Below are 57,671 nucleotides of genomic sequence, written 5' to 3'. Positions count from 1 at the left end.
ATCATTCCAAGCTCCCGCCTTCTTGTGTAAATACTGTTCATCATAGTGTTCACAAGATTCATGATTCCAATTCCACCCAGAATAATCAGAAATGCATAACACAAAACGCTCATCAACCGCATATTCTTTTCCCACTTCTGAAGTTGCTCTTCATAACTTCCTGTCACCAGGTATTCACTGTTGTCGGCAAGTGCCTGAAGTTCCTGATATGCACTGTTCTTTTTCTGATCATTCACTGTGATTTCCAGTGTGTAGTTCAGATTATTGGGATTCATTTTTTCCAACACTGATTGGGGCAGATAAAATGAACTTCCGCCAAGGCTTTCATAGTAATCTCCGATGGCTCCTATCTCAAAAGTCTTTTCTACCTGATCATCTCCCATATTCAAAACCATCTTCAAGGAATCTCCCACTTTCAGTTCCGGGAACCAGTATAGCATATTAGCAGACATGAGGATTTTATCTCCTTTTTCCAATTCTTCATATGTCACATGTCCTTGTATCTCTCCTTTTTCCAGCGTTTCTGCATAAGATGCATCCAGTCCAATAATATCCGCGCCCCAAATTTCACCATCCATAGATAGTTTCGGAATTTCGCCATTCATAAATGTTTTTACCTTTACCTCTTCCACACCGTCTACATCATGAACCTGATCAATAAACGCTTTCGTCAAGGGGTTATTCTGCTGAACCTGTCTCCAGTCTCTGTCCGGATTCATTTTGTCCCCACCCCATGTTTCCAATTCAATTTTATAATCAGATTCAATATCCTTTCTTGCAATTTCTTTCGGTGCCGCGCAAGATAAAATAGTTGCCACAACCATGAACAGAATACCAGTTGCTCCTAATGTAACAATCGTAATCCCAGTCCTCTTTTTATTTCTTGCCATATTTGCTTTTGTCAAACGAAAAATCGTGAGATTCTGATAGCCTTTCCGTACTTTTTTCCCACGTTTTTCTAACCCCTGATAACGCATAGCCTCAATGGGCGAAACTTTGGCAGCAATTCGCATCGGTTTTGCCAAAGAAACTGCGGAAGTAAAGAGCACCGCCATAATGGTAATCGCATAAATCCACCAGTGCAACAAAGATACCTCACCATTTTTTACAAGTTCTGCTGCTACCTGCATTAGAGGGTCTTCGCCTGCCATAAAAGTAATCATCTGTTTCATAATCCATCTGGACAGGAAACTACTGATAAGCAATCCTACAGGGAGGGCAAGCGCCGTAACCAGCATTCCTTCACGGAATACCATCTGCCGAATCTGTCTTTTGGTGGAGCCTATGGCTTTTAATTTTCCATATTCCTGTACTTTTGGTATCATAGACACATAATAAATACTGTAAATAGTCAGGATTCCTGCTAAAACAACCATAACGATTACCACGATCATTCCTTTTACAAATGACGGATCCGTATAATTTGCAACCAAATACTCTCTGTTTTCTACCACATTTCCCTCAGGTACACCAAAATCCTCTCCGATTTCTTTTCCCCTCTCTTCGATTTCATCTGTTGTCATATGCTCTGCATCTGCCAGACGGAACATCACACGATATTCTCTGTCTGCTTCCGGTATCATCTGTTTCGCATATTCCATGGAATTCATCACAAAATACATTTTCTTTTCTTTATTCAAATCAGAAGATTCCATAAAGCCACAGATGCGGAAAGTGTCTTCTTTCGCATATCCCATACCGTCTTTTTCGTAAATTTGGTATGGAATCGTGATTTCATCACCCAATTTCCCCTGAATTCCCAGTTCCTCTAAAACTCCCTTGGAAACAACAATATCTTTTTCATTTTTTGGGAAAGTTCCTTCTTCTAACTCCGCTTTGTTCAACCGAATCCCATTATTATCCATAGCGGTCATAATGATTGTGGCATCATCATCTATAATCTGTCCCAAATCCATTCTCAGACCGATTTCTTCTATATCATTATGCACCTGAAGTGCTTTGGTGTTTTTCTCGGAAACTTGGCGGAACATAATATGGTAAGTTGGATAATAAGCATCCACCGATGCAAGCTGTACGCGGATCATTCCATATCCCACCGTTAAAACAACAAATATCAGAAACGTAGTCAGTGCAATGGCGCATCCACATAAAAAGTTTCTTCCTTTGTTCTGTTTTACATTGGCAAGCGCTGTTTTTGTTACTGTTTTCATGCTCTCACCACCTTACCGTCTTCAATGACAATCATACGGTCAGCCATCTGCGCAATGGTCTCATCATGCGTGATCATAACCAGTGTCTGCCCATATTCTGAAACACAGGATTTCAACATAGAAATCACTTCTAACTCCGTCTTGGAATCCAAATTTCCTGTTGGTTCATCTGCTAAAATAATCGCCGGGCGGGATGCCAACGCTCTTGCAATAGCAACCCGCTGCTGTTGCCCACCAGAAAGAGTATTCGGTAAGGATTTCAATTTATCCTCCATTCCGATTCTACAGATAATATCCATAACATACTCTGTATCCACTTTCTTTCCATCCAATCCAATGGGTAGCACAATATTTTCCCAAACATTTAAGGATGGTACTAAATTATAACTTTGGAAAATAAACCCAATCTTTCTTCTGCGGAACACTGCAAGTTTTTCATCTTTCAGTTTAAAAATATCTCTTCCTTCTATCAAAACCTTTCCGGAATCAGGACGGTCCAATCCTCCCAGCATATGAAGAAGAGTACTTTTTCCCGATCCAGAACGTCCTACAATTGCTGTAAATTCACCTGGTTCGATTATTAAATCTGTATGGTCAATAGCTTTCACCAAATTATCGCCTTTTCCATAATATTTCACAAGATCTCTTGTTTCTAATATTGCTTTCATAAACTTTGAAGCCTCCTTTTTCTTTGCTAATGTCATTCTATCAATCCAGTCTTACAGTAGGCTTACAAAAAGCATAACAATTTTGTAAGAAATCTTTTTTTCAGAAATCTATTTCTTTGGTAATGTCACCACAAAATTATTACCGCCTTCAGGTGCTACTTTTACACAAATCGTGCCTTTCTGCTCCTCCAAAATTTTTCTGGCAAGATAAAGTCCAACCCCAGAGCCCTCCTGTTTTTTTACATACTCTTGGTTTCCTCTGTAAAAACGCTGAAATACCCGATGCGCCTCTTCTGCCGGAATACCTGTTCCCTGGTCGATAAATTCCAGCATCATGCAGGTAGCAAGCTCTGTTACCCGAATTCGGATTTCTGTATGCTCCGGCGAATACTTTACTGCGTTGTCTAAAATATTTACGAACACTTCTCCTGTCCATTTCGAGTCGTGTACAATTTGCACATCCTGAAATTCATCCAGAGAAATATCTATGGATTTTTCATACGCTTTCATATACACACTGTTTACAGCCTGTACCAATGTATTTTTCAGACTGCCCATCTCTGGCTGAATCTGAATCATCCCAGATTCCAATCTGGACACATGAATCAGTGAATCCAAAAGATTTTCCAGTCTTTGAATTTCATCCCATTCCTTTTTATAAAATTCTTCCCGTTCCTCCCAGGTTAAATCGGCAGACCCCGCCAGTTCACAACTCATCTTCAATGAAGCAATCGGTGTTTTCAATTGGTGGGAAATATCTGTAATTAAAGATTTTATATTGTTTTCTTCTCTGGAAAGTTTTTCTCTTACTTTTTCAAAATGATTCTGCAGTTCTATATATTTTTCCCGAAGTTCTTCCTGGTTATTTTCATCTTGCTGCCGGTCTCTTTTATTTCGCAAAAACAAAACCCATGAAACTCCAAGTCCTGCCACAAAAACCATCGCCATTCCTATTCCATATGCAGCAAAGGTTTTCACGCTTCTCCCATCAAAAGGAGTATACCCGTAACGCTCCTCCAGCTCTTTCCCCGCTTCCTCTTCCTGACGATTTCTTTGCTTTCCTCTGTCAAATAACTCTATATACTCCGTCTCCTGTTCCGGATGGGACAGCACTAACGCCCCTAATTTCCCCTGCTCTTCCTTGTATAAACTATTTCCTGCCAGAAACAGCAACAATATCTCTGTCACAAACAGAAAAAGCAGCCCTGCTGCCAGAGCTACTCCTGTACGCTTTCTTCGGTCCATATATATCCCATCCCCCTTACATTTTGTATATAATCATTCCCGATTTTTCCTTTCAATCGGCTGATATTTACAGGAACTGTATTATCGTCTACAAACTGCCCGTCAACATCCCAGACATACTCTAAAATCTGTTCTTTTGATAAAATCTGCCTTGCGTTTTCCATAAAGTAAATCATTATCTGAAGTTCCTTTTTACTTAATGTCAAAGGAGTCACTCCATCAGCATTTCGTTTTAACGCTCTCATTTCTCCATAATTTACTTCGATATTTCCCGATAAGATTCTGTTGTGTCCGCAGACTCCTTCCATTCTTCTCATAAATGCCTGAACTTTTGAAACCAGTACCATCAGGCTGAATGGCTTTGTAATATAATCATCCGCCCCTGCATCATAGCCGTTTACCATATCAATTTCCGAATCCATTGCCGTGAGAAACAGTACAAAGACTTTGCTCTTATTTCGAATCTTCCTGCAAAACTCCAGTCCGTTTCCGTCCGGCAGAGTAATATCACTGATTACCAGATCTATTCTATTTTCATCAAACAATTTTTCTGCCTCTGAAATCTGAAAAGCGGAAAAAACCTGATACCCTTCTTTCTGCAGTTTTAGCGCGATTCCACGGTTCAGATTCTCATCATCTTCCAATAACAAAATTGTCCTCATTTCATCTACCTTCCTAATCTCCTAACATGATAAACAATCACATTTTACCACACTCCTCCAAAACTGCATAGTATCCACCTGCTCTCCAGAAAAGAAAAAGGACCGCTGCACCTCTATGGTGGTGCTCTACGACGGCTTTTTTTCTTTTGCCGTCATCCGGCAGATTATAGTTCTATTCTTTACCTATATGCTATATGGAAAATTTGTAGAATTTATAAAGATTAGAAAAAATAATGAGCGATACCGCAGTAAAATCAAGATGTACATCGTTTTTTTGTTTAGTAACTGTCAAAGACAGGATATATCATCATAGGTTGTTGCATTTGTCACATAAAAATTTGAAGCACTATCATTCAAAACAAAAAAGCCGGAAGCCACGTTATCATCCGTGACCTCCGACTCATTGTGCTTATACTACACTGTCCTTACACCCAAATCAGCTCCTCTCTCCGGCTTATCTTTTCCCTGCTTTTCCTGGATGATTCTCTTATTGATTTCCAAGCGTTCATGGATTGACGGTTTCTTTTCTTTTTCTGGCATTGTCTTTTTCTGTGCTACTGCCTTTCTTTCAGTTTTCCCTGCATCCTTAACTGCTGTACTTGCTTCAACGCCAGTTCTTGGCACAGCTTCTCTGCTCTCATTTTTCTCTGCTATCTTCTGTTCTCGTCTCTCCTGCACACCTTTTTCTTCCAGGCTGCAAAAGCTCTGCAAATACGGCAGTACATGATTCTGCATATCCGTCAGATCTTCCACATACTTCTGATATTCTTCATTGCCTTTTCCTTGCTGATAGTTAATCCAACTTTCGTCCGTCAGTCTCATTTCATTCTGCAGCTTTAACTGACTGAGAAGACCTCCGTTGCCAGTGCCAATATCTATTTTCCCTTTGAAATGATGCAGCATCTTGTCGCCCTTCTCAGCATAATATACTGTAAAAAACATCTGTGCTGTCGTTTTTGGTTCGTTGGTGTTGGGATCACGGTCAGCATACCAGGCTTTGTCCTGTTCTATGGTTTTGGAATCCAAATCAGATAACTTCTGGCATCTTGGATTCCCCAAATCACTTTTCTCACAATAATTTACATACACCATCGGTTCTATATCTTTTGGAAGCTCCGGTTCATAGGCTTTCAGTCTTTCCAGCAATACGCCTGCACGCACAGACTGGTCACATTCTTCGTCTACGATATCCTTCAGATACGAAATATAGGAATGAATATTTCCACTTCGCAAATCCAGCATCACTTCCTGTACCGTATTTTCTCCTATCTCCACATTATCTCGATACTCATACGGATCAAATGCTTCTGCAATCTCATCCAGTGCCTCTGCCAGCTGTTCTGTAGTCATCTTCTCTGGATACATTGCTTCTCGAACATCCCGCATCGGTACGTACTTATAGTCCGGCAATGCTTCATGAATTTTCTCAATCCCTTCCCGTACCAGTGCAAGTTCTCCATAAAATCGAACATCGTCCATCAGATTTCCAAGTACTGTATTTCCTTTTACGATTGCAAATTCAGCATCATCGTAGTAACTGTCTTCCGGATCACGATAGATAATCCCCATACTGCATACTCGATAGGCATTTTCAGGATTTTCCCTATATTTTTCATAGACCGCAGCAATCTGATTAACATCGGTACTTTTTTCATAAGCTCCCATATCATGGAACTCATCGCATTCTGCTGCAAAGTATTCCAGATACGGTTCTTTCTTCGGTGGCATATTGTTAAGTACATTATCAATCATGTTATAATTTGCCTCTTCCAGTTCTTCTACCTTTGCCAATGGCTTATATTCGCCCTGGCTTTTCTGAATCTCTGCCATTACAACCTCATCCATTTCTTCTACCTTTTCCATCAACTGATCATAATCTCCACGGATGCGTTCTCCAGTCCATCCTTCGTCTTCCAGAAGTTCCTCTGCCGCTTCTTCAATAGAAATTTCACCATTTTCATAGACGCCACCATCCATCAGGCGGAAATCTTCATCGTAAAAGGAATAATCATATCCTTCTTCTGTTCTCTGAATAGCAAAGTAACGTTCTCCTACCTCATATGCCAGTTCACTAAGAACCTGTTCTTCCAGATTCAGGAAAGAATCCAGCTGTTCAAAACTGATACTGTCTACAAAATGAGCTGTTACTTTTTCCCCATCATTCAGAACTACGATATCACTGACAGACAGGGAATGCCCACGGAAGTCTTTCGGTCTATCAATGTTGAACCTTTCAAAAATATCATCCAGTGACGTATTTCCCAGTAATTCGCCAACATAGACCAGCTTATAATCTTCTTTTTTTATCTGCATACCATGACTTTCAATAAAACTCATATTCATAAATGCATAGTTTTCACCCGGTGAATCATCTTTGATCTGATAAATACCAAAGGTTCGCCTTGTTCCTAACAACAGGTTTGCCTCTTTCAAAGACTGAATATGCGGATATTTTTGCATTTCCCATTCCAGGTTACGAAAACGCTCCCGTTCTGCCATGGACATCTGATAATGCTCCGGTCCTCGTTCGATTTCCTTGCGTTCCGTAACATAGACCGGTGATGAAAAATTAGTAATCAGATAGATATCTGCTCCTGTATCGTATAATTTCAGTGCTTCTTCCTGATCAATGACACTCATAGGCTCCTGAAATGCTCCAAAATCTTCATCTGCATAATCCAGATCCTGATCCCTTATCCGTTCCCACATCTGTAATTCCATACCAAACAGCCCTTCGTGTGCCTGTATCATTTCTTTACTTGCATACTCTCCCTTACCGCCATCGCTGCCCAGGCAATAAATCTTAGAACCCATTCTGTGATAATCCAAAGCTGCTTCTTTTCTGAGCGGCACCATGTCTTCTGCTGTATATCCATAATCACGTAATTCCAGCTTACCTATGGTTGGATCTGGTAGGTCCTGAATATCCATTTTTGCATCATCCAGAAGTTCCTCTACTTTATCTTCATCTGCCTGATTGATTGCATCTGTCAGATTTCTTACCAACGTCCTTACTTTCTCTTCCTCGCCAATCAGATTTGCATATTCAGAAATCTGTTCTTTTACATCTGTTGGAAATTCTACGCCTCTACGCTCTGCCTGATTGATCCGTTCCTGCGTATATTCCTGCATTTTCTGTGTTTCTCTACCTATTATCATACTTCTTGCCATGTAAGTTCCTCCCGTATTCTGAAAGAAGGCATAACCCACAGAACATTCTTTCTGCCAGATTATGCCATCTTCCTTGTTTTCTTATTCCAGACCGAAGTCCCGTTTTCTATTTTCCTTGCCAGTTTCACTTTCCCGCTGACTCTTTTCTTTATAAATCTGCAGCTTCTCATGGATAGAACCTCGTGCCGGTCTTTCTTCTTTCTCTTTTGATTCCGACTGCTCTGTTTCTGTATCTTCCCGTTCATCCATATTGAGAAGTGCATTTAATTCTGACAGCCGCTCCAGTTTTTGGCTCAGTTCCTCTTCTTTTGGAAATGGCTTCCCGACTTCCTCTTTGGCATTTGCCATCTGCTCCTGTACCGTTTCCAGCCGTTGTTCTGCTTCTGCCAGTTTCTCCGGATAACTTTCTAAAAGATTATTGATACGAGTGATATTTCCCAGGGCATCGGCTCCCAACCGAACTTTAGCTACTGATTCATGCTTTACAGACAGGATAAACTCTTTGCTCCAGCTGTCGAATTGGATTCTCATGTTAAATCCCTGATAACTTCCAATGTCCATAGCTGCATCTACAGACTTAATGTCTTTGCAGACCGCCAGAAGAGCCGCTCCTGCCTCTTTCTTTTCTGTGAACACTTTGCCACTGATTTCCATAGAAAACTGCTCTGGATCTGTAATTTTATGCTCAGAAAAATGAGCGATATCTGCCTTATAGCTGTCAATAATCTCCGTCAGTTTTGCAATCTGTTGCGGGAAATTCCTTGCAATATCATCTTCCAGTCGGTATTGGTTATTCATGTGGTTCGCTTTTAAAAGCTTTAATTTCGCCACATCCACATCCAATGCCATCTTCTCTTTTACTGCTGGATTTCCGGTTGCAAGTGCTTTGACCTCTGCATAGGACAGCGCCGCTTCGTCCACATCTTCACAACTTCTGACCGGTGCTTTGCTCGTCATAATCTGGGAGATGAATTTCTGCTTATTCTCGATCAACTGCCACATATAACTGTCGAATGTGGATTCTGTTACATACCGGAAGATATGAACCTTTTTATTATGGTTTCCCTGACGGATAATACGTCCTTCCCTCTGTTCCAAGTCAGATGGTTTCCAGCCAATATCCAGATGATGCAGGGCAATCAGACGATCCTGCACATTAGTTCCCGCACCCATTTTTGCTGTTGAGCCAATCAAAAAACGAACCTGTCCGGATTTTACTTTTCCAAACAGCTCCGTCTTCTTTGCTTCTGTATTTGCATCATGAATAAACGCAATCTCTTTTTCCGGCACTCCTTTTTCCATCAGCTTCCGTTTCAGGTCATCGTAGACATTAAAACTGCCATCGCCTTTTGGTGTGCTCAAATCACAGAAAATCAACTGTGCTGATTTCTGTGCTGCTGTATCTTTCCAGATTTCATAGCTTTTCTCTGCACAGACTGCTATTTTACTTTCCGGATTATCTGGCAATAATTCGTTCACCAAACGCTGATCCAGTGCTAACTTCCTTCCGTCATTGGTAATTTTCAGCATATTATCGACCGAGGCATCTACCCCTCCGTTTCTGACAACTTCTGCACGTTCTCCAAGGCTTTCTACAATTTCTTTCTGCTGTTCCGTTGGTTTCAGCACCACTGTTTCATATTCCGCTTTCGGCACTGGAAGCTTTAATTGATCGGAAGTCTTGATATCTGCAATCTCCTTGAACATATTCATCAGTTCCGGAATATTATAAAACCGTGCGAATCTGGACTTTGCACGATAACCTGTTCCTTCCGGTGCAAGTTCGATACTCGTGACAACTTCTCCAAAAGTGGAAGCCCAGGAATCAAACAATCCAAGTCCCATATTTTGTAATTTACTGTTCTGCAGATACCGCTGCATAACATATAATTCCGTCATGCTGTTACTGATTGGTGTGCCTGTAGCAAAAGTAATGCCTTTTCCTCCGGTAATCTCGTCCAGATATTGACATTTATTGAACATATCTGCCGACTTCTGTGCTTCGTTCTGTGCAATCCCGGCTACATTTCTCATTTTTGTATAAAGAAACGCATTTTTATAGCTGTGTGCTTCATCTACATACAAGTGATCCACTCCCAGTTCTTCAAACGTAACTACCTGATCTTTTTTCTCTTTCTGATTCAGTTTTTCCAGCCTTGTCTGCAGTGTCTTTCTGGTCTTTTCAATCTGTTTGACGGTATAATGTCCGCCATCCTGTTCATACCTTGCACTCTGAATTGCCATTTCCAGATCATCAATCTGCTTCCGTAACATGGCTTCCTGACGTTCATCAGAGATTGGAATACGCTCAAACTGGGAATGTCCAATGATAATAGCATCATAATTTCCCATAGCGATCCGGGCACAGAACTTCTTTCGGTTTGCCGGTTCAAAATCTTTCTTGGTTGCTACCAGGATATTGGCTCCCGGATATAACTGCAGAAACTCCGCTCCCCATTGCTCCGTCAAATGGTTTGGAACGACAAAGAGGTTTTTCTGAGATAATCCCAGACGTTTGCTCTCCATTGCAGCCGCTACCATCTCGTAGGTCTTCCCAGCTCCTACTACATGAGCCAGAAGCACATTCTCTCCGTAAAGCTGGTGTGCAACAGCATTTTTCTGATGCGGACGAAGCTCTATTTCCGGATTCATTCCTGGGAAAGTCAAATGACTACCATCGTATTCACGGGGACGGATGCTGTTAAATCGTTCATTGTACACTTTTACCAGCCTCTCTCGTCTCTGCTGGTCTTTAAAAATCCAATTCTTAAATGCTGCTTTCATGGCATCCTGCTTCTGTGATGCCAGCATGGTTTCTTTCTTATTAAGGACACGGATCTCATCACCATTTTCATTGACACTCTTATCATAGATGCGTACATCTTTCAGGTTCAGGGTATCTTCCAGAATCTTATAGGCATTTGCTCTCTCAGTTCCATACGTTGCATAGGCAAACGCATTTTTGGGACTGTCGGCATTCTTTCCTGTAATCCTCCACTCACCATTTACCTCAGAGAATTTCACCTGTATTTCTTTCTGAAGCAGATACCATGGTGTATGCAATGTTTCTTGCATAAAATCCTGATAATCCGAAGGTTCAATCCAGGTAGCTCCAATACGCACTTCAATCTCCGATGCTTCCAGATCTCTCGGCTGAACTGCCTCTAGTGCACGCACATTCGATGTGAATTCCGGATGATTCTCTGCAAAAGTTCTCGCAGTATTTAATTTATCCCTAACATTTCCGGAGAGATATTCATCTCCGCTTTCCCACTGGTCTGTCAGTGGATTTTTGAAGATAACTCCAACCAGCTCTTCTGTAATTTTCTCTTCGGTCTTTCCGGTCAGCTGTGCCATATATGGGAGATCTACTTTAGCCCTTTCATTTAAAGACAGAGCAAGTGCTTCTGTGGCTGTCTCCACACTTGTCACAGCAACCGCCTTTTTGATGGTTCGTTTGGTGAACATGTCCGCTTTCCGCTTCAATGTTCCATCTTCATTCAAGTCTTCCAGGGAACACAGCAGACAATAAGAAGAGTCATCAGAAAATGCCCGTTTATTAGCATTACTTCCAATAACTCCATACTTTGCTGTGTAGGTATCATACACCTGATTCAGTTTTTCCTGCTGTTTTTGGATTTCTTCGTCTGTGACAAATTCTTCCATCTGCATGGCGATCAGCTCACGAACGATATCACGGATTGCAACCATGCCTTTTACACGTTCTGCAGTGGCTGCAGGCATTTTCACCTGATTCATCAAAGAGTTGACACGATAATATACCTGATCATCTACCACCGTATAGCTGTAATTTCTAACATTCGGATCTGCCGGAATACTCTCTGGCATCTCATCCAGTTCTGTTTCCACATCTACTGCCGGTACCATGCTTCCCTTAATTTGTTTCACAGCTTCTTGTAACTGTAATTCCAAATCAGCTCCTTCCATTGGAGCACAGATTGTTTCCATACCATACGGACCGGACACTTCTTTCATCTCACCCAGAATCATTTCCGGATGCTGAACAAAATACTGATTGACCGTAATTCCATTGACATCACTATCCAGATTTATCCATTCCGGCATTTCTTTCGTAAGGCTTTCCCTCTTTTGGAAAAACAAGATATCAGCACTGACTTCTGTTCCCGCATTTGCCTTAAAAGCTGTGTTCGGCAGTCGGATTGCTCCCAACAGATCTGCCCGCTCTGCCAGATATTTCCGGACTTCCGGTGACGCCTTATCCATAGTTCCCTTTGTTGTGATCAGTGCCGCCACACCACCTGGACGTAACTGATCTATCGTCTTGGCGAGAAAGTAATCATGGATCATGAAATTGTAGCGATCATACTGACGGTCATTGACCTTGTATGCACCAAATGGCACATTTCCAATCGCCACATCAAAAAAATCATTAGGATAATCTGTCTTCTCAAAACCTTTGATCTGAATATTGGCATCTGGATAGAGTAGCTTTGCAATTCTACCGCTGATACTGTCCAGTTCCACACCATAGAGTTTGGACTGGTTTAGATTCTCCGGAAGCATTCCAAAGAAGTTCCCGACTCCCATAGATGGCTCCAGAATATTTCCTTTTGTAAATCCCAGATTCTCCAACACCTGATACATACTTTCAATCACAATCGGCTGTGTATAATGAGCATTTAAGGTGGAAGCTCTGGCTGCAGCATATTCCTCTGGTGTAAGAACCGTCTTTAATTCCAAATATTCTGTCTCCCATGCAGCTTTTGTCTCATCAAATGCATCTGCAAGACCTCCCCAGCCAACGTACCTGGATAAGATTTCCTGTTCTTCCGGTGTTGCATTGCGATTCTCATCCTCACATTTCTTTAACAACTGGATAGCCATGATATTGGCACGGAACTTTTCTTTTGCTGTACCCTGTCCAAGCTCATCATCTGTGATGCGGAAGTTCGTTGCTGGAATCGGTTCTGATATTCCGTTAATCTCTTCCAAAGATTTTTTTCCTTCCGATACCTCAACTTCTCCAGATAATTCTTTTTCTTTTTTATCATAATCTGTCCACACACGTTGAGAAATAGCAGTAAAATACGAGGACTCTTCCCCCATAATTTCTTCCCTGATTTCCCGTAATTCATCTAAGGTATCCGCATTTACAGTTTTGTTGTGATAATGATAATAAAGTACTTCTTGTCCGAGTTTTACATCCAGACGTTCCAATTCTTGTGTTGACATTCGATTCCAAATATCATCTTTTTCCGTATGAATCGTGAAACCTTCTCCATCATCATGATATTCTAATGTGTATTGAAGTCGATTCGCTTCTCCCTTAACTTTACAATCAAAATCATGAATTGTTGTTCTGGTACCAGACATATATTCTGAATCAACTAATCGCAAATCCGTTATATCTTCCGCTGTCAAAGTATCCTGCTCCAGCTGTTCTCCTAACATCTGCTGTGCTTCTTCCAAATCTGCCAGTCTTTGTGCTTCCTGTCGTTCTTCGTACTTTTCCATTTCTTCCGGTGACAAATAATCATCTGTGCGGATTAACTGGCGGACACGTTCTGCAACTTTGTTCCACTTTAATAAAACTTCTACCTCTGGACTGCCAATTTTCCCTTTTGCAAGTTTTAATCCTTTTGCATCATGGGATGCGTCGGAAGCATCTGCTCCTGGTATTCCGGGTGAAGAACCACCTGTTCCATACTCATTTTTCAGGAATTCAGCTGCATCTTTCATATCATGGTGCTCCATGAAATATTCATAAATCCGGTTACGTCCTCCGGCAGTAATGCCGCCTCTTCTTAACACTGCATCTATTTCATCCTGTGTGATAAAGGATAGCGCCGGCCGCTCTACCTTGAATTGCTGATCCACCCAGGAAAAATCTCTCTGGAGATCACGAAAGCGCTGAAAATACACTGGATTGTGCTGTATTTCCCAGCGATGATAATCTTCTGGATTCTTTTCCATATCTTCCTGAAGCCATTCAAAACGATAGGCTGTCGCAGCTGCTTCCTCCGGTTCTGTCCAAGCCGCCCCCACTACGTCCTGCCAGTCAGAATAAGACAACTGCTCTTCTCTGTTTCTGCTCGTATCACGGAAATGGAGTGCCAGAAGATCTGTCATTTCTTTCTGTTCCTGCTCGATAGCATTATTGGAGATAAGATTATCAACGTAATTTCCCTCCTCATACATATCCTGGATCCTGTCAGCAGCTTCTTCCCACGTAACGATACGGTCAAAGTTTCTTCTTGCAGAGTCACCTCTCCGGATACGAATACCATCGTTGTCGTACCAGATACTGATTTTCTGACCATCTATGGTAAATCCTTTTCCTCCAGTACCATATTCATCTTTCAGGAAGCTTTGCATTTCTTCATTATCCAGACCTTCGATCAATCTTGCAGTAATGTGAAACAGTGTATTTTTCTGTCCGCTTCCTGTTCGGAGAATATCATCTACCACTTCATCAGAAATAAGAAAAGCGGCTGGCTGTTCTAATGCAGCTGCCGCTTTCCTTATTTCTCCTAACTGTTCCTCTTGTGTTGGGAACAGGCTTAATTGTAAATAATCTCCTGAATTACCAGTTCCTCTGCCTGTGCTTTGATCTGGTTCATGTGTCTGGTCCATGCCATTGTGTCTGCCATCTTGTCCGGTGCCGGATCTTTCTCCAGAAGTTCGTTCATTAGATTGTCTACTCTCTGTCTTGCCTGACTGTCGATCTCCATCAGATGACTGTCCAGACGATTCTGCAGTGTCAGAATGTTGAACCTGGCTACCTTGTGATTTCTCAGATACTCTTTCCTCATCATTCCGTACTTCCCGATCGTCCCTCTCGTCTCCTCCAGGCTGATATCCGGAATCTGGTATTCTCCGTTCTGACTGTAACTGATCTCTCTCATAGTCTGCTTCCTCCTTATTTTCTTCTCTATCTGCTGTACTATTTGCTATGCTTTCACGGATTAACGTGTTAAATTCATTATAAACTACTTCTTTTTCTTTTGCAACCGTTTTCAGGTCATTTTCCAGATCCTTCAGAACATATCGTCCAATCTGCATCAGGACTGGTCTACTGATTTCGTTGACTGCACTTCCCAGATGTCCTAATACTTTCAGCTGATTGAAGTCCGTTATATGCCGAAAATCCTCCGCATCCAGATATTCCTGTGCATCCAGCCCACATCGGTTTAGCAATACATACCAGACACTATTGGTCATCAGTTCCCGGAATTCTACTTCCTGATTCTGTTCGTCCAGTTCTTCCAAAAATGTCCCTGTTACATCCAGTCTCAGTTCTTTCAATGCATCTGGAAGCCATTCCTGCATACTCTCCTTCGCCGCCTGATGCAGACTTTCAGCAAGTCCTCCTTCTATATCTTCCAGTGATAACTGCTCCTGCAGATAATCTGCCACCAGCTGTTCTCCTTCCATTAGAAGATTCCATAACTGAGGATTCTTTCCAAGATTCCGCACTTTATAAGTGTCCTGCACATCAAATACATACCGAAGTTTTGTTTTCGGTCCAGAAGTATTGTCAATCAAGGCAATCCCCTTAGATCCCTTTTTGATCCATCGGTACATCTTCTGATTCCAGATTTCCATGGATGCTACGGCAGTTGCTTCCGGTCGCTGTGCATAAATTAAAAGCTGTTCTGGAAAAGTGTATTTGTACAGTCTGGATGCCGTGTTTAGGAACCGCATCCATTCCTGCGGACTGGCAGCTACATCTTTTGCCACCTCTTCCGTCAGCTGTTCCATTGCATATAATTTATTTGCCATGTGCTACTCCTTTTCATAAAATCAGGGACTGCTTAGCACAGTCCCCTTAAAATCATCGTTGTTTCTCTTTATAATGCTGCGGCAAGATCTTTTGACTTATCCTTTGGGGCTTTATTTACCTCTTTCGCTTTGATCTCTGCCTTGGCTTTCTCCAATCTTCCATGGATTCCACCCTTTGAAGCCGCTTTTGTCTCAGCTTTTTCTGCTTCTTTTGCTTTTTCAATACGTGCTTCTCTGCGCTCAGCATTTTCCATAACTGCCGTCTTTCCATCACAAAACTGAACTTTATCGGAAAGCTGCTCCTGTCTTTCCACCTGTGTCTCATTGACTTCCTGCACCATTGCATTTAATTCAGAAACCTGAAAAATTCCGTTATCTGGGATAATCAGCACTTCATGAATGGAAGATGGGATGACAAAGTAATTGCTTTCCAGGCATTCCCCAATCTGTTTACGAATATCTTCCTGCAGTAACAAAGAAGCTCCATTCATCTTTGATTCATTTGTAAGACAGAACATTGGATTCTCCACGGTTTCCATATCCAGTTTTTCATTTAAAAGATTTTTTGGTGTTCCTCCAAAAATCATGGATTCGATAATCTGTGTCATATCTACCAGTCGCACTCCTCTGTTCCTATCTGCCATCATCGCATCTGCCTGAATCTGTTCAACAGATACTCCCCATTCATTCATCAGAGAGATTGTTACCGGAATACTGCTAATCCCTTCTCTATTTTCCTCCAGATTTATTGCATAATAAGCTGCAAAATCTCCATGTTCTGTGAATGCTTTGTCTTCCAGACGATCTGTATTCCATTCCTTGTCACAAATTCTCACCTGTAATTTGTCTTTCATCTTTTCATAATCCAGAATATCAGGAACTCCCATATTCAAAAATTCTGCTTTGCCCTGTGCCTCAATACGCATGTCAGCTACATCACCAACACAAGAATCTACATCTTTTCCATTGATATATTCCTGATAAAGGGAATCCAGATAGATTGTTGGTACGATTCTCTGATCTCCATTTGGAATTGTGATACCTGTCAGCTTCAACCCATTATTCTTTTCAACTTCCTGAAGTTTAATCTCGCCTTCCTCATAAGACTTTGGCAAATATGCCTTTACATTATCTTTTACATATTCATAAAATTCTTTTCTGTTCATCATACGTTATTACCCCTTTCTGATTATGTGATGGTTCATTCTTTTTCTGCTGACCATCTGCTCGGCTTTCTTCTGATAAGCCATCATTCTCTTTAAAGTTTTCTCCTGGTTCTTTTTTGCTTCCTGTCTTTTTTCCATTGTTTTCATCATAGTTTTCTGTTCCTTTCTTTCATTAGTTGTATTGAAAAGGGAGCCCTGATTCAGGGCCCCCTTTACTGCAAATTAATTACTTTACTATTTTCTGTTTTTCTTTTTTCTGATATAAAGTCCTGCCATACCTCCTGTGGAGATTACCAGAAGAAGGATCGGCAGCCAGATATTTGTGCTGTCACCTGTTTTCGGTGCGTTTGATACCTTCGTCTCTTCATGGGACTGTGGTGTCTCCGGTGTGTTCGGTGTTTCTGGAACTTCCGGTTTCTCGTTTGTCAGATTGAAAGTAACTTCCACAACTGGTGTACTGTCATTCACATAAGAAAATGTCACTTCATGCTTGGTCTGATCCAGCGTGTATCCATCCAGTGTTTTTGTTTCCACCAGATAATACTTGATAGCGGTATCATATTTGCCATTCTTAAATGTGGCAATCTCATACAGCTTGCTTTCTGCATGACCGGCAGCATCTGTCTTTAAGGTTTCCAGAACTTTTCCTTTGCTGTCACGGAGTTCAAATTCTACCCCTTTCAGTGGTTCTCCTGACGATTTATCTGTCTTATTGAGAATCACTTTTCCCTTAGCAGTATCATCTTTCATAACCACTTTTTGGATTTCTCCGGTATCTTTCACATCAAATGTCACATCAGCAGTCATAAGATATCCTTTCGGTGCCTGCTCTTCACGTAAGGTATATTTACCGATTGTCAGTTTTTCGATATAGTGTGTTTCCTCTGTGGAAATCCAGCTCTCTACTACCTGATCGTCCTTATCGAGAATCGTCAGTTTCGCACCTGGAATCTCAGTTTCTCCTGTGATATCAGTCTTACTGATCTCTACTTTTGTCACATCATCTTTCATCTCATGCTTCTGAACCTCTGCTGTATTCTCTACTGTGAAAGTAATACTTTCTGCAGTGACATATCCATCTGCCGGTTTTGTCTCTGTCATGGTGTATTTCTTACCAACAACCAGTTCTTTGATCACATGGGATTCTTCCGTAGAAGTCCATTCATCTACTGTATTGCCATCTGAATCCGTTACTTTCAGGTGTGCACCTGGAAGTTCTTTACCTGTTGTCAGGTCTGTTTTGGACAGCTCCACTGTGGTTGGCTGATTTTCAAAAGTAAAGTCGTAGCTTACTTCTGCCTGGTCTTCTCCGGCATATTCAAAGGTAAATTCCTGTACTTCTTCTGTTGTAACAAATCCGTCCGGCGCAAAGATCTCTTTCACATAGTATTTTCCGTCTACCGGAAGATCTGCCGTAAAAGTAATCTGTCCTTTTTCATCTGTTACTCGCTGCTCGATCAAACTGTCTTTCTCAAGAAGTACCTCGCCCTTTGCATTTTTGATATCTTCACTGGTATAAAGACCGAAGACACCACCTGCAAGAACACGTTCTGTGTCTTTTTCTTTCTTCAGAACCGTAACCTTTACTTTCTGACGGGCATTCTGCCATTTTTCATCATAAGTGATGACTGGTGTATTCTGGTCTCGGTAGGAAAGGTCAACATATCTCGGCTCTCCGTCCAGCACATAACCATGGGCTGTTTTTACTTCCTTCACATAGTATTTTCCAGCCGGTAGATCTCCCATCTGTGCAACACCATTGGAATCCGTAGTAATGGTTCCTACTTTTTCATCTGCTTTGAAATAATCTTCGCTGACACCATCTGCCGCTTTGATATCTTCCGCAGCAAATACATCGAAAGTTACATCTGTAAGACTTCCAGTTACATATTCAAAGAGATGCTCCACAGTACCTTTTACATGATCCAGAAGTGTCACTTTATCCAAAAACTCTCCATTTTTGTTGATGATCAGAAGTCCTGTCGGTACTTCATCTTTCATCTCTACTTTCTGAATCTCTGCGGTATCTTCCAGCGTGAACTTCACATCCGTTGCTTTCAGATAACCATAAGGTGCCATTTCCTCACGAAGGGTGTATTCCTCTCCAACTGTCAGTCGTTTGATCACATGTGGCTGATCTTTTACAGAAATCCACTGATCCACAACATTTCCTTCTTTATCAAGAACGGTGAGTTTTGCCCCATCCAGTTCCACACCTGTTGTTACATCAGATTTTGTGATTTCTACTGTTGTCGGCTGGTTCTTTTTCACTGTTTTCAGTTTTACTGTTTTCACATCCTGTCCCTGGTAAGAAGCATCCAGTTTCAGAATTTCATCAGAGGATACAAATCCCACCGGTGCTTTTAACTCTTTCACATAATACTGTCCAAGTGGCAGATCCAGCGTACATGCTGCAAGACCATCATTATCAGAAGTCATTTTCTGTAAGAGTGTATCTGCTTTCACAATCACTTTTCCATCTGCCTTGATATCCGCCTTGTTATAGATACCAAAGACAGCTCCTGCTACGGTTGCACCATTTTCTGCATCCTGTTTTTCTACCTGGATTGCAACTTTCTGGCGGTCATCGCCAACCGTCACTTCCTGTTCGATCACAGGTGTATCCTGATCTGCATAGACAAATGCGACATCTGATCTGTCATGGTTCAGGACAAATCCTTCCGGTGCAGTCTTTTCTACTACATAGTAAGAACCAAGTGGCAGATTATCAGCAACTGTTTTTCCGTCTTCTCCAGTCGTTACCGTTGTTACCAGTGCATCTTTTGCATAGATCAGCTGTCTGTTTCCGTTTTCATCTTTCTGATAATCCGGTGTATAGATATTTTCAGATGCATAGACATGAAATGATGCACCCTTCAGGTATCTTTCTTCATAAACAAAATCCTTTTTAAATCCGGTCAGCATCTCACCTTTTTTATAGATCGTCAACTTTCCTTTTACCGGATGGTTCTCGTAATCTACCGTAATAATGGCCTCTCCACTCTCAGAATCCATCTGGTATGCTGTGTTAGCATCCACCGCAATCTCTACATAATTCTTATTAATCGTGTACCCTTCCGGTGCATTGACTTCCTCAATCCTGTAATGTCCGATCTTCAGATTCTTCGGCATGATCAGATATCCCTGGCTGTCCGTAAAATAGGACTTGTGAGTGGTTGTCACTGGGTAAGTTGTTACCTGTTCCACATACTTTTTGTTGTCCAGGTCATATACCTTAAATTCTGTTCCGGCAATCAATACGGATTTCTTTGTTTCATCGTCTTTTTTCACGATTTTTAGTTTTGCCTTAAACTCTTCATCCAGAAGCACTCGCCAGATCTGCGGCTCATTTGGATGGTGCTCTGTGATATTCACTTCAAAATCATCGACTGGCTTATAATTGTGCGGTGTTGTAGTTTCACGCACGATATAGCTTCCAAATGGTAATGGAATACTGCAGGCATACCCTTTTTCATCTGTGAAAATCTCAGTTGCTCCATTTTCTCCGCTCACTACTGGTTTGGCAGAATCAAAATCATAGCTTCCATCTGCTTTCTTTGTAAGGGAAGATTTCAGATAAACTGTAAATCCAGCTCCAGATAACAGATCTGCATCTGTCTTTCCATTGTTGGCTGCTTTGATGATCTGGAATGGCTGCTTGATGACCTGCTCACTGGAAGTGCACTCTCTTTTTACTTCTGCTGTCATATCTCCTTCATAACTGCACGTAAGATCATGCTCTTCTGCATCTGCCAGGTATCCGGTCGGCGGAGTAATCTCTTTGACATAATATTTGCCAAGATATAAGCCATTTACAGAAGCCTGTCCTTTGTCATCTGTTGTAAGAGAAGCTACCTGCTCTCCTGCTTTATAAATAGTTCCCGTTGCTCCATCCGGGTGCACAATATCTTCACGGGCATACAGACCATAAACTGCACCTTTCAGTGTGGCATCTCCCTGTGGTACTGCTTTTCCTGTTTCTTTATCAACTTTGAATAAATTGATCTTTGCTGTCACACGGTCATTGCTGAAGGTATGGGCAAAAGATACGGTTGCTTCTTTATCATTGGTGTAAGAAAACTTGAACGTATACACATCTTCTGTATTTCTTACATAGCCTTCCGGCGCCTGATCTTCTTTTACAGAATAGGAATATCCAATCGGAAGATCTGCTGTAAATTTTGCAGTTCCATCTTCGCCAGTAGTTACTTTCTCAATCAGCGTTCCTTTTTTCACAACAACGCTTCCGTCTGCATTTCTGATATCATCGGATGCATACAGAGCAAAAATACCGCCTTTCAGTGGTTTCTTGGTGTCTTTATCCTGTTTTACTACGGAAACATCTGCTTTCTGTCTCTCGTTGTTAAAAGTCACATCTGCAAATACAACTTCTTTATTCTGACCAGCATAAGTTAGAGTCACTGACTTTTCTTCGCTGCCGTTATAGAAAGAGTCCGGTGCTTTTGTTTCTTTTACCACGTAGGTTCCAAGATGCAGGTTTTTCAGTGTGACAGAACCATTCTCACCTGTTGTCAGGTTTTCTTTTACAAGGTCACCTTTGCTGTACACTTTTGTGCCATAAGCTGTTACGATATCTGCCCCTGCATACACGTTATACACTGCATTTTTCTGTCTTCGGTTTTCATACTGAAATACCGTTCCATTTTCACTGACATCTGCTCCGGTCAGAACCTGTCCTTCTTTGTAAATGGTAAGCTCTGCCAGCTGTTCTTTATTTTCCACGGTTACAGCTGAGGTCTTACTTGCTACCAGTTTTACATTTGTTGCCGTTGCATTTACTACATATCCCTGTGGTGCTGTGATCTCTTTCAGATAAACCGTATCCTGTGTCTTGATGATCGTAACAGAAGATTTTCCATTCTTATCTGTTGCCGGCATCTGAGTGATCAGCTTTGTACAAGCCTCATCGCTGTATACACCGAATACTGCACCTGCAAGATTGACATCCGCTGTATCGTCTTTCTTTACGATTTCGATCGTAGCCTGTTCAATCCAGGACACCTTTAAGCTTACATATTTTTCATCAGCGACACCTTCTCCAAACACAAATGCCAGATCCTGAACACTTGCATTCGTAGTCAGTTTATATGCTGAATAATCTTTTGTAATACTTCCCTTCATCTTTGCAGAAAAAGTAGCACTTACATCTTTTGTCTGTGTCAGAGGAGCCGAGAGATAAAACGTGGTTCCTCCTCCAATTGTTACGCTTGCACCTGCCGCACTTACATTTCCAGTAGATACATTATGGAGCTTTACTCCCTTTGGTAAGTCCATTGTAATTTTCTGCTGGGAAGATGCGTTGAACTGAATGTTCTCCGTTCTCTGAACATTTCCATCTACATAAGCTTTTACATTCGGTTTGGAAAATGACATCGCTACATCTGGTATTTCCGGCTTATTCACACAATAATTATAGAGTTCTTTTGCCAAAGCCTCGCCTGTAGCATTTGTTCCATAGAATGCATCACTGCTTCCATTGGCATAAGATGCAGCCATGTGAATAATGATGAATCTTTTTCCTTCTGAAAAATCTGTGTGTTTATTAGCGAAAAAACTTTCGCTTCCTGCGGCATCTGTACCGTAATAACACACTTTTGCTAACGCCTGATTGTCTCCAATCTTTGTAATTGTATAATTTCCAGATCCAGGCCCTGGCTTAGCTGGCTGTACACAATACGCAATTGCTCTGACGCTTCCGTAGCTGATATAGTACGGCTCTGTCAGATAGGTTCCAAGATTATAATCTGCATATCTATACAGAGGTCCTTTTTCAATCGTTACCTGCTGTGTACTTCTTGCTGAATAAGCCGAAACTGCTTCAAAGGTTGCAATCTCTCCCTCTTCCATAGATTCAAGATCCACACCTTCGTCTCCTGCCTGTTCCAAAACATCATGAAGTTCTAACCCTGATTCTTCATCATAGGTATCCTGATTCTGTGCCTGCTCGACTAAATCATCAAATTCATCAGCATCAATATCGGTAATCTCCGAGTCCGATTCTGAATCCTCCGCTTCTTCTGTCTGCTGTTCACTGCCAGCTGTTTCGGATTCGGTTACTGCTTCACTCCCTGCAGTTTCTGTCTGCACTTCTGTTTCTTTCTCACGCACAATCAGCTTTCGGCTGATCTGGTACTTCGGATGCTCCTGATTTACCGGTTCCACATAATAGACCGCTTTGTAAGTGTCCGCATGATCTGTCGTAAAATCCTCATTCTTGTCGTTCTTTGCTTCCTCAAATATGACTTTGACCTTGTTATCATCCTTGATTTCCAGTCCTGTGTAGTCTGATTTCACATCAAATACACTGCCTGTTTCGATTTCATAATCTTTGGCAGTCACCACCTCATCTTCATCCAGAAGGTCTTTCACTTCCTCATAAAGTGGCGGTTTTTTCTCTGGCTGGATCTCCGCTGCATATGCAGTCATCGGAGATAACACGGTACTAAGCATTGTCATGCCTGCCAGCAAGCCAGATACTACTTTTCTAAAATTACCTTTTTTCTTCATGCTAAGGTCCTCTCTTTCATATATTTGTGGCAATTGTTCAGAGCCACTATTTTTTTATAAAACAGACAGTCCTTAGACTGCCTGCAATACACTACTTATCGTTGTGGAAAAATCAGATTGAACTGCACATTTCCCTCGCCAGGATCAACCATTTCCACAGTTGCTTCATACTGTCTCCCTGTTTTTCTGGATACCAGATCCTTATAATGGATTTTTCCTTTAGACAGGAACTTCTTTGCTGCCGCCTTATCCATCTTTTTCCCCTGGCTTGCAAGGAATTTATCATTCTTCCACAAGGTAAAAGCACAGTTCCGGTCAGAACAGTAAAAGTTTACTTTTCCTTCCCTGACATCTGCTCCACAGCGGGGACATTTGCCAATGACTTCTCCTTTTGCTTTTCCCTGAAACTGCCCTTTCTTTTCTTCTGAAATACCCTGATATCTGGCAACCAGTTCCTGCATCAGCTCTGTAATCCCATTTAGAAATTCATCTGCTGTCTCTGTATTCTGGGCAATGTGATTCAATGCCATTTCCCACTCTGCTGTCATCTTCGGGGATTTAATCTCATCCGGCAGAACCGTAATCAGTACATTGCCATCATCTGTCGGCACCAGATTTTTCTTTTCCCTTTTCACAAAACCAGACTGAATCAGTTTTTCAATGATTGCTGCCCTTGTTGCCGGTGTGCCAAGTCCTTTCTTTTCTGTATCTTCGGTCAGTTCTTCATTCCCTGCACGTTCCATTGCAGAAAGCAGGGTATCTTCTGTGTATTGTTTCGGTGGCTGTGTAAAATGCTCCGATACAAAAGAATCACAAGGGCCGTAATGCTTGCCTGCCCAGATATCCAGCTCCGGCTCTTCTTTCTCAATCTTTACGCCAAAGAACTGTTTCCATTTATTTTCGATCGCCTTGAATCCTTCCTGCTTTGTTTTCTTTGCTGTGAGATAAAACGTATGATAATTACAGGTAATCTGACATTTATGGCTCTCATAAATATAAGGATCTGCGGTTGCTGTCAGTACCCTGGCACTGATCAGATACAAAATCTTACGGTTTCGTTCTTTCAGTTCACCAATATCTGCTTTGGCTACTTCCATGGTTGGGATAATCGCATGGTGATCAGATACTTTCTTTGAATTTAATAACTTACTCACGTCTGGCTGATATTCCATGCCTTCAGCATAAGGCATTTCCCCAAGTAACATCTGAATCAGAGTTTCTGTGCTTTCTCCCATCTCATCTGTCAGATACTGGCTGTCTGTTCTCGGATAAGTGACAAGCTTCTGCTCATACATCTCCTGCACGGCATCCAGCGTCTGCTGTGCGGTATAGCCAAACATTCTGTTTGCTTCCCTCTGAAGAGTGGTCAGATCATAGAGTTTTGGAGGGCGTACCGTCTTCTCTTTCACATCATCCTTTTCCACTTCGCACATACGCTCCCGACAGTCCGCAGCCACTTTATCTGCATCCTCTTTTTTCTGAAAATGCTCTGTGACTGCATCCATATCGTCAAACTTGATATGAGCCATATAATATTTTTCTTTGGTAAATTCCTTGATCTTCTGATTTCGATCCACGATCATGGCAAGTGTTGGTGTCTGCACTCTTCCGACTTTCAGATTCTGGTTATACAGAACGGAAAAAAGACGGCTCGCATTGATTCCCACCAGCCAGTCTGCCTTTGCCCTGCAAAGTGCTGACTGATAGAGACTGTCATAACACGAACCGTCTTTTAATGACGCAAATCCATCTTTAATTGCCTGCTCCTCCATGGAAGAGATCCAGAGCCGCTTCATCGGCTTTTTGCATCCTGCCTGCTCATACACCAGACGAAAGATTAACTCTCCTTCACGTCCTGCATCAGTAGCACAGATCACTTCATCTACATTGGAATCTCTCATCAGTTTTTTCAAGATTCCGTACTGCTTCTTTGTTCCATCCAAAACCTTGTGTCTCCAGCATTCCGGCACAATCGGCAGATCTTCATATCTCCATTTTTTATATTTTTCATCGTATTCCGATGCATCGCATAATCCAACCAGATGTCCTACGCACCAGGAAACGATATAACCGTTTCCCTCCACGTAGCCATCTTTTCTTGTTCTGGCTCCAAGCACGGAAGCCAGTGCCATCGCAACCGATGGCTTTTCTGCAATCACTAATTTCATTTACTCCTGCTCCTCTTCTTCATCTTCCAGTACATCATCATTAAAATCTTCATCTCTCAGGATTTCCGGTTCTGCACTTTCTTCCTGCTCATCTGCATCGTCTACTTCCCGTTTTTCTGACTCTGAATCTTCGGATTCATCTTCATCCTCTTCCATCTCATCTTCGTCATCATATTCATGCTTTGGTTTATAGACTTTGAAATAATATCCTCCTGCCGCAGCTCCGACTGCAACCAGTGCAATCAAAAGATACGTTCCAAACGGGCTTTTATCTTCTGGCATCTGGATTTCATCCTCTACCTTATCTTTCTCGGCTGACTCTGTCGTTTCCGATTTTTCTTCCTCTGCTTTTTTCTCTGGTTCTGCATAAACAGTATCTACTTCCGGAAGTGTCACTGAATCAGAAAGTGTGAAGTTCATCAGATCTTTCTCACTGACTTCGGTAAGGAAATACACATTATCCTGAGATTTTGAATTGTCAATAATCAAATAGAAAATCTTACCACTCTTCGTTGAAATGGTATAAAACTCTTTTGTGCCTTCCGTAGCTGTTTTGGTAACGGCTTCTGCCGTCTCGCCTTCTTTATTAAGCTGTTCCTCAATACCTGTTACTGTCCGATCATCCACGGTTCCTTTTGCATCTGTCGGCTCAGAAGCCTGTGCATCCTGCGGAAGCGGAGAAGTCGTTGTTTTTTCAGTCCCCGTTGCATCTGCACTGGTCGTAGTTGCCATTGCACCATTGCTGTCACTGGAAGATTTCTGTTTTTCTGCCTGCTTCTTTGCCCATTCATAATAAGGATTCTGCAGTACATACTTCTCAGAAGTATTTCCGGCACCATCTGTTACCGTGATTTCAATCTGTTTTGTTGTAAAATCTTTCTGTGTCAGCTGCACTCTCAGCATTCCATCCTTCAGATCTGTATAAGTGGTGCCATTAACTGTTACCGCAGTAATCCCTGATACTGTATCATTCCCCTGAATCGTCAGCACACCATCTGTCAGAGAAGCAGAGAGTGTCGGCTTTTCCGTGTCATAACACTTAATAGAGCGATTCTGCTCATAGACCTTCCCCTCACCATCTGTCACACGCACATACACTGTCTGATTTCCAGTGATCGTGATACTTCCGCTTCCGGTTACATCCTGCCAGCTTCCATCTTTTCCTGCTTTTGCTTCAATTTTTGCTATTGAGAATCCTTCCGGCATATGACTGGCATCTACCGTGACAGCAATGGTTGTTTCTCCCTGTTTCCAGCCATCCGGTTTCTCAATCGTGATTGCAGGTGTGGTATTTTCAGCTGCATAAGCAGTCTGTGTCTGGAGCAAAGGTGTTGTCAGGCAAAGAAATGTCGTTGCTGCAAGCAATCCTTTTTTCACGCTATTTTTAGATTTCTTCTGTTTCATCTTCTCTAAATTCATCATCAGACCTTGTTTCCTCCTTCTGTATTTCTACCCTGCCGGGCAGTTCATTTTTCATTCTCTTTTTGAAAGCTTCCAATTCCGGAATACTCATATCCATTGCACGGATAATTTTTACAATTTCCAGATTTTCCGCTTCTGTTTTTGCAATCTCCGCAGCCTTGAACCGCTTTAAATCTGCTTCATATCTGGCTTTGGATGCTTCCATTTTTTCCTTGGCTTTCTCATAATCCGCCGTTGCTTTTTCAAGACTTTTCATCGCTTCTCCTTTCCGGACGGCTGATGCAGCCGCCCTTTTTTCTTACCATCGTCCAAATCCATAGAAATGGCTCTGCCAGTATGGGGAATTGATGGACGTATACTGCACCGGATGTCCACAATGGATCATCTGACCATTGCCTACATAGATTCCGATATGCGTTACCGGCTCCCCTGCGTCGTAAGTTCCAGTAAAGAAAATCAAATCTCCCGGCTGTGCCTCCGACTGGGATACTGGTGTACAAATGTTGTACAGTCCCTGTGCTGTTAGTCTTCCTGTATTCCTTACACCAGAGTTTGTCAGACAGTAGCTTACAAATCCGGAACAATCGAATCCACTTGGGGAATATCCACCCCACACATATGGTGTTCCGAGATATCTCGCTGCTTCATTTAACAAACGCTGTGCTGCTTCACTGGTATATTCATTGCCGCCAAATCCTGCCCCTTCTCCTGTTTCCAGATAAAAGATCGGGTTTAACCGCTCTCCATTTTTCAGAAGTTCAATATGAAGATGGCTTCCTGTGGAATTTCCAGTATTTCCTACAAGACCTATCTCATCACCTTTCGTGACGGATGCTCCTGCAGATACACTCCGGCTGCTTAAATGTGCATACCGTAGTTCATAGCCTTTACTGTCCTTGATCACAACATAATTGCCATAGCTGTCGTTATAAGCAGAAGTTGTAACCGTTCCGGTCAGCCCTGCCATTACTTTTGTCCCTTCCGGTGCTCCGATATCCATACCATTATGAAGCTGATTTGCTCCTGATATTGGATGAATCCTGTATCCATAATAGCTGGTCACACTGGAATACCAGTTAAAATCAACCGGTGTTGCAAACATCTGCAAGTTGCCTTTTGTATCGTTGTAGGCACTGAACAGTTCTTTCTGGAAAAATCCCAGCCTGTCCTGACAGATTGACATCAGGTTTCCACTATTTAAGGTGACATTCAGCACATCTACATCTCTTGTCCTGGTCACTTCCACTTCATTGCTTCCATTATCATCTGCCAGATAACATTCCCATGTTTGATGTCCATGTGCAGATGCTGCCGCATGACTGTCATAATAGACATCAAACTGTACACCGTATCTTGCGAAAGCTCCGGTATCTTCTACAGTATATTCGACACCATTCATAACTACCTTTGTTCCCATTGGTACAAACGGATTGGAAGCATCTACCGCTAAGGTATGATTGGCAGTTGGATATGCTCCACTGGCAGTCGGTCCTCCGCTCCAAATACCACAACAAATTGGGCAGTTACAATACCCACTGGTCACAACCTGTCCCAAAGATTCTCCAACTCTTACAGTTGCTGTCTCTGTCACAGTCTCATTGACTGCTTCTGTTTCTAACCGATACTGCAATGCAAAAAGAGCATCCAGTTCTGGCTTTACCTGTTCAAAGGTAAATTCTTCATACTTTGCTGACAAATAACTGATCAGGATAAACGGATCATGCTCAATAGGTCCGATGTTATATCGGTATTCCTCATGTCCCGGTTCTTCAGATTCCATGTTGTTGATCCGCTCCTGCAGATTAGCTTCCAGCTGTGTGTAATACAGTTCCGCTTCCCGGATTGCCTGATCCGATGACAGATAACTGGTTCCGGTATAAGTGATCACATTTTGTAAAAACACTGCAGAGCAAGACGTGACATTCGTTATGATCAGAAACATCAATCCGATCAGAACTGCTACACTGATATACACCTTCCGGTTTTCTTTAAAGAAGTTGGTGACCTTACCGCCAATCTTCTTAATATAATCAATCGTACCTTTTGTAGCTGTTCCTACTGTCTGTTCACTTCGCTTCGCTTTGGCATAATCCCGTTTGATCTGTTGCTTCTGAATCTGTTTTTTCAGTTTCTTCTGCTCCTGACGGGCTGCAGCCTGTGTCTGTTTCTCTTCCTGTCTTTCAAGTCTGCTTCTTTTTCTGGATGCCCTCTGTTTCCTGCGTCTGGCACTTCTCTGTTCCAGCCGGTAAACACCTTCGCCACTTTCTTCTAACTTATGGGCACCTTCTACTGCCGCATTATCGTCTTCATTTTTGCTGATCTCACGGTGCAATGCTACGGAAGTTGCACTTCCTGCTTTCTTAACAGCAGAAGTTTTTTCTGTTTTCACAGATTCACCTTCGCCAAACTTCAAGCGGGATTTCTTCTTTCCAGGAGCTTCCCCTTCATTTGCCCGATAGACCTGTGCCTTCTTGGAATGCTGCTTAGCTTCCTTTTTCTTTTTTGCTTCCTCATAAGAAAACTTTTTGGCTTTTTCCTTCTGTTTTTGATGGCGGAAATTGACTCCATCCGTATCCATCTGGTTCAATTTTTCCATATCTTTGTCATTTTTCACAGAAGCACCAGTTTCCTCATAAGCAAATTTCAAACGCTGTTTTTGTTTTGGCTTTTTGCTGCCGCCGGTCTGATTTCTCCGGCTGTCTCCTCTGTTTTCTGATAGATCAGCACGTTTTTCTTTCAGTCTCCCTGACTGTCCGGCTTCAGATTTTTCTGCAAGTCTGGATTCTTTTCCGACTTCAGCACGAATCCTTTTCCGGTTTTGCTGCTTTCTATTTTGTCCAAAATCCTCACTTTGCTTCTCTGTCCGTATCAGTTCCGGTGCATCTCTGGATTTTTGCACAGAGGGACGAATATTTTTCCCACTCCGTTCAGACTGGCGGGGAGACTTATCCACAAGGTTTTCTTCTTTTTCCCCCTGTTTTCTTCCCATCCGCACATCACTGGCACGGTTACTGACACGAACAGAAGATTTATCCGTCAGGTTTTCTTCCACCAGACCATCCTTGGTCATTTTCTGGACTTTCTTGTCCCTGACTTTCATTCTCTGTTCTGCCACTGATTACTCCTCCTTCTTCGGATACCCTTTCCCTGCCTGTAATAAACAGAGAAAAGCGATGCCAAAAACAGCACCGCCACTAAAAGTTAATACATATGAAATTGCTCGTAACATTGTTTTCTCCTTTGTTTTAACCTGCTTCAGAAGTCTCCTCCAAGCGGGTTGTCATGATTTTATAGAGGGAATTCTTCGGGAATCTGTCTACAAATGGGATAATGACATTTCCATAAAACAGAAGTCCTTCACCCTCATTACTGTTGGTTACATAGGACAGCTGGGTTGGTGAGATATTCAGCTGTTTTGCCAGAATCTGCCTGTCTCCGGAAGCCTGGTTCAGCATATAAATGAAGTCTGAATTTTCAAATATATTCTCAATCTCTCTGGAAGACAGTAGATCTTTGATATTTTGTGTTATCTGATTGTTATTATCAGGCGGCTTTTTATCCACCTCTCTGGGGCTTTCGCCCATTTTCATCAGCGTGTCATTTCACGCTCAGCATAGCATATCTTTTTACCACGATTTATATCGTACCGGCTGGCAATGCGGCCTCTTGGAGCTGTTATATTCTGCTTATGCAGGTTCAAGCTCTATGCGTTGCGTGTGACTATTTTATTATAAATAGCCTTCCACTCGGATTAGGACGCTACCCCTTTCCCGTTTTTTTCCGCATTGATAATTCTGACTTACTTGCCGGTTTCAGTCAGAACGGCGATAGTTTGCACTTTAAGCGACTAACAAGTAACAAACTAGTTCACCAGTTGGAATACCACCCCATTTACGGAATCTCTTCCAGATCTCCACACTATATGCTGCTGTCTGCTCCTCTTTTAAGAGAAGATGGAACTCATCCACATAATATCGGGTGGATTTATGGGCAGAACGGTTCATCGTCACCCTGTTCCAGACCTGATCCTGGATTACGAGCATCCCAATCTTTTTCAGCTGTTTTCCCAGTTCTTTGATGTCAAAGCAGACAATGCGGTTATTGATATCCACGTTTGTCTGATGATTAAATACATTCAGAGAACCTGTAACATAGATTTCCAACGAAGTGGCCAGTCGCTGTGCTTCCGGCTCTTCCTGTTTTCTCAGAAGGTTATATAAATCCTCCAGGATTGGCATCTTCTCCGGCACTGGATCGGCAAGATATTCCTGATATACTAACCGTACACAGCGGTCAATGATGGTCTTTTCTACCGGCTCCAGTCCATTCTTTCCTCCAACAATCAGCTCACACAAAGACAGAATAAAATCTGCTTTCAGTGACAGTGGATTATCTTCCTCGGAATAGTTCAGGTTCAGATCCATTGGATTGATATACTGGTCAGATACTGGCGAAACCCGAACTACCTGCCCATGCAGTGCCTGCACAAGTGCCGAATATTCGGCTTCTGGATCACAGACAATGATATCGTCTTCCGTAATCAGGAAGCAGTTTGTAATTTCCCTCTTTGCTGAGAAGGACTTACCAGAACCAGGTGTACCAAGAATCAGTCCATTCGGGTTCTTCAGACGTTTCCGATCAACCATGATCATGTTGTTGGATAATGCATTCAGTCCATAATAAAGAGCTTCCCCTTCCTGAAACAGTTCCTGTGTCGTAAATGGCACGAAGATCGCTGTTGAAGATGTGGTAAGCCCTCTCTGAATTTCAATTCGATTGACTCCCAGTGGAATACAGGACATGAGTGCTGCTTCCTGCTGATAATCCAGTTGTTTTAAAGAACAGTTATATTTCTGTGCAATTCCCTGCACCTGGAAAATATTATTATCCAGCTTCTGACGCTTCTTTGCGGTATTCATTACCAGAACTGTCACAAGGAACATTCTCTCATTTCTGGACTGCAGATCTTCCAGCAGATTCTTCGCCTCTTCTCCATAGGTTACAAGGTCTGATGGAAGCACGTCCATATCATAACCGGAACGTACCGCCCGTTTCTGCTCTTCAATCTTCATCTTATCCAGATCTGAAATCTTGCTCTTGATCATTTTGATTGCTGAACTCTGATCAATGGACTGGATATGAATGTTGACATTGATGCTGTCATCCACATCCAGGAAGTCTGCAAGCATCCGGTCTGTCAGCTCCGGTGCAAGAATCTGCAGGTAACTCACACTCCCCATCGTTCTTCCCATCATAAATGTCTGATTCTTGGAAAAGTTAAAGGAAGTCGGTGCAATAAAATCTTTGGTCTTTAATCCGGTTTCCGGCAGCATCTTATACTGGAACTTAAATGGTTCAATCCGATCCTGGTTGAACACATGATATAGAATCTCCAGCCTTTCCAGACCATTTAGTGAATGTGCCTGTGCCCCCAGAACCTTAAAGTTGTTTAAGATATCTGTTTCGATTCTTTCAAGCCTTGGTCTTGCCACCTTCAGGCTTTCTGCTTCGATTCCAAAAGTGATATACTTTGTCTTCACCAGACCATTATTTCCTTTTGAAAGCTGATTTTTCAACATAGTACGGTACTCTTCACGAATGGCATTGAAGTCATCGTTCTGATCAGGAATGTCAATGCTTTTCTCAAATTCTGCCACATCCACCTGCTGATTGATAAAAGACAGCTGCACACTGATGGAAGAATCAAAGTAATTTAAGAAATCACAATAATTCTCAAATATCGTGGTCTTATCCTCATTTAAAGCAAGCTGATAGTTGATGTCATAAAACTGAATCGTCTTGGAAAAAAAGGTCTTTGTCACCTGGCAGATACCATCCTGCAGCATCCGAATATACGGAATACTCTGCTGTGCTGTTGTAGGAATGTTTTTCTGTTTCCTGCGGTCCCGTTCCTGCTTCTTCCTACGCTTTTCCTGTTCTCTTTCTTTTCTGCTTTTTTTGTTTCTTCTTTCCTGACGGTTTCTTTTTTCCGCCAGGGACAGACGCTCCTGCTGAGCCTCCTGCTTTGTCTTTTTTGCCATCCGGCACACCCTCCTTTTTTACAAGTGTGGAAATCTCCTGATAAAAATTCTCTGTCTTATATGGTCTTACCGCCGGACAGATAAACTTCTGTCGAATGATATTTGCCACCACTTTTTCAAAGGGAAGACCATCTTTTTCATACATTGCCATGAAGAAAAACGGAAGCATGATCGTTACCATCAGGATGGCTGCGATACTGGAACCGATTGGTTTTCTCATGACCAGATAAAACGGAATTCCCACAACTGCGGCAAGTGAAAAGAAAATCAGCTGCCGCTTTGTCAGATTTAACGCTACTTTTGTTTTGACCTTGGTAAGGTCTTTTGGTACTGGTACATACGCCATGGTATGCGCTCCTTTCCTGCCCGCTAATGGGCATTGAATATTGATTTGCTAAGGCTTCCGGTCTTGAATAATGAAAATGCAAGAATCACGGTATAAGCCGCTACTGAAAACATTGCTGCATGAAGGTCACTGGATATGGTCATTGCATTTACTAAAACTGCATAAATTCCCACACAGACCATCATGAAGAATCCCTGAAATGCCAGTGCGAACAAGCCTTTTAAATAGTTGTTTCCGATATTGCCCCATTCCTTATTGGTCATGGTGGCAAACGGAATTGGTGCTATGGAAGTATAAAGGTAAATTTCTATCATTCTTCCGTACAAGATTACCGTAATGATAATTGACAGAATGTGCATGGTAACACTGATCAACATCGTTTCCATGGATAGCAGGAACAAATCCCCTAACTCCATATCCTCCAGGGCATCCACAATCCATGTAATTGCTTCTGTTGCATCCACCGCAGTGTTTCCTGATATCACCCCGGCTGCATTGTTGACCACATGCTGGCCAACATCAAAGACCGCCATCGTGATATTGAACGTATTTGTCACCAGATAAATGGCTACATACGCTTTGAAGATCCAGAGGAAAATGTTATAAGTCTCAAATTCATGGAAATTGTTTTTCTGTGTTACCATCGTGATCAATTCATAGCACAGGACAAAGGTGATGATCAGTCCCGCAATGGGGACAATCACCGTTTGGGATATATTCTGAATCAGATTAAAAATCCCTGCATTCCATCCCTGCGGTGTCTGTCCCACTTGCCCGGCTATGGTTCCCACCTGCTCATTGACAGACGTGAACATGTTATCCAAACTTGACTTAATAAGCCCGATCAGGATATCCTTTATCGCTTCCGTAATTCTCTCAATGATGGTGTTCATCTACCACTCCTCTTAAGAGAACAATGTTGCCAGCTGTGGAATCAGGGTAGTTCCCAGCAGCATGATTCCGGCACCAGCCATCAGCTGTTTGATGCCCTGGCTCTTAGCGCCGGGATTGTCATTTCCATATCCTTCCAGAAGGTTTACGACACCCCACACGCCAAGACCTGCGCCGATTGCGACTACAAGAGTTTTTAAAGTTGTAATTGCACTACTAAAAAATGCCATATACATTCACCAAAACTGACTTTTTTCAGGTGTTTACGGGAATGAAAAAACACCGACTAAAAAGCCCGGCGCACCCAATGTCAGTTATTCCTTTCCTCATTATTTTTCGTTCATTCCCAAGGTTACTCCGACAGTTCTACGTGAATCACTTCCACCTCTTCTTCGGGTTTCGGTGTGTACTGCGGATTTAACTCTTTCTCTACTTTGTATCGGTTTTTCTCGTTTTCATCTGCAAGATACCGATAATTTTTGTGTTTCGTGATATCATATTTGTCCGAAAAGAATGGTCTGGCACCACGGATCTGCAGGATACATTTTCCTCCATCCATGACCGCAATCTCATCTTCCGTCATCAGCTGTTTGCCAGTTTTCTGGTAATTCAATCCAAAAGACTTCTGATTACTCCTCGTCTCCGAAGTGTTATACAGGTCATGAGGTAAGCGCCTCGTGGACGCTCCCTCCCGAACCGTGCGGGCACCTCTCGATGCACACGGCTCTCCATATGCCGTCAACTAACAAAGTCAGTCTTTTCCGTGTATCTCACGGTGGCACGCCGGGCATACTGCCAGCGTTTTCCTGCGGTTCTTTAGCATAACTTTTTCCCACTCATATTCACCGCTAAGGCTTTTCAGCCGTTTTACCTGATGAATCTCCACGTCATTTGTGTACTGTCCGCAGAGTTCACAAGTTTTCGAGCGCAGTTTTGCCGCTATGCGGTTTGGTCTGTCATACCGCTTGTAAGCCGGCAGAATATCTGCCTGCGGCACATTGGGCTTATCCTTGCGGATAAAAGGCCCCCTGTAAAATACACTCTCTTTCATACCGCTTTTTGTCTTGTAAATGACTGTAAACCGTCCATCTCTAAAATATTTCTTCTTAATCTTTCTGGTCTTTGTGCGGTATTTATTTGCGAATGTTTTCAGCATACTGTAATGCATCAGACCCGCAAACTTGCTCATTGCGCATATATTACATGCCAGTGAGTAGTAGTTGTACAGACCTCTGATTTCAGAGTTGTACTTTGACAGAATTTCAATGTCTTTGCGGTTAATGAGCTGTGGTCTGTGAATGGCTTTCCAGTGCTCTTTGTGTGTAACTTTGTCTTTTTTGATACGGATTGCACCATACTCCAATAGTTTCGATTCCCATTTCTCATGCGGCATATATAGTTTCACTGCGCCGCTGTATCCCTTCACTTTCCTTCCCTGACGTTTTGTGACTTCCCGGCTTTTTGAAATTGAAATATCGTAGCCAAGAAACCTCGCCCGGTCAGTTGCGTGAGTGATTTTGGTTTTCTCCACTGACAGTGTAAGGTTCAGTTTTTCTTTGAGGAACACGGCTAAATCTGCTTTTAAGGCTTCTGCATCCTTTTTGCTCCCGATAATGCTTATGATAAAATCATCCGCATAACGGACGTATTGCAGGTTTTTGTAAGTTTCATCCCGAAACTGCTTAGACGGGATTTCCCTCTGTTTCTCCCGCAGTCTGCGTAATTCCCCGGCACGTTCTTTCTTTTCGGCTTCACTAAGGCTGTCCCATACTTCCCTGTTCTGGCGCATAAACCTCTGCACCTCACGGTTCCGTCTGGCGTATTCCGGATTCACTTTGCGGTTTATCCTGTTTCCTTTTATAAAGCCTGCCTTGTATTCCTCCACGTACATATCCAATTCATGCAGATAAATATTTGCCAGGACAGGACTGATGCCAGAACCCTGCGGAGTGCCGCAGTATGTCCTGTTGTACTGCCATTGTTCCATATATCCGGCTTTTAAAAACTTCCACATCAATGTGATAAATGCTTCGTCATCAATGCGTCTGCGCAGGATATCAATCAGCACATGGTGGTCAAAGCTGTCAAAACATGCCTGAATATCCCCCTCCACAAACCAGTTTGCCCCGGCGAATGTCCGCTGTATCTGTTCGAGGGCTGTATGGCAGCTCCTCTTTGGACGGAACCCGTGGGAATAGTCGGAGAAAGTGGGTTCATAAATGCTTTCCAATATCATTCGGACTACTTCCTGCACCAGCTTGTCATCCCCGGAAGGAATCCCAAGCGGACGCTTTTTACTGCTGTTTTTCTTCGCAATATATGTACGCCGTGCAGGTCTCGGGCGGTAGGAGCGGTCTTTCAATGCGCTGATGATGCGCTCTATTCTCGGACTGCCTATCCCGTCCAGCGTTTCACCATCCACACCCGGCGTCATGCTCCCCTCATTGGCGTAGATATTCCTATATGCCAACAGGTAGAACTCCGGGTTGTACAAGTTCCGGTAAAGCCTTTGGAACTTGTACGATAAATCTTTAGACTGTTTGTTCAGGCTATTTAATACATCAGTTGGATTTCTCATGATGCCTCACGCACCTTCCTTTCTTGTTTGTATTAAAGACATACTGCTCCCCTTCGTCATGTGGGCGGCTCTCCCGCTTCCGTTTTTACGGCTATCCCTGTAAATCCAGAGTCCACGGGCTACTATGGGAGCTGTGTAACCATGCCCACAAATGAGTGGGTTTAGGTCATCCCCGGTAGCGTATGCCATACATAGCGTTCCGTGTTGTCGGTAATCTTTGTAGATATGTGGCGTTCGCCGTTCAACCTAATCTAAGGCTTGCCTTGCTTCGGATATCACGCGCCTGCCGACAATTGAGCGACAGCCGCCAAAGCACCATGCGTTCCATCTTCTTTCGCACGTAGGCCAGATACTCCCAGGCTCCGGCTACCAATCAAGCAGTTTAGCTTTCATCCTCATACACGGATTTTCATCCCCACATAAAATGACGGTTAGAAGATTGCGCCATTTTATACCAGTTATAGCAGTGGTTGCTACAACAACGACATGCTACACTCCCCAGAGGGTTTCCCCTCACGGATAAGTCGTGGAATGATAGACAGTAAATTTTCACCTTCCTTTCTTTGATATCTTTGTCTACCGCTTGCTAAAGGCGGTTTATGGCATACACCCTAACGGGCGCACAATGGTTTCCTTACCCAGAAGCTCGCTCATTTCCTTTAAGGTAGTTTTCTCTTTTCCTCCAAGAAATAGTGTGGTATCACAGTTACCCAGAATAGTATCTGCACTATCCTTATACATTGCCTTTAGCTGACTCTGTGACTGCAAAATAATAGAAGCAGAGATTTCCCTGCTTCGGATGGTTGCGATTAGCTTGTCAAACTGTGGAATCTGCCCGATGTTGGCAAACTCATCAGCAATGATACGCACATGAACTGGCAGTCTTCCACCATACTCATCGTCTGCCTTGTCGCAAAGCAGATTGAAAAGCTGTGACTGTAACATGGCAATCACAAAATTAAAGGTTGTATCTGTATCGGACATAATCAAAAACAAGGCTGTCTTCCTGTCCCCGATCTTATCCAGTTCCATTTCATCATAAGACATGATCTCACGAAGTTCTGCTATATCAAATGGTGCCAGCCTCGCACCACAGGAAATAAGAATACTTTTGGCAGTTTTGCCAGCCGCCATTTTGTATTTTTTATACTGTCTGACTGCAAAGTGCTGCGGATCTCTTTCTTCCAGTTCCTGGAACATCATATCCACTGGATTCTGGTAAGTTTCATCCTCTTCACGGGTTTCGCTTTCATTCAAAAGATCCAGAAGGGTATTCAGATTCTTTTCCTCTTCATCTCCTTCATACCAGATAAAAGCAATCAATGCCGTGTACAACAGCTTCTCTGCTTTCACCCAAAAATCTTCGGAAGCTTTTTCCCCTTCGCCTTTGGTATTAACAATGATTGTTGTAACCAGCTTCAGGATATCTTTTTCAGACCGTATATAAGCAAATGGATTGTAATGAAGCGATTTGGAAAAGTTGATAGTATTCAGAACCTTAATCACATATGGTTCGTGTACCACTTTTCCTGATTTATCTTTCATAATATTTCCATTCTTATCTTTCTTAGGTGGTCCCTTTGCTAACATCTTCCCGCACTCCTCGATCAGAGTGCCTTTGGGCACCATTTCGTCAAGTAGGAATTTGAATAAATGCTTATTTTTTTCAAAATGCCAGCAAACCCAGTATTTACGCTGGGTTACGGACTTCCATATCTAACTCTGCCTTCATAATTTTCATTACTTTTTCCTGCATGGTCATGCTAGAGTTTTGATTAAAATAGTAATTAACCTGATAACAGGTGTTCCCGATTTTCTTTTCATAGTCTGGATTTTTTTCTTCTGTAGTCTGAACTATATTTCTGTCTTCCATAAAATTTTTCTCCTTTCGCTAAATTGCCCGACAGAGAGAAGGATTGTTTTGTCTCTGCCGGACGTATTCATTTAAAGCTGTAATTTGCAACTGGCAACAACATGGTTGAAACTTTCTTTCAAGTGTTTTTCACCCCTCTTTTTTCCAATTTATAACACTACTATTTTCTTTTTTGAAATATCTTGTTGCCACCTAGTAAAAATAGCTGTAAAGCCTTTAAAATCAATGGCTTTCGTTGGATACAACAATGGCAACAACCGATAAACAACCGGGTAAAAATCAGCCTTCCGGCTTCAAAAACTATCCTCTTTCTCTGTCGGGCTAGTTAAAAGGAAGTGCCATCTGTTCGGCTTCGGAAAGGTCAATAAATCCCTCTCCACCTTCGTTGTTGCCACCATTTGCATCTCCCCGAATCCAGCATCTCTGCTTCCCATAGCCTTCCTTTGTAAAGCGATGATATCCGCCTCTCTTCCACCCAATAATCTGAGTATCCATGATCTGACAGATTTCATTTGTCTCAAATTTCTTCGGCTCTCCGTCATAATGGTTAAAGGCATTTTTCCAAAGCTGAATAGAGCAGACATAATTTCCGGCATAGCTGTCAAGCCACCCTTGAATCATTCCTGCCATTGTATCTTCCTGCATGAACTGTTTCCGATATTCATTGATATTAAATTCCATCTCACTATCAAACCGCAGTAATTCCGATTTATTTCCAGTTGCATTAAACAATACCATTGCTTCTGCCCACAGCTGGTCAAAACACTCTCTGGCTTCTGGCTCATCATCAAGAATGTGCTTCTCTGCTTTGCTGCTATCAATTTCAATCGGTAGAAATCTTCTTGCCCCAGTACGATCAAACGGAATGAACTGCCGATTATTTGATGAGCCGGCAAACACACACTGCCTTGGTCTGTCTTCCTCATATTTTTCATAAGGATTGCGGTGGGTTTCCTTCATTCTTGATAAGAAAGATTTTGTTTCTTCGATACTCTTCGCACTGATTGCAGCTGTCATCTCTGACATCTCCAAAATCCAGTGTCCCCGAAGCAGTTCATAAGGTTTTTCCATATTCAGATTTTTCAAGCTATCTGAAAACCATTGATCGTCCAGTGCCAGGAAACGGAAAAAGGTGGATTTTCCTGCCCCCTGCTGTCCTACCAGACATAACATTTCATCAAATTTACACCCCGGACAGTAGATACGGTTTAAGGCTCCCATCATAAAATGTTTCAGCATTTCATAAACCAAATCTGAATCTTCCGCACCCATATACACTTTCAATACATTACGGATTCTTTCTTTCCCGTCCCATTCGAGGGTCTCTAAATACTCACAAATCGGGTGGTATTCTTTACTGTATGCTTCCAGATCCAGTGCATCGTCCATAACTCCTTCATTAAATAGACCATAATATTTTTCAAAGAAATACCGAAGTGCTTTTCTCCCTTTGTTTGTCAGTACACATGGTTCTTTATTCCACCAGAGAATTTTTGTCACGTCAATTTTCTCTGTCAGTCGGTTATATCGAAGACTACCTGCTAACAGTGGATCTTTTCTTAATACGGTCACATAATTCTCCATTGAATTTTTGACTGTCCCTTTTTCTGTCATATTCAGGGTTTCTCTGATTTCCCGACAGTCCCCCGGGTTCACCATATGAATCATTTTCTTTATCAAATCTTTTTCCTCTTTCGTTGAAATATCTTTTGCATTTTCGCTCAATATTCTCTATCTCCTCTCTTTTTTCTCTCACGATTGCCTCTTTGTCCGCATGCTCTCCAAACAGCAACGTATCCAGATAATAATTAACAATCACAAGTTCTCTCAGGGCAGTTATAAATCTTTCGTCCCATTCTTCTGTTCTTGTTCTGGGTCTGTACTGTTCTTTCCAGTCCTGCAACAGAATCCGATAATCCAGATAAGCTTTCAGGCATCTCATATATTCTTTTTCCCATTGTTCTTCTGGTGTCGGTTCCGGCTTCCTTATCAAAACATTTCTTCTTGCCGGGGAATCCCTTCCTCTGGCAGAGTATTTAATTCCAAAATCATCTGCCAGTTTCATTGCCGCATCTCTTAATCCCAGTCCAAACAACTGTGCTGTAAAATCAATCGCATCTCCTGTACAGCCACAGCCAAAGCAATAATATCTCCGGTCTACTTTCATACTGGGTGATTTGTCATTATGAAAAATACAACGGATCAGTCCGCTCCTGTTGAGCTTCAATCCATACCGCTCAGCAGCCTGCCGAACGGTTACGTTCTGTTTTACTTCATCAAATAATCCCAATTCATTTCCTCACTTTCTTAAATCTGCTTCCCAAATCTGGGAAGCAAGTTTTCACTAAAAACAAAAAAGGCACTTTGTCCTGTCCTTACGGAATCAACAAAATGCCCTATATCTCCAGATCACTGGAATGCGTTTTCCCTTTATTCAGTTGTTTTCTCTCTGCCTCTTCCTTTTGAATCTTTGCTACATTTAATGCAAGTTTTTCTCTGATAGACGGCTTAACTTCTTTTTTGATTTCTTCCACAACGGCTTTTTTCTTTTCTGGCTGTTTCAACTGGCGGACGATTTTTACAACCGCTTTTTCCATTGCATTTTCAATTTTCCGTATCAGTCCATCTAACCTTTTTATCGCATATTCTTTTTCTTTTCGTGATGCTTTACGTTCCGGACTCTGTATCCATCTTTTAGAATCTTCAGCCAGATAAATATCATCTTTTCTGGTAGCCAGCACAGCTTCCTCTGCAACTTTCTCTACTGCCTTGTCATATGCTTCACTGGATACTTCATCAAGCAAGGTTTCTACATCTTCAATACGGACTGTAAGCTGTTGCAATTCCTGTTTCTGTTCTTCGATCAGATCACCTTGTTTAAATATCCGATCAGAATTATTCGCAAATTCTTTAATCTGCTGTTTTATCTTTTCTTCCTGTGACTGGATAATTTCTTCGTTTGCATTCACACGACTTGATTGTTTTGCAAGTTCCAGACGATTTTCATTTACCTTATCTATCTGCATTAAGATTGTTTCCTGTCGGTCGGCAATCTCTTTTTTCTGCTTCATGCGGATATAATCCTGTTTCTCCAGATACTGTCGTCCGCCATAAGCCGGTTCTTCATCAAGTTCCAATCCATGCCGTTTACAGATATCCAGAAACAGCGCCCGGCAGGCAGAATCAAAAACGACCTTACGGTTATTTGTCTTTGACCTCTTCTTTTCTGGATTTGGAAGTTCAAAGCCAAGTTCTTCCAGTGCAGCTTCCTGCTTTGGCTCAATCTCTCCATATCGGTTTGTAGCATCAAACACATGACGCTCATGGATATGAGGAGTTGCTTCGTCCATATGCAGTGACCAGTCAATGATATGCACATTAGAACCAAACCTCTCATCAAATTCTTTTTTAAATTCATCGAAAACCTTGACCAGTGTTTCTACAGAAGCATGTTCATCTATCGTCCCCAGCTGATAGATACTTTCTTCCGGACAGGTCTTTTTATTTTTCAAAATATCTTCCACACCCTTGCATCTGTCTGGGTGTCGGGCTTTCTCATGTCGCTTATTCTGGTTAATCACATAGTCGCTGTAATGCTCCGAATAATAAGCCAATTCAATCTGGCTAAAAGAAAAATTATTCTCTTCTCCCCGGTCTTCCATTGTGGTATATCCTTGATAGCAGTCCCAGTAAATATTTTGGCGGACTCTTTCATTGTCGATATGCTCACTGTGTTCCGGGTCAAATCTTCGATCATTGTGGAGAGGATTATAAACGCCATCTTTTCCAGATCGTCCATTATGCCTTGTGCCTTTCAATTCACATTTCCCCTTTCTTTCAAGTTTTTCCCCGAAGGGAATTGCAGCGAAGCTGCTAAAAGTCTCTGTCTCCGTTACAGACAGTACCCAGTACTAAGTGGCGAAACGCCTCTTAACTGGGCAATGGCTGCCGCCCTTAACCTGCTAAGGGCTTCGCCCCTTAACCCCAGCAAGGTGCTGCCACCCTTTGCAATCCAGGCACAAAGAACTTCCAGCCTTCTGTACTCCCGGCAGACAAAACGGAACTCCTGCCGCTATCCCTTCGGCATGAACTCCGTCCCGTCTGTTTTTCAAAAATCCTCTGCACCGGATTTTGTGAAAATAAAAAAGCCGACGTAGTTTCAACTTTTGCAAAAGTCCAAATACATCGGCTCAATCCTTTTGACCTGATCGGTCACTATTCAATTTTTCTGACTGGCTCATACAGTCCTTTTTTATAATGAGCAAAACAAAAGGCACTAACTTTTTTACGGTTAATGCCCTTTGGGTTAATCATTATTTATTATCTGTTTTTATCTGATTGAGAAAGAACACTGGCAGCTAAACTCTTTGTTGTTCCAGAATACTTATTACTATTCATTACCATAGATGCTTTTGTCTCCATAGCCTTACCAGTAATTTTTCCTGTATTTCTTTGTGATAATACGCTTGCAGCTAATGACTTCTGAATTTGAGAACTGTTATTTGATCTCATAATTTTTGAAGCTTGTGTTGATAATTTTTGTCCACTTGATTTTTTATTCATATTTTTCTCTCTTTCTTTCAGAGAGAATGTGACCATCAAACATTCTCCGACATCTTGTTACTTATAAATTATTTACTCGTCTTTTCCTTGGTTTCTTTACGTGGAAAGCAAAATGCTTTTTTTCCAATCTGTTTAGCATACAAGCGATTTCCATTTTTAAGGGTAATGTATGCAGTAAAAACCATTTCAGTCTGGTCACATTTTTCCATGCAATCTGCCTCCTTTCCAAAAGATTTTTCTCAGACGAATCCGAGAAAGTATGGAAATCGGCAGAAACAAATACTAAAATACATTTGAAAGATATGGTTTTAGTAGATGATCTTTGTCTCTGCTATTTCCGCTGGAGTTCGTTTGAGGGCCTAATCTCAAATGAACTCTTTTTTTGGAATCAGAAAAGTTGCAAGCCTTATACCATAGTGACTGCTTCATTCAAATCAAATAGCATTAAATTCATTTCAGGAACTAATACGCCATTTACTCGATACGACAATTGACTCAAATCCCAATCGCATATTCTAGCAATCGTGTTAATCAAATCTTTTGCATTCCATCGAACTGACAAAACACCATTCGATTTTTCCTTATAAAACTGCACTGATTTATCATCATGTTCATCACATGCCTGAACAGCAATCTGTTTGTCAGATTCGTTAATCAGAAGTTTTACATATGTTGGATACTTCATCTTCATAATTACAGATTTATTAAATGTAATTCCATTGCTTGTAATTGAGATATATGGTACACCTTCACTAAAGTCAAACGTCTTAAAATTTGATAAATCAATCACTCTGCTCGCCTCCTTTCTGTTTTCCTGTTGATTATACCATATTCATTTGTTTTGTTCAATCCCATTTATTTTCTGTGTTTCTCTCTTGTACGCTCTTCGTCTCCCGTTTGTCACATTATTGCAATATTTTTCACTTTAAAAGGACACCAACTTATCTAAGTTAATGTCCTTACATCTTTTATTTGTTTCCATATGGTGGAATATCTTCAGCTACTTTGTCAGCTGAGATAACCTTATGATATTCCAATGTTGTAGAATCCCATGGCTCAATTTGTGTTAATATTGAGGACGGCATTGCCATCAATTGCACATCAAATTTCAATGAAGGTTCAATTTTAGAACTTGCATTATGAATTCGCATCGATACATTCCAACCTTGATCACATACAACAACAATTGTATTTCTTGATCCTTCTTTAAACCCTATTTCATAAAATCTACTTGGTAACTTCATCAATGGTACATCTATAAGAGCTTTCTTTTTCCCATCCTTTTGATTTAATGTTCCATTGATATTTACAGATTCTATCATTGTAAATCTTCTTTGATCATTCATAATAACCTTGTAAAAGTCATTAACACCAATCAGATATTTAATCAATCGTCCTGGTATCTCATGTGGATACTCAGAATCTAAACGTTTTAATTCATTCATGAATGCTTCCAAAACAGGTACATAGCAGTCCATCTCTTTATCTGGAATAATATCCCATTTGGCTGGCTCGCCATTTGCTTTGCTTTCGTCCCTTATCTTTCTTAATGGTAAAAACACGTTTCTAATCGCTTCAAAATACTCTGTTGAACAAGGTATTCCAAACCACTCTTTTCCAAAATCTATAGTATCTGATAAACGACTATGTTTGACTGCCTGATGATTATGTTTACATGACAATCCTATTTCCCAGTCACTGCCTCTCATACACAATACATCTCGTACATCACCTGTAATTCCAGCTGAATCTGTTTGCAAGCCAATTAGCATATCATTTTTTTGATTCGATAACTTAGGCTCTAACCTATCGACAATTCTAACCGCAGCCTCTGCTCCTAATATATAGTCACGCTGCTCCTCCATTGTGAGATTATTAAAAGCGTTTCGTGCAGTACTCATCTGTGGACTATCTAGCAATACAACATTTGTAATTTTGCTATATTGCTTATAAAGAACATAAGCACATGCATATTCAAAAGCTTTTCCTGTTTCAGTTTGTTTTCCGCTTTTTGCCATCACGAAGTCTGTTTGACAGTACTCCATAGAGATGTGTAGCAACTGTTTCGGCTAATTTTACCGGAACAGCATTTCCTATTTGCTTATATTTTGAGGTCAAATCTCCATAAAATTCCAGATCTGGTGGGAATGTTTGTATAGCCGCTGCTTCCCTCCAACTAAATCTCCTTGTCACACCATTATCTCCAAATTTCCACAAATCCTTATCTAGTTTTACCATATCTGGGGAACCTGGCCATAATGTAACTTGTTTAGCCATAGCAGGAATCGTATAGGATACATCGTCCCAGCCTCTTTTTCGATTTCTACTCATATAACGACTGCTATAAGGTGCATTACATACTTCATCTGGTTCTGGCTCTGGAATATTTTTTAATGCTTCTCTCATTGTTACACGATAGTTTCGCGGAACAGGAAATTCAAATTCAGTTATATTTAAATCTTTCCTAAATCCTACAATAATCACTCGCTCCCTGTCTTCTGGAACCGCATAATCCTTTGCATTGAGTAATTTATAAAAGACATTATATCCACATTGTGAAAAATCTTCTACTATCGCTTCTATGATAGTTCCACCACCCATTGTCAAAAGTCCTTTAACATTTTCTCCAACAAACATTAACGGTTTTTTTTCCTTGACAATTCTTACATAATGTTTATAAAGTACGTTTCTTGAATCATCAATTTTTCGTGGCCCACTCAGAGAAAAGCCCTGACACGGAAATCCGCCCAGCATAATATCCGCATCTGGAATATCTGTTGCATCAACCTTTGCAACATCTCCACATACTACTTTTGCAGTACTCCAGTTCTCATGAGTTTTACAGGCATCTGCATTAAAATCATTAGCCCAAATTGTTTTGAAACCAGCTCTTTCAAATCCCATATCCAGTCCGCCGGCTCCTGCAAATAAGCTAATTGCCGTAAATTCTCTCACGCTTCAAACTCTCCTTTGTTTAATTTATATGCCGCTACATCCATAATCGATCGTGCGGTCGCATAGCATTATAACATATCTTTATGATATATTTCAATTTGTAACAGTATCATCTCGATAATTTTCTCATAATGCCTTTTATTATTTTTTTCATTTTCATTCCATCTTTCAAGCCTAGCCGATAGAAAAATTCTTCTGTCTCTGCTCCGCTGTTAAATATCTGGTCACAATATTTTGTAATGACTTCTTCCTGCTTCGGTGAAAGTGTAGCAATCACTTTTTTGTACGCTTCTTCAACCTCATCTGGCTCTGTCATCGAAGGCTGACTCAGTTTCCAATCCGCATATGCTTTTCCCATATGTTCTGTTATGGTCAAGTTAATAAATTCTTCGATCTCTTTCGTCATTTTCATTTGTTAATACCATTCCTTTCACACAACCTACTCTGTTAATGCGTCCAGCATAACCTGAATAACTTCCTTCAGTTTTAACCCGTCTCTTAATCCCATACGATAGTAAAACTCATTCAAATCACTGTTATTATTTGAAGTTTCCGTCATATAGTCAAAAATGATTTTCCCCTGTTCTTTTGGCAGCTTTCGAATCACCTTTTGCACTTTCACTTCCAATTCTTCATTGAACGGATCATACTGCTCTCCATCTTTTTCCTGATAAACTTCTTCCATTCTTTTCCCAATCAGGTCGCTCATGAACTTTTCCATTTTTTCTGTTAATTCCATCTTTTAATCTCCCATCAATCGAATTTTGATTGCTTCCAGCCACACTACAGACCAGCCAGCGAGAATAGGCAGAACATACAATATAAAGCCTATCGCAAGCATTCTAATTGCCTCTGTGCCTGTTTCCTGTCCGAATCCATACCCCAATATAGCTGTGATGCAGATAATTCCAGACAAGATATGAAATACAGTTGCAGACAGCCATGTGAAGAACATAACCACCAGCTGTATGATTGTCAGGCACATACGCACCGGCAATAACAAAATTCTTATAATAATTCTTACAACTACCATGACTGCCCGCCCCCTTTCATTGTTTTATATATCTACGGTAATTATCCAGAACAGAATCCGTAACACCATTTTTATATACTTTACGGATATCTACGATTTTTTCATCTTTCAGCAGTTTCAGCCAGTCCAACAGGTCTTTTCTGCTGTTTGCGAAGTTACAACATCTTCCATCTGCGTATTCGATTCTATATCTCATAAGGCCCTCCTACACGTACACCATTTCGGTCAGTATCATTTCATCAACCCGGCTTCTTACATTATTTGTCCGGCGAACCCATTCCATTTGATTTCTGGCTTTCAATTCTTCAGTAATGTCTTCCTGCTTCATTATTTGCTCCATAAATAAATCTCTACGCTGTATGCACTGTTCATTTACATCTGCAAGATGCGTCCAGAGTTTTCCGCTGAGTGACAAGTACGAATACAGTCCGCTCTTATAATCTCTCAGATAGTTCCTGCGGAGACTTCCATAAAATCCAATATCACGTGTCTCTTCCAGCACTGCAATCAGCGGTAAATAAATCTCTCCAACAAGGATATAATCCAGTCCATTCTCAGTATCATGAATCAATGGTGCTAATTTTTTCATATTCAATAACCTCTCTGCTTGTTTTCTTCCTGTCCTTGTGGTACGATCAAGCCGAAGCGGTGACAGGTAATTCCTGCTCCGGTTCAAGTTCAGTTGGCTCTGGTTCTATTTGGTAGGTAGGCTCCAGAGCCTTCTTTTTTTGCTTGTTTCTCCATTTCTGTGTGCTGGCAGTAGCTTTCTTTCTGTTTTCCAGAATCTTTTCATACTCCTTCATAGCTTCCGGATTATCAGCCTGTGCAGCCTTTTCAATCTCTTTTGCTTTTTTCTGCTGTTTCTGATAACTCCGTTTTCGGCTTGCCCGGTCTCTTTCCCGTCTTGCCCTCTCTTTATCCAGAATTGCTTCATACTGCCTGATTGCCTCTTCATCGCCAGCTTCCGCAGCTGCTTTGATTCTGGCACGTTCTTCTTTACGCTTCTGGGAACACTTTCTAGCTGCTATCCTCTGCCTTTCTCTTTTGGCTTCTGCTTTACGCTGTTCTTCTTCCTGCCGGGCTTTTCTTTCCGCCTCCAGTTCTTCTTCCGAAAAAGGAACTGCAAACTGTCCGATGAAATTGAAATAAATGTCTATCCGCTGTGTACGATCAAGACCTTTTCCTACCGCTTCATGAACCATAATTTTATCTATAAACTCATTTAACATTCTTGGGGTAATTTCTTCAAAGTCCTGATATTTTTTTACAAGTCGGACAAACCGATCTCCGCCATTTTCCGAATTTTCATTCTGACCGAGTTCCTGTTCCAGTTCTGCCACCTTTGCTTCCAGCTCCTGCTGTTCATCGTCATATTCTTTCATCATGCGGTTAAAATGCCTGTCCGGGATTTTCCCCAGTACATTTCCTTCATACAGGTTCTTTATCAAAGTATCTAACTCCTGAATCCTGTTCTTAGCTGACTTGACCTCTTTTTGTGATTCTTGCATGAACTTTTCACTGTAAGTTTCTTTCAACTGACCCACCTGTTCCAGAAATTCTTTTTGATTCGTCAGAACAAATCTGGCAACTCTGCGGATAGAATCATCAACAAGCTGATCCAGTGCCGATGACGTTATAAAATGAAATGTACACTCTTTATATTTGTTTCCATATGCTGAGCATGAAAAACTACTGTCTGAATCATAGCGTTTCCCATCTTTTCTCTTTTGTGCTTCGGGGCTTCTGTAACTCATTCTGCTGCCACAATCTGCACAATAGACAAGCCCTGATAATCTGTGTTTGTACGTGCCATTTGCCACACGCTTCGTCACTCTTTTTCTGAACTTCTGTGCCTGATTCCAAGTATCTTCATCAATGATCGCTTCATGTGTATTTTCAAAGATAATCAATTCCTCTGGTCTGGCTTTTCTTCGTTTCTTTGTTTTGAAGTTATCACAGATTGTTTTTCCAAGAATCGTATGTCCCATATATTCCCTTTTATCAAGAATCCCACTGACTGCAGTAGCATTCCAGATATAAGGATCATGGTAACTGTGATTCCTGCTCACTTCTCCTTCCCCATGTCGTTCCAGATATGCAGAGGGTATTAAGGTATGCTCCTTTGTGAGAATATCTGCTATCTGTGCCGGACCATTTCCTTCGATTGCAAGCTGATATATTTTTCTTACAACTTTCGCTGCTTCTTCATCGACCAGCAAATGGTTTTTATCTTCTGGATCATGCTTATAACCATAAGGAATTGCACCACTACATCTCTTGCCGGATTTCATTCTGGATTGAAAAATAGCTTTGATTTTCTTGCTTGTGTCCTTTGCATACCATTCATTCATGATATTCAGAAATGGTGTAAAATCATTATCTGTTGGTGTTGCACTGTCAATGCTGTTATTGATTGCAATGAATCGGACATTTTTCTCTGGGAACAATATTTCTGTGTAATACCCAACTTTCAGATAATTTCTTCCCAGTCGGCTCATATCCTTTACACAAATGGTATCAATCAGTCCTGCTTCCACATCAGCAATCATTTTCTGAAAGCCCGGACGGTTAAAGGTAACTCCGCTGAAGCCATCATCTGTATAGTGCCGGATATTCGTCAATCCCTTAGCCTGTGCATATTCTTCCAGATAATTCTTCTGGTTCGTGATACTGTTTGATTCCCCTTGCAGTTCATCGTCCTTTGATAATCTCTCATAGAGAGCTGTCAGCTTGTTATTCCGCTGTGCCACGCTTTCCACCTCCTTCCTGCGAAATGTCTGCAAATACAGACAAATAAGCGTTTCTTCGCAACTTCTGTTTATGAAGCAACGTTTGTTTCTCTGTACTTTATATATTAAACCCTTCGGATCTGTAATGACCATGGAACAGTTCATCTGCATGACTGACGGCTTAACGAAAAATCGAGTTTTTCCGGAACCACTGCCGCCAATGACCACTATATTTTTATTTCTTGCATACTTTGGCTGTTTAGGTCTGCTCTCCATGGTCAATGCTTCTGTTGCTGTTAATGGAATATTCATCCAGGGATCTTCCGACATATAAGGCTTGATATCCTCTGCGGTTCCCCATCTGGCTGAACCATACTCGATGCCTTTCCGTAATTTCTTTGCGTCTGCCTGTTTCTGCCAGACCAACACTTTCAGAACGACCGCAACAACAATACCTGCTAGCAGATCTTTCCAGTTATTGCTTAACACAAAACCAGCAAAAATCCGGTCTGCGTGTTCCATTGCATATAATAGTTTGTTCCCCATATCTTCTCCCGGACTGTTCCGGTAAAGAAAAAATGCCCGGTCTGCATAAAAAGCAGCCAGAGCATAAGGAATATTTGTAAGAACCAGTTTCTTTTTATCCAGGGCGGACAGCTTACCCCCGATTTTATTCTTCCACTTCTGCATCAGAGTTTTGCCGCTTTTCTTTTTCATCGACTCTGCTCCTGATGCCGGTTCTTTACTTTGTCCTTCGATTTCTTTGGCATCATTGCTCTGTAAGTTGCAAGACGCTTGTGAATAGAAGGCTTATTCGCTTTTTGAATCTGTTTCTGGGAAAACTCACGGAAAGCAGCATTGAGGGCATCCTGATCACGTCCTTTAAAAAACACCAGATACATCGGTGGATCTTTACTCTTATCTTTTTTCAAAGCATAATTGATCCCGTATTTTCTGGCATAACGTTCAAAGGACTTGATATTCTTATTTGTGATCTCGATATTGACCATCCCGGCATTCTGTTTTGCCAGCTCTTTTACCGTGACCTTTCCCTGTTTCGGCTGATTCTTCTTCGCTTTCTTCTCTACCGATTTCTGCTTCTGATGACGCAGATAAGCAGCAAGAACCTTTTTCAATAGATCTGCTGTTACTTTGGTAGTCCGAATGCAGAACGTGACCGTTTTCTGAGTTACCTCTTCCTGCATGATTTTCCCTCCTTTCAGCGATTTAACTGCTGTCCAGATCTGTAATCATGGCAACCACCTCCTTCATTCTTTACTCTTCCTCCGCACACAACGCTTTAAAAAATTCTTTTCCTTTTGGTGTAACCAATGTCTGTGAACCAAGATGTCCATTGTTAAAATAGTCTTTTACAATAAACAGATCATTGTTCTTCTCCACCGCATATGGAAGCAACGTGCCGGATGGACTTCTATATAGAAATCCTCTATTTAAAAGAAGTTTCACAAATTTTCTTTCTGGAAATTCAATCTCTTTTGCCGTCGTTCGAATATTGGTGCATTCTCCTGTAATCATGAAATAATCATAATAATCTGCTTTTGGCTGCATATCCTTTACACGATTTTGTAATTCTCGATTTCGATTATTTTCTGCCAGAAGTCTCTCGGCAAATTCCAAAAGAAGTTCCGGGTTATCTTTTACCCTGTCTAAAAGATCGGTCTCTAAATATCCGCCTGTTTTCCTAATAGCCGGAAGTACCTCATCAAATACCCACTTCTCAAAATTCTGTGCTGACTTTAAACGACTTTTTGTAATCAGCCGATATACATCTCCCTCTGGAATAAAAATCATTGGCTGTACCCCACCTGATGTAAGGACGCCCCGTTTCAGGGCCCCCTTGCAATGAACATTTATCGCATTTCTTGGTTTTGCATATCCCAAAGCAAATGCTACATCAATTCCAGAAAACAAAAGTCTGCCTCCATCTTCGATCATACGGATGGAACCAAACTCCGAATTGTGAAACTCTGTGATTTTATAATCCGTCTTCTCCATCCTCTTCTCCTCCTGTACCGGCAAGTAACATCAAACCATTTTCAATGATTGTGCTCCTAATAAACTCTGCTACATTCACGGTTAAATAACCGAGATATTCTGCAAGGAAACTACTATATTCCTCTTCTGTCAGTAATTCCTCCAGTGCTTCCAAATGAGCTGTCACTTTAGAAGTCTGTTTTCCACCAAGCAACTTACCAAATATTTCTGTAAATTCTTCTGTGTCACATGACTCAAACATACATAAGATCATCTCCATTGTTGTTTCCAAAACTAGACGGTCCATTTTCATTTGCGTCAGCTCTTCCATTGTTTTCATGGCAGTCATAAGTGCATCGCTTGTCATATGTTCTGTATTGATTCTTCCTTCTGAATCAACCAATCCTATTGCAAATAATTCTAAAAAGTATTTTCTCATAAATTTTGTCCTCCTATCGAAATGGCATTTCTTGTTCAAGTTCTTCTGGTATATCAAATGGAATTTTTCTCTTCTCTGCTGGTTGAAATCCATCAGATTCTTCTTTTTTTGTTTTGGCTTCTGCAAATTCCACATCATCCATAATGACTTCGGTATAATAGGATGCAGTTCCAGTCTGTTCATCTTTGATCTGAGAGATTACTAACTCTCCGGAAAGAGCAATCTTAATTCCTTTTTCAAGATATTTCTCCACAAATTCTGCATTATTTCCATAAGCTGTGATCATCACTACAAATGCTTTGCTTGTGCGATTTCTTTTTACTACCAGTGGAAACCTAGATGCTTTGGTTTGTCCCTTTTGCGTAGATGCCAGCTTAGTTTCTGGATCTCTGGCAAGTCTACCCATTAAAACAATCGTATTCATTCTTTTTGTCCTCCCTTTCTTCCTGCAACACCCTTCCCTGGTATTTCAAACAGGATAATAATCTGTGCATTTTCTGCACGAAAAAATGAGGAATGGAGTCGAACCATTCCCCACTTGCTACAGGATTTCTCCTGTAATATAAATAAGAAAATCTAAGTATTCGCATTTGGGCTTTGTCTGTACATATACATCTGATCGTTATCATTCCAGATAACCCGACTGCAAAAATACAGCCACAGTCTCTGTTTCAGCAGAGGTCCTATACCTTTCGGTGGTATCATTATTGCTTCGCTCTTCCCATAGGAGTCTTCGCCTGCACGAGCCGGATTATCTCCGGTAAGCATGTTCCTCAAGATGTATCAGCTCCTTCAATTGTCAAGGTGCAATCGGAAGAACTGTCTGAACCTCTTTTACGTTTGTGATTTTTGGAAATCAGAGGATTTTCAATTTGCCTTCCATATACTCTGTATTGGGAGCGACAAAATCGGACATGATTTTAGAAATTTTTATAAATTATTTTTTTGAGGTGTAAAAAGACATAAAAAAAGATGTCAGGCTTTCTCCTGACACCGTAGTGACTGTGCCAACTTCGTGCCCAGTGGGCACAAAGTTGGTTGTATTATTCTTCATTTCCTAATGATATTGGTTCTTTCTTTGTTTTCTTGTTTTTAGATATCATCTTATGACCTGTATAAATAGCCATAATCATACAAAGCAAAGAACTTGCCGCAAAATATTTATGGCTTGATTTTGAACCTTTATATCCGCTATAAAAAGTTCCTAGCATCGTTATCAATGCTCCGACAGACCAATATTCATGAGCTTTCATTCTAACATCTCCTTTTGTGTTAATTTTAATATGTACCGTTTGATGAAATATACAAACTGGAATTTATATGGCATTCCAAATAAAACAAAAGGCAAATACGCACCCCCATGCGTTGCCAGTTTTCTTCTTTACCATTAACATTCCGTAAATTGCAATAACTGTGGTAATTATTTCTACAATCCCCCAAAAAGAAGTGCTAAATGGGTGGAAAAGTATACACACGATTGCACAAGTAATAGCTCCATAATCTAACCATTCGTTTGTAGTAGGGTATCTTCTATTGATTTTGTCACAAATAACAACATAATTAAATCCTTCAAAAAAGCCCCACACAAGAACGATAAGAGCCATTCCTAATATTGAAAATGGAATACCACTTGCAATTACATCATCTGTGATTAAAATACTGAAAGGTTGGTAGCCATTGAATTGACCTGATAAAAAAATATAACAGATGGACGGGACAAAGCATATAATCGTCCCGATGATTGCTTTGAAAATATTTTTTCGTATCAATCCCAAATGCGTGAAACTTTCTTTTCGCAAAATGCAAACGATTGTAATTCCCAATCCAGCTACGCCAAATTGTACTCCTGCATTAAGTAATAATCTTGGAATAACTGAAATATTGCTGTTCGCAACAAAACTCATTAGTTGTTTACCTGTTGCAGCGTAAAATAGGAAAACTCCCAATGTTACCAAAGCTATAATCCAAAGATCTGTTTCTAATCTTTTTTGTTCCGCTGAAAGTTGTTGTTTCTTCATATATGCTCCTTAAATCCCGATTTTCTCAATTCTCCAAACTGGAAGTTGTAAATATCATTTTACATTTTTATATGAAATCACAATATGACTTGGTGCAAATAATACTGATGCAATAATCAATAACACTGACCTACTCATAATCCCACTAAATAAGAACAACATTGAAGGAATAATAGAAAGTGCTAATGCTCTGAAAACGCTGTTTTTCTTAAAACATATAATCCAAATAGCACAATAAAGCATTACCAATATGGTATCTACAATCAGATATAGTGCAAATGCTTCGTCAGACCACCACCCGAACCAAGTTCCCGGAATATTGATTATCATGAATCCGAAACAACCCAATCTCCCTACTTGTTCTGTGACCTCAACATATTTATTGTTCCACTTATTATCAAATCCATCTTTACACTTAATCGCAAATACAACATTGGGTATCATAATGACTGCAATAAAAATCAGCCCAAAAACATTAAACCATTCCATATTATCTACCATCACAAACTCTGATTTTCTCAATTCTCCAAACCGGAATTTGACTTGCCTATTTTCTTAAAATCCCATGTGGAGCTTCTATTTCATTTGCCAAGGTATGCTCTGTTAATTCTGACATCAATTTCAATTTTTTATTAATCAATGGTCGCATACAATTAGGAACATGTTCCTGATGCGCTCTGTGGATTGCTACACATTCCTTACAGTTTCCGTGATAACGACAGGCTTTCAGGCAAGGACAGTGATCTTTGTCTTTATACTCCTTACGAAATTCCGCTGCAAATTCTTCTTGCAGTCTCAGCCCCTCGACACGGTTTCCCTTATGAAATTCTACCATTGCATCCAGTTCTTTCTGGTTCCCTTCAATCTTCATGTTATTATAGCGCCTCCATTTCAACTATTCCTCATTTTTCTGATGAATTCCAATTTTGTTGTCATCTTCATTATACTTCATCGCCTATCGAAAAGATAGCATATCATCTAGTACAATTTCCATGCTTAAAACCACAATATTAATATCCCTCGACTACTATAACTTCACCTTCTTCATCAGTTGGGGGTTGAAAATGATCATAATAAGTGGAAGCTGTTTGCTCCGTCAATATGATATCATTTTGATGATTTCCGTTTCTTTTTCGAATACGTTCCATACACACTTCCTTAGGTGTCTTTATATAATAGATTTTAGGTTCTATGTCGTATTTCTTTAATAATGAAATATATTCATTTCTCATTTCTCTAGACCAAAATGAATAATCGAGAACAATATCAATGTTTTGCATGATAAGTGAAATTAGTTTTTCATCAAGATAGGTTTTAATATCTTCTAAAACCTCCTGAGGTAAAGGATGTTCATTAAAACCTCGTTTGAATGATTCTTCATCATAAGATAGTATTGTCATCCCGGTACTTTCAAATTTTTTTGCTAGTGTTGATTTACCTGCTCCCGCAGGGCCGCACATTAAAATAACTTTACTTTTCGACAAATTATCTACTGTATTTTTCATTGATATAACCTCCTATAACAAACCAAGAAAACATGACACTCTCCTTAAGCATTATTACTATTCGCTCTTTTCATGATTTCCTGTACTATTGATGTTTTAGCATTCGCATAGTGCTGGACATGCCTCCATTTATTCTTTGCCAAGCTTCGTTTGACTTGTGCATATTTGTCCCGATCAGTATCATTAGTCCGCAACCGATCACGGAAGCGTAACATTCTATCAATCTCTGATGTGCCCAAACTGAACACATGCAGATTAATATCGGTATCCGGTCCTTTAAACAAACGATACTCAAACCAGTCAGGTTCTCGAATCTGTAGCACATATCCGGCCGCTTCCAACACTGGAACGTAGGATGACTCATCAGCAGAATCCTTAACAACCAACCGTATTCTTTTGCAACTCATCATCCGTTGTAGGCATGGAGGTATTATTAGATATCATCTTATCGCACTCCTTTGCTGCTTATTATCTAGGGTTAAACTTAACTACTATTTTTTCTTTGCGATATAAAATACATAACTGTAATAATCTACTACTAATCTAAAATAAAGCGATTATAAGCTATCCTTTTTCCTGTGTTTGTTTTAAAGTTTTCATCTATACACTTTTTTATCTTTTCCTGTTCTTTTTCTTTATCCATAACCGTTAAATTTTCAAGCAAATCAGCTTCCCATTGTATTTGAAAATCAAGTCCATCAATTTTAGATGGAGTATGATGGTTGCCTATTATAAAGCATATTCTATCAATATTTTTGTTATAGCCTACCTTTTTTAATATTTCTTTCGCTACTTCTGGTCCTTCCTTTTCTTGATAGACACCATCAATAGAACCGTATTTTTTTTGTGCTTCAACCGCACCAATATCATGTAGTATAGCAATAATACTGATGAATTCTTTTTCTTCCTCTCCGATATTTTCTCCTTTCATTATATCTTCTGCATTTTTCAAAACTTTGAGAGTATGCTCTATGCCAAAAGGAATTTCTTTGAATACTTCTTTCATCTCTATAATAATTTTTTCTTTAAACATAAATTACCTCCATTTACATTTTAGTTTGACAACTTCCGATTTTAATGTCTCTATTATACCATAATGATACTATTATAAAAAAGGAAAAAGAGCTCCTTCGAGCTCTTTTAATTCAGTTCTGTAAACTTGAATTTCATGAATTATCGCTTGCCTTAAACTTGCTGACACAAATCATTTAGTTTCCAATCCACTCAAATAGAATTGATATAACAAATACACCAGAGAAAATATACCAATTAACAAATACGCCACATTTTCTTTTAAAGATACTAGATACGATGAGAATACAACAAAGCCAATAACCTTGATTACCGCTTTAATTTTTCGATTTTCAATCTTATCAATTTTACAACAGATAAAACGTACTCCAATAACCATAGGAGAAAATAAGATTGCAATCAAAATTAATATAATATTTTGCTTATTAAAAATAAGCTTTGATAACTGTTTTTTCTCATTATCCTTGATGTCCAAATACTGGTATAGCAATATAAGAGAGGCTTGGTCAGGAACACTTTTTCCCAATTCCCATTTCGAAATTGTCTGTCGCGTAACAAAGACAACATCAGCCAGTTGTTGTTGGGTTAAGCCCTTTTCAATTCTGGCTGATTTAATCAAATCTGATATTTCCATAGTTTTTACCATTCCTTTCGCTTCGCTCAAGGCACAAACAAGTTATGAAAAATGTTGTGCCCCTCCTCTTTTTG

At 41.0% G+C, this 57,671-nt stretch carries 45 protein-coding genes and 4 pseudogenes (1 of these 49 running past the window's edge); all 49 read right to left on the bottom strand.

Going from position 1 to position 57,671, the window contains the following annotated elements; translation table 11 throughout:
* A protein-coding gene (locus tag NFS18_RS08540; protein WP_251389651.1) for an ABC transporter permease crosses the window boundary here: on the bottom strand, positions 1-2,171 show its 5' portion. The gene continues 295 nt to the left of window position 1, outside the view; 2,171 of the gene's 2,466 nt are visible here — the first part of the coding sequence; the start codon lies at positions 2,169-2,171; the stop codon falls past the left edge of the window.
* On the bottom strand, positions 2,168-2,839 hold the full coding sequence (locus NFS18_RS08535; RefSeq protein WP_055158435.1) for an ABC transporter ATP-binding protein: 672 nt from the start codon (positions 2,837-2,839) through the stop codon (positions 2,168-2,170). The genes NFS18_RS08540 and NFS18_RS08535 overlap by 4 nt, the downstream gene beginning before the upstream one ends.
* 108 nt (positions 2,840-2,947) lie before the next feature.
* Positions 2,948-4,084 carry a sensor histidine kinase gene (locus tag NFS18_RS08530; RefSeq protein ID WP_117660681.1) on the bottom strand — a complete coding sequence of 379 codons (1,137 nt, stop codon included), beginning with the start codon at positions 4,082-4,084 and terminating at the stop codon, positions 2,948-2,950.
* Positions 4,057-4,746 carry a response regulator transcription factor gene (locus tag NFS18_RS08525; RefSeq protein ID WP_028088187.1) on the bottom strand — a complete coding sequence of 230 codons (690 nt, stop codon included), beginning with the start codon at positions 4,744-4,746 and terminating at the stop codon, positions 4,057-4,059. The genes NFS18_RS08530 and NFS18_RS08525 overlap by 28 nt, the downstream gene beginning before the upstream one ends.
* 414 nt (positions 4,747-5,160) lie before the next feature.
* Positions 5,161-7,917 (bottom strand): YodL domain-containing protein, encoded by a 2,757-nt coding sequence (locus NFS18_RS08520; RefSeq protein ID WP_251389650.1) that lies wholly within the window; start codon positions 7,915-7,917, stop codon positions 5,161-5,163.
* Positions 7,918-7,998: 81 nt separating this feature from the next.
* Positions 7,999-15,681, bottom strand: a complete 7,683-nt coding sequence (locus NFS18_RS08515; protein WP_251389649.1) for a DEAD/DEAH box helicase family protein — start codon at positions 15,679-15,681, stop codon at positions 7,999-8,001.
* 68 nt (positions 15,682-15,749) lie between these two features.
* Positions 15,750-16,850 (bottom strand): DUF5688 family protein, encoded by a 1,101-nt coding sequence (locus NFS18_RS08510; protein ID WP_251389648.1) that lies wholly within the window; start codon positions 16,848-16,850, stop codon positions 15,750-15,752.
* A 6-nt stretch (positions 16,851-16,856) separates the two neighbouring features.
* Positions 16,857-16,997, bottom strand: a complete 141-nt coding sequence (locus NFS18_RS08505; protein WP_251389647.1) for a hypothetical protein — start codon at positions 16,995-16,997, stop codon at positions 16,857-16,859.
* 84 nt (positions 16,998-17,081) lie between these two features.
* Positions 17,082-23,375, bottom strand: a complete 6,294-nt coding sequence (locus tag NFS18_RS08500) for a SpaA isopeptide-forming pilin-related protein (RefSeq protein WP_251389646.1) — start codon at positions 23,373-23,375, stop codon at positions 17,082-17,084.
* Between the two features lie 95 nt (positions 23,376-23,470).
* Positions 23,471-25,543 (bottom strand): DNA topoisomerase 3, encoded by a 2,073-nt coding sequence (locus NFS18_RS08495; RefSeq protein WP_251389645.1) that lies wholly within the window; start codon positions 25,541-25,543, stop codon positions 23,471-23,473.
* Entirely contained in the window at positions 25,544-26,965 is a 1,422-nt protein-coding gene (locus NFS18_RS08490) for a CD1107 family mobile element protein (RefSeq protein ID WP_331477602.1), read from the bottom strand. It lies immediately after the preceding gene.
* Positions 26,928-27,221, bottom strand: a complete 294-nt coding sequence (locus tag NFS18_RS08485; protein ID WP_028086445.1) for a DUF4315 family protein — start codon at positions 27,219-27,221, stop codon at positions 26,928-26,930. The genes NFS18_RS08490 and NFS18_RS08485 overlap by 38 nt, the downstream gene beginning before the upstream one ends.
* Positions 27,222-27,263: 42 nt before the next feature.
* Positions 27,264-30,065, bottom strand: a complete 2,802-nt coding sequence (locus NFS18_RS19710; RefSeq protein WP_251389662.1) for a CD1108 family mobile element protein — start codon at positions 30,063-30,065, stop codon at positions 27,264-27,266.
* Between the two features lie 145 nt (positions 30,066-30,210).
* Positions 30,211-30,495 (bottom strand): annotated as a pseudogene (locus tag NFS18_RS08475) (hypothetical protein); the annotation flags it as partial.
* A gap of 339 nt (positions 30,496-30,834) precedes the next feature.
* Positions 30,835-33,006 (bottom strand): annotated as a pseudogene (locus tag NFS18_RS08470) (VirB4-like conjugal transfer ATPase, CD1110 family); the annotation flags it as partial.
* Positions 32,888-33,352, bottom strand: a complete 465-nt coding sequence (locus NFS18_RS08465) for a PrgI family protein (protein ID WP_005344185.1) — start codon at positions 33,350-33,352, stop codon at positions 32,888-32,890. The gene NFS18_RS08465 and the pseudogene NFS18_RS08470, both read right to left, overlap by 119 nt.
* Positions 33,353-33,375: 23 nt before the next feature.
* The gene (locus NFS18_RS08460; RefSeq protein WP_251389643.1) at positions 33,376-34,245 is read right to left on the bottom strand and encodes a VirB6/TrbL-like conjugal transfer protein, CD1112 family; all 870 of its coding nucleotides are present in this window, start codon (positions 34,243-34,245) and stop codon (positions 33,376-33,378) included.
* Between the two features lie 12 nt (positions 34,246-34,257).
* Complete coding sequence (locus NFS18_RS08455; RefSeq protein ID WP_017144663.1) at positions 34,258-34,473, bottom strand: Maff2 family mobile element protein; 216 nt, start codon at positions 34,471-34,473, stop codon at positions 34,258-34,260.
* 122 nt (positions 34,474-34,595) lie between these two features.
* Positions 34,596-34,904 (bottom strand): annotated as a pseudogene (locus NFS18_RS08450) (VirD4-like conjugal transfer protein, CD1115 family); the annotation flags it as partial.
* A 90-nt stretch (positions 34,905-34,994) separates the two neighbouring features.
* Entirely contained in the window at positions 34,995-36,821 is a 1,827-nt protein-coding gene (locus NFS18_RS08445; protein ID WP_251389641.1) for a reverse transcriptase domain-containing protein, read from the bottom strand.
* 624 nt (positions 36,822-37,445) lie between these two features.
* Positions 37,446-38,444, bottom strand: a pseudogene (locus NFS18_RS08440) (VirD4-like conjugal transfer protein, CD1115 family); the annotation flags it as partial.
* Between the two features lie 67 nt (positions 38,445-38,511).
* Positions 38,512-38,694, bottom strand: coding sequence for a transposon-encoded TnpW family protein (locus NFS18_RS08435; RefSeq protein ID WP_029732075.1), 183 nt, complete (start codon positions 38,692-38,694; stop codon positions 38,512-38,514).
* Between the two features lie 321 nt (positions 38,695-39,015).
* Entirely contained in the window at positions 39,016-40,266 is a 1,251-nt protein-coding gene (locus NFS18_RS08430) for a virulence-associated E family protein (protein WP_251389640.1), read from the bottom strand.
* Entirely contained in the window at positions 40,229-40,984 is a 756-nt protein-coding gene (locus NFS18_RS08425) for a CHC2 zinc finger domain-containing protein (protein ID WP_251389639.1), read from the bottom strand. Before NFS18_RS08425 ends, NFS18_RS08430 begins: the two co-directional genes overlap by 38 nt.
* A gap of 106 nt (positions 40,985-41,090) precedes the next feature.
* The gene (locus tag NFS18_RS08420; RefSeq protein ID WP_251389638.1) at positions 41,091-42,512 is read right to left on the bottom strand and encodes a serine/arginine repetitive matrix protein 2; all 1,422 of its coding nucleotides are present in this window, start codon (positions 42,510-42,512) and stop codon (positions 41,091-41,093) included.
* Between the two features lie 502 nt (positions 42,513-43,014).
* Entirely contained in the window at positions 43,015-43,257 is a 243-nt protein-coding gene (locus tag NFS18_RS08415; protein WP_044961316.1) for a hypothetical protein, read from the bottom strand.
* 68 nt (positions 43,258-43,325) lie between these two features.
* Complete coding sequence (locus NFS18_RS08410; RefSeq protein ID WP_251389637.1) at positions 43,326-43,466, bottom strand: hypothetical protein; 141 nt, start codon at positions 43,464-43,466, stop codon at positions 43,326-43,328.
* A 197-nt stretch (positions 43,467-43,663) separates the two neighbouring features.
* The gene (locus tag NFS18_RS08405; protein ID WP_180211098.1) at positions 43,664-44,047 is read right to left on the bottom strand and encodes a hypothetical protein; all 384 of its coding nucleotides are present in this window, start codon (positions 44,045-44,047) and stop codon (positions 43,664-43,666) included.
* 178 nt (positions 44,048-44,225) lie between these two features.
* Positions 44,226-45,275 carry a HaeIII family restriction endonuclease gene (locus tag NFS18_RS08400; RefSeq protein WP_251389636.1) on the bottom strand — a complete coding sequence of 350 codons (1,050 nt, stop codon included), beginning with the start codon at positions 45,273-45,275 and terminating at the stop codon, positions 44,226-44,228.
* The gene (locus NFS18_RS08395) at positions 45,250-46,212 is read right to left on the bottom strand and encodes a DNA cytosine methyltransferase (protein ID WP_202031322.1); all 963 of its coding nucleotides are present in this window, start codon (positions 46,210-46,212) and stop codon (positions 45,250-45,252) included. Before NFS18_RS08395 ends, NFS18_RS08400 begins: the two co-directional genes overlap by 26 nt.
* 109 nt (positions 46,213-46,321) lie before the next feature.
* The gene (locus tag NFS18_RS08390) at positions 46,322-46,624 is read right to left on the bottom strand and encodes a hypothetical protein (protein WP_251389635.1); all 303 of its coding nucleotides are present in this window, start codon (positions 46,622-46,624) and stop codon (positions 46,322-46,324) included.
* A gap of 27 nt (positions 46,625-46,651) precedes the next feature.
* Positions 46,652-46,951 carry a hypothetical protein gene (locus tag NFS18_RS08385; protein ID WP_251389634.1) on the bottom strand — a complete coding sequence of 100 codons (300 nt, stop codon included), beginning with the start codon at positions 46,949-46,951 and terminating at the stop codon, positions 46,652-46,654.
* Between the two features lie 3 nt (positions 46,952-46,954).
* The gene (locus NFS18_RS08380) at positions 46,955-47,245 is read right to left on the bottom strand and encodes a hypothetical protein (protein ID WP_251389633.1); all 291 of its coding nucleotides are present in this window, start codon (positions 47,243-47,245) and stop codon (positions 46,955-46,957) included.
* A 16-nt stretch (positions 47,246-47,261) separates the two neighbouring features.
* A complete protein-coding gene (locus NFS18_RS08375) occupies positions 47,262-47,441 on the bottom strand; it encodes a hypothetical protein (RefSeq protein WP_251389632.1) in 180 nt (59 codons plus the stop codon).
* Positions 47,442-47,450: 9 nt separating this feature from the next.
* Positions 47,451-47,834: a TnpV protein gene (locus NFS18_RS08370; protein WP_251389631.1), complete on the bottom strand. Its 384-nt coding sequence runs from the start codon at positions 47,832-47,834 to the stop codon at positions 47,451-47,453.
* A 46-nt stretch (positions 47,835-47,880) separates the two neighbouring features.
* Positions 47,881-50,691 carry a recombinase family protein gene (locus NFS18_RS08365; RefSeq protein WP_251389630.1) on the bottom strand — a complete coding sequence of 937 codons (2,811 nt, stop codon included), beginning with the start codon at positions 50,689-50,691 and terminating at the stop codon, positions 47,881-47,883.
* Positions 50,688-51,179, bottom strand: coding sequence for a PcfB family protein (locus NFS18_RS08360; protein WP_026650181.1), 492 nt, complete (start codon positions 51,177-51,179; stop codon positions 50,688-50,690). The genes NFS18_RS08365 and NFS18_RS08360 overlap by 4 nt, the downstream gene beginning before the upstream one ends.
* A 70-nt stretch (positions 51,180-51,249) precedes the next feature.
* Positions 51,250-51,990: a phage antirepressor KilAC domain-containing protein gene (locus NFS18_RS08355; RefSeq protein ID WP_251389629.1), complete on the bottom strand. Its 741-nt coding sequence runs from the start codon at positions 51,988-51,990 to the stop codon at positions 51,250-51,252.
* The gene (locus tag NFS18_RS08350) at positions 51,971-52,408 is read right to left on the bottom strand and encodes a hypothetical protein (RefSeq protein WP_251389628.1); all 438 of its coding nucleotides are present in this window, start codon (positions 52,406-52,408) and stop codon (positions 51,971-51,973) included. Before NFS18_RS08350 ends, NFS18_RS08355 begins: the two co-directional genes overlap by 20 nt.
* A gap of 13 nt (positions 52,409-52,421) precedes the next feature.
* Positions 52,422-52,832: a single-stranded DNA-binding protein gene (locus NFS18_RS08345; protein WP_251389627.1), complete on the bottom strand. Its 411-nt coding sequence runs from the start codon at positions 52,830-52,832 to the stop codon at positions 52,422-52,424.
* A gap of 152 nt (positions 52,833-52,984) precedes the next feature.
* A complete protein-coding gene (locus tag NFS18_RS08340; RefSeq protein WP_117768340.1) occupies positions 52,985-53,185 on the bottom strand; it encodes a hypothetical protein in 201 nt (66 codons plus the stop codon).
* Positions 53,186-53,451: 266 nt separating this feature from the next.
* Positions 53,452-53,661: a DUF6219 family protein gene (locus NFS18_RS08335; RefSeq protein WP_009300563.1), complete on the bottom strand. Its 210-nt coding sequence runs from the start codon at positions 53,659-53,661 to the stop codon at positions 53,452-53,454.
* 63 nt (positions 53,662-53,724) lie between these two features.
* Positions 53,725-54,426 carry a hypothetical protein gene (locus NFS18_RS08330; protein ID WP_251389626.1) on the bottom strand — a complete coding sequence of 234 codons (702 nt, stop codon included), beginning with the start codon at positions 54,424-54,426 and terminating at the stop codon, positions 53,725-53,727.
* A gap of 54 nt (positions 54,427-54,480) precedes the next feature.
* Positions 54,481-54,948, bottom strand: a complete 468-nt coding sequence (locus NFS18_RS08325; RefSeq protein ID WP_227402234.1) for a hypothetical protein — start codon at positions 54,946-54,948, stop codon at positions 54,481-54,483.
* Positions 54,949-54,973: 25 nt separating this feature from the next.
* Positions 54,974-55,297, bottom strand: a complete 324-nt coding sequence (locus tag NFS18_RS08320) for an LPS biosynthesis protein (protein ID WP_251389625.1) — start codon at positions 55,295-55,297, stop codon at positions 54,974-54,976.
* 139 nt (positions 55,298-55,436) lie between these two features.
* Positions 55,437-55,931, bottom strand: a complete 495-nt coding sequence (locus NFS18_RS08315) for an AAA family ATPase (RefSeq protein ID WP_172495185.1) — start codon at positions 55,929-55,931, stop codon at positions 55,437-55,439.
* 44 nt (positions 55,932-55,975) lie between these two features.
* Positions 55,976-56,338, bottom strand: coding sequence for a GrpB family protein (locus tag NFS18_RS19930; RefSeq protein WP_251389661.1), 363 nt, complete (start codon positions 56,336-56,338; stop codon positions 55,976-55,978).
* 131 nt (positions 56,339-56,469) lie between these two features.
* Entirely contained in the window at positions 56,470-56,964 is a 495-nt protein-coding gene (locus NFS18_RS08305) for an HD domain-containing protein (protein ID WP_008981870.1), read from the bottom strand.
* A gap of 171 nt (positions 56,965-57,135) precedes the next feature.
* The gene (locus tag NFS18_RS08300; protein WP_007887521.1) at positions 57,136-57,597 is read right to left on the bottom strand and encodes a helix-turn-helix transcriptional regulator; all 462 of its coding nucleotides are present in this window, start codon (positions 57,595-57,597) and stop codon (positions 57,136-57,138) included.
* Positions 57,598-57,671 lie beyond the last annotated feature (74 nt).

The organism is Mediterraneibacter agrestimuris, from assembly GCF_943193195.1.
GTDB lineage: Bacteria > Bacillota > Clostridia > Lachnospirales > Lachnospiraceae > Schaedlerella > Schaedlerella agrestimuris.
This window is presented reverse-complemented; position numbering and strand designations above follow the sequence as displayed.

Excerpts from the sequence above, each read along its gene's own strand:
- NFS18_RS08535 (WP_055158435.1), bottom strand. The coding sequence starts at position 2,839 with ATGAAAGCAATATTAGAAACAAGAGATCTTGTGAAATATTATGGAAAA.
- NFS18_RS08530 (WP_117660681.1), bottom strand. The coding sequence starts at position 4,084 with ATGGACCGAAGAAAGCGTACAGGAGTAGCTCTGGCAGCAGGGCTGCTT.
- NFS18_RS08525 (WP_028088187.1), bottom strand. The coding sequence starts at position 4,746 with ATGAGGACAATTTTGTTATTGGAAGATGATGAGAATCTGAACCGTGGA.
- NFS18_RS08520 (WP_251389650.1), bottom strand. The coding sequence starts at position 7,917 with ATGGCAAGAAGTATGATAATAGGTAGAGAAACACAGAAAATGCAGGAA.
- NFS18_RS08515 (WP_251389649.1), bottom strand. The coding sequence starts at position 15,681 with ATGGCAAATAAATTATATGCAATGGAACAGCTGACGGAAGAGGTGGCA.
- NFS18_RS08510 (WP_251389648.1), bottom strand. The coding sequence starts at position 16,850 with ATGATGAACAGAAAAGAATTTTATGAATATGTAAAAGATAATGTAAAG.
- NFS18_RS08505 (WP_251389647.1), bottom strand. The coding sequence starts at position 16,997 with ATGATGAAAACAATGGAAAAAAGACAGGAAGCAAAAAAGAACCAGGAG.
- NFS18_RS08500 (WP_251389646.1), bottom strand. The coding sequence starts at position 23,375 with ATGAAGAAAAAAGGTAATTTTAGAAAAGTAGTATCTGGCTTGCTGGCA.
- NFS18_RS08495 (WP_251389645.1), bottom strand. The coding sequence starts at position 25,543 with ATGAAATTAGTGATTGCAGAAAAGCCATCGGTTGCGATGGCACTGGCT.
- NFS18_RS08490 (WP_331477602.1), bottom strand. The coding sequence starts at position 26,965 with ATGATGAATTTAGAGAAGATGAAACAGAAGAAATCTAAAAATAGCGTG.
- NFS18_RS08485 (WP_028086445.1), bottom strand. The coding sequence starts at position 27,221 with ATGAAAAGTCTTGAAAAAGCAACGGCGGATTATGAGAAAGCCAAGGAA.
- NFS18_RS19710 (WP_251389662.1), bottom strand. The coding sequence starts at position 30,065 with ATGAAAGTCAGGGACAAGAAAGTCCAGAAAATGACCAAGGATGGTCTG.
- NFS18_RS08465 (WP_005344185.1), bottom strand. The coding sequence starts at position 33,352 with ATGGCGTATGTACCAGTACCAAAAGACCTTACCAAGGTCAAAACAAAA.
- NFS18_RS08460 (WP_251389643.1), bottom strand. The coding sequence starts at position 34,245 with ATGAACACCATCATTGAGAGAATTACGGAAGCGATAAAGGATATCCTG.
- NFS18_RS08455 (WP_017144663.1), bottom strand. The coding sequence starts at position 34,473 with ATGGCATTTTTTAGTAGTGCAATTACAACTTTAAAAACTCTTGTAGTC.
- NFS18_RS08445 (WP_251389641.1), bottom strand. The coding sequence starts at position 36,821 with ATGAGAAATCCAACTGATGTATTAAATAGCCTGAACAAACAGTCTAAA.
- NFS18_RS08435 (WP_029732075.1), bottom strand. The coding sequence starts at position 38,694 with ATGGAAGACAGAAATATAGTTCAGACTACAGAAGAAAAAAATCCAGAC.
- NFS18_RS08415 (WP_044961316.1), bottom strand. The coding sequence starts at position 43,257 with ATGAATAAAAAATCAAGTGGACAAAAATTATCAACACAAGCTTCAAAA.
- NFS18_RS08410 (WP_251389637.1), bottom strand. The coding sequence starts at position 43,466 with ATGGAAAAATGTGACCAGACTGAAATGGTTTTTACTGCATACATTACC.
- NFS18_RS08400 (WP_251389636.1), bottom strand. The coding sequence starts at position 45,275 with ATGGCAAAAAGCGGAAAACAAACTGAAACAGGAAAAGCTTTTGAATAT.
- NFS18_RS08390 (WP_251389635.1), bottom strand. The coding sequence starts at position 46,624 with ATGAAAATGACGAAAGAGATCGAAGAATTTATTAACTTGACCATAACA.
- NFS18_RS08385 (WP_251389634.1), bottom strand. The coding sequence starts at position 46,951 with ATGGAATTAACAGAAAAAATGGAAAAGTTCATGAGCGACCTGATTGGG.
- NFS18_RS08380 (WP_251389633.1), bottom strand. The coding sequence starts at position 47,245 with ATGGTAGTTGTAAGAATTATTATAAGAATTTTGTTATTGCCGGTGCGT.
- NFS18_RS08375 (WP_251389632.1), bottom strand. The coding sequence starts at position 47,441 with ATGAGATATAGAATCGAATACGCAGATGGAAGATGTTGTAACTTCGCA.
- NFS18_RS08370 (WP_251389631.1), bottom strand. The coding sequence starts at position 47,834 with ATGAAAAAATTAGCACCATTGATTCATGATACTGAGAATGGACTGGAT.
- NFS18_RS08365 (WP_251389630.1), bottom strand. The coding sequence starts at position 50,691 with ATGAAAAAGAAAAGCGGCAAAACTCTGATGCAGAAGTGGAAGAATAAA.
- NFS18_RS08360 (WP_026650181.1), bottom strand. The coding sequence starts at position 51,179 with ATGCAGGAAGAGGTAACTCAGAAAACGGTCACGTTCTGCATTCGGACT.
- NFS18_RS08355 (WP_251389629.1), bottom strand. The coding sequence starts at position 51,990 with ATGGAGAAGACGGATTATAAAATCACAGAGTTTCACAATTCGGAGTTT.
- NFS18_RS08350 (WP_251389628.1), bottom strand. The coding sequence starts at position 52,408 with ATGAGAAAATACTTTTTAGAATTATTTGCAATAGGATTGGTTGATTCA.
- NFS18_RS08345 (WP_251389627.1), bottom strand. The coding sequence starts at position 52,832 with ATGAATACGATTGTTTTAATGGGTAGACTTGCCAGAGATCCAGAAACT.
- NFS18_RS08335 (WP_009300563.1), bottom strand. The coding sequence starts at position 53,661 with ATGAAAGCTCATGAATATTGGTCTGTCGGAGCATTGATAACGATGCTA.
- NFS18_RS08330 (WP_251389626.1), bottom strand. The coding sequence starts at position 54,426 with ATGAAGAAACAACAACTTTCAGCGGAACAAAAAAGATTAGAAACAGAT.
- NFS18_RS08320 (WP_251389625.1), bottom strand. The coding sequence starts at position 55,297 with ATGAAGATTGAAGGGAACCAGAAAGAACTGGATGCAATGGTAGAATTT.
- NFS18_RS08315 (WP_172495185.1), bottom strand. The coding sequence starts at position 55,931 with ATGAAAAATACAGTAGATAATTTGTCGAAAAGTAAAGTTATTTTAATG.
- NFS18_RS19930 (WP_251389661.1), bottom strand. The coding sequence starts at position 56,338 with ATGAGTTGCAAAAGAATACGGTTGGTTGTTAAGGATTCTGCTGATGAG.
- NFS18_RS08305 (WP_008981870.1), bottom strand. The coding sequence starts at position 56,964 with ATGTTTAAAGAAAAAATTATTATAGAGATGAAAGAAGTATTCAAAGAA.
- NFS18_RS08300 (WP_007887521.1), bottom strand. The coding sequence starts at position 57,597 with ATGGAAATATCAGATTTGATTAAATCAGCCAGAATTGAAAAGGGCTTA.